Here is a 57,671-nt window from a genome sequence, read left to right as displayed (position 1 = left end):
TGATCGGCCTGCAAGAGCAGGAAGCCGCTGACCGTGGCATGGCCGTGCTGTTGATCACGCACGACCTCAACCTCGTGCGACGCTTCGCGCAGCGCGTGGCCGTGATGGAGAAGGGCGTGCTCGTCGAAACGAATACGACCGAAGCGCTCTTCACGAACCCGCAGCACCCGTATACGCAGCGCCTGCTCGATAGCGAACCGCGCCGCAACATCGATCCCGTGCCGGCAACGGCGCCGAACGTGTTGGACATCAAAGGGCTGGCCGTCGATTACCGCATGAGCGTCAAGGGCGTGCGTGGCCTGTTCGGCAGCGCGAAGTTCCGCGCCGTACAAGACGTCGACTTGACGCTGCGCCGTGGCGAGACGGTCGGCATCGTCGGCGAGTCGGGCTCGGGCAAGTCGACGATGGCATCGACCGTGCTGGGCTTGCAGCGCGCTGCGGCCGGCGAGGTGAAGATCGGGGGCCGCTCGCTCGCGTCGTTCCGTGCGTCCAGCGCGGAATGGTGCGCGCTCTGCGCCCGCATGCAGGTGGTGTTTCAGGATCCGTTCGGTTCGTTGTCGCCGCGCATGACGATCGAGCAGATCGTCGGCGAGGGGCTGCGCGTGCACAAGCCTTCGCTCGACGCGAAAGCGCGCAGCGCGCGAGTGGCCGAGCTGCTCGAAGAGGTCGGGTTGCCGGCCGATGCGCTGCTGCGCTATCCGCACGAGTTTTCGGGCGGTCAGCGGCAGCGTATTGCGATCGCACGCGCGTTGGCGGTCGAGCCCGAACTGCTGGTGCTCGACGAGCCGACGAGTGCGCTCGACGTGTCCGTTCAGCAACAAGTGCTGGGCCTGCTCACGCGTCTGCAAAAGAAGTACGGCCTCAGCTATCTGTTCATCACGCACGATCTGGCCGTGATGCGCGCGATGGCGCACCGCGTCGTCGTGATGAAGTCGGGGCGCATCGTCGAATCCGGCGATACGCTGCAGGTGCTGCAGGCTCCGTCGCATCCGTATACGCAGTCGTTGCTCGCTGCGTCGATGCAGATGCCGGAAGCCGATACGCGTGAGGAGCTTGCATGATCGATGAGCGGTGGAGTGAAGCTGCAGCGGGGCTGACGAGCGAAGCGGATTTCTGGTCGCTACGGATCGTCGATGAGCGCATCGAGGACCACGTCGTGCGCAACGACGTGGCTCAGCCGTTCACCACGCTGCGCGATCGCGGCGCCATGTTGACGGCCTGGTGTGGTGCCGGTGCCGGCTACGCGGCGACGGCCGACCTCTCACCGTCCGGCCTGCAAGCCGCGCTCGCACGAGCGGGCGAACGCGCGCGGGCCGCCGCTCGCGTGTCGCTGATCGATCAGCGTCTCGTCGCGCGTCCGGCCACGAGTGGCGATTACGTGTCGCCGCATGCCGAGCGCGCGCTGCCTACGCGCGGCGAATGGCTCGACCGCCTCGCCCACGAATGCGCGAGCGCCCGCATCGACGAGCGCATCGTCGAACGCACGGCAAGCGTGCAGATCACGCACACCGATCAGCTGTATTTGACGAGCGACGGCGTGCGCATCACGCAACGTTTTCGTTTCCTGAAGCCGTATTTGAGCGTGGCCGCGCACGCGCGCGGCGACACACAGGTGCGCTCGCTGGGCGGGGGCCATGGCCTGCTCGGGCAGGGCGGCCTCGAGATCCTTGCGCGTCACGGCTTCGACGGCGCGGGAGCGCGTGTGGCCGACGAGGCATTGCAGCTGCTGGCCGCGCCGAATTGCCCGTCGGGCCGGCGCGATCTGCTGTTGATGCCCGATCAGATGATGCTGCAAATCCACGAGTCGATCGGTCATCCGCTCGAGCTCGACCGCATTCTCGGCGACGAGCGCAACTTCGCCGGTTGGAGCTTCGTGAAGCCCGAGATGTTCGGCAATTACCGCTACGGCTCTGAGCTCTTGAACGTCACGTTCGATCCCGAACTGCTCGAAGAAGCCGCGACCTATGCGTTCGACGACGACGGCGCACAGGCGCGCAAACACTATCTGATCCGCGACGGCATACTCGAACGGCCGCTCGGCGGCACGCTGTCACAGCAGCGCGCCCAATTGTCGGGCGTGGCCGCATCGCGCGCATCGAACTGGAACCGTCCACCGATCGATCGCATGGCGAACCTGAACATCGAGCCGGGCGCGAGCTCGCTCGACGAGCTCATCGCCGGCATCGAGCACGGCATCCTGATGCGCTCGAATACGTCGTGGTCGATCGACGATCATCGCAACAAATTCCAGTTCGGCTGCGAGTTCGGCCAACTGATCGAGAACGGCAAGCTCACGCAAGTCGTCAAGCAACCCAACTATCGCGGCATCTCGGCGAGCTTTTGGCGCAGCCTGAAGGCCGTCGGCAACGACACGACGCGCGAAATCTACGGCACGCCGTTTTGCGGCAAGGGCGAGCCCTCGCAGATCATCCGTGTGGGCCATGCGTCGCCCGCGTGCGTGTTTGCCAACGTCGACGTATTCGGAGGGGCATGATGGATTCATCGAATCGCACGGGAGAGGCTGTGCCCATCGCGACCAGCCCCGATTGGCAGCAACACTTCTCGTGGCTCGCCGATGCGATCGAGCGCATGCGCTCGGGCGAGGAGACGATGCTGCTGTCGTTGTCGGCCGAGGAGTCGGAGTTCATTCGCTTCAACGAAGGCAAGGTGCGCCAGATCGGCAGCGTGTCGCAGGGCAAGCTGACGCTGCGGCTCGTCGACGGCGCGCGGCAGGCCTACTCGACGCTGACGTTGGGCGGCGACGCCGTCGCCGATCTGCGCGACGTGACCGAGGCGCTCGCGACGCTGCGCGACAGCTTGCGCGATGCGCCCGACGATCCCCACCTCTTGTTCGACCGTTCGCAATGGACGCAGTCGACGCGGCGCGCGGGTGTCTTGCCCGAGCCGCACGCGCTCGTGCGGACGGTGGCCGAATGCGCGCGCGGGCTCGACTTCGTCGGGTTCTATGCGGGCGGCACGATCATGCGCGGCTTCGCGTCGTCGAGCGGCAGCCGCGGCTGGTACGAGGTGGCCAACTTCAATTTCAGCTGGTCGCTCTACGACCGCAGCGGTCGCGCGATCAAGAGCGTGTACACGGGGGATGCGTGGAGCGATGACACGTTCGCGCGCAAGGTCGAGCAAGCCGCTCAGCGCCTGCCCGTGCTCGGACGTGCGCCGCATGTGCTCGGGCCTGGCCGCTATCGCGCCTATCTGGCGCCGGCCGCGATGCAGGAGTTGCTCGGAACGGTTGGGTGGCAGGGTTTTTCGGCGCGTCAGCAGGCCGCTTCGCGCAGCGAGCTGTACAAGCTCCACGTCGGCCAGGTTGCGCTCGATCCGCGCGTGACGCTGACCGAAGACCTGAGCCTTGGCATTACGCCGGGCTTCAACGATGACGGCTACCTACGAGAAAGCGTACCGCTCGTGCAGGCGGGGCGTAGCGTGGAACGGTTGACCGACGCGCGCAGCGCCCGCGAATACGGCTTCAAGCCGAACGGCGCGCTGTCCGAAGAGATCGTCACGACACTCTCGATGGCGGGCGGCGATCTGGCGGCGGACGATGTGCTCAGCGTGCTCGATTCGGGGCTGTATGTCGGCAATCTATGGTATGTGAACTACTCGGATCGCATGAATTGCCGCCTGACGGGCATGACGCGCTTCGCGACGTTTTGGGTCGAGGGCGGCAAGATCGTCGCGCCCGTCGATGCCATGCGCTTCGACGACAGCCTGTACCGTCTGCTTGGCGATGAGCTCGAGAGACTCGATGCGGAGCCCGAGCTGTTGCTCAGCGATTCGACGTGGGGCGAGCGTGCGACCGGAGGGATGCGATTGCCGGGCATGCTCGCGCGATCGTTCGAACTCACACTCTGAACGCATGACCGAAACAACAACGATAAAAACCGAATCTTTGCCTGAGGGGTTGCTGCTCCGGCCGCTGCGTGCGTCCGACGCGGAGCAGTATCACGCGTTACAGGAGCAGCCGGGCTTGTTCGCGCAGGCGAACCCGCATATGCCGCACCGGTCGCTCGACGACCGGCGCGACTGGCTCGCGCGTATCGGGCCGCCCGCGATCGTGCTGGGCGCGGTGGTGGGCGAGACGCTCGTCGGCACGGCCGAGCTTCAGCCGGGCCGGATGCGCCGCGCGCACACGGCCGTGATAGGCATGAGCGTGCACGAGGCATGGCAGGGTCGCGGCATCGGCAAGCGGCTCATGGTCGAGCTCATCGACATCGCCGACAACTGGCTGGGCTTGCGCCGGCTCGAGCTGCAAGTATTCGTCGACAACGCGCGTGCGGTCGGCCTGTATCAGCGCTTCGGGTTCGAGATCGAGGCACGGCAACGCGGCAGCGTCGTGCGCGATGGCGCGCTCGTCGACATGTATCTGATGGCACGCCTGCGCGATGCCATTCCCTTCGGAGCGCCTGCACGATGAACGCCACGCAATCGATCGAACAGGAAGGGTCGCGCTTCGAGATTCGCCCGCGCGAATCGTTCGACGGGGAGGCGATCGCCCAGCTGATGAACCTGCCCGGCGTGCGTCATGGCACGCTCATCCAGCCGTATGTGCTGGCTTCGACGCTGACCGAGCGCGAGAAGGGCTCGAGCGAGCGCAGTGTGCGCCTGTGCGCGACGATCGACGGTGACATCGTCGGTCATGGGACGTTGCTCGTCCATAAGCCGCGCCGCTCGCATTGCGGGAACGTCGCGCTCAGCGTGCACGACGCTTACGTCGACCGTGGCATTGGCACCGCGCTCATGCACGCGATGATCGATTGCGCCGACCGTCAGCTCGGCTTGCGCCGTCTCGAGTTGACCGTCTTCGCTGACAATGCGCGCGCGATCGCGCTGTATCGCAAGTTCGGGTTCGCCGACGAAGGCTACTCGCGCGCCTACGCAGTGCGGGACGGCGAGCTCGCCGACGTGCTGCACCTGGCCCGCCTGGTCGACGCGCCGGCGTTCGCTTCACTGTGAGGACACCCGCGTGCCATCATTTTTCATCGACCGCCCCGTCTTCGCCTGGATCGTCGCCCTCGCGATCATCGTCGCCGGCGCGCTGGCCGTGCCGATGCTGCCGGTGTCGCAGTATCCGCACCTTTCCCCGCCGCGCATCGTCATCTCCGCGACTTATCCGGGCGCATCGGCCGAAGCCGTCGACAGCGACGTAGCGAGTCTCGTCGAGCAAAGCCTCGACGGTGCCGACGGGCTCCAATATTACGAAACGACGAGCGATGCGCTCGGCAACCTCGAAATCGACGTCACGTTCACGCCGGGTACCAGCCCGGATCTCGCGATGGTCGACGTGCAGAACCGGCTCAAGCAGATCGAGCCGCGCTTGCCGCAGGCGGTCGTGCAGCAAGGCATCAGCGTGTTCAAGGCCACCAACACGTTCCTGATGCTCGTGTCGATGGTCTCGACCGACGGCACGCGCGATTCGACGGCGCTCAGCGATTACCTGAACCGCTATCTGCTGCGCGAGCTCAAGCGCACGCCGGGCGTCGGCGCCGCCGAGCTGTGGGATGCGGACGAAGCGATGCGCATCTGGCTCGATCCGGTCAAGCTGCGCGAGTTCAATCTGGCGCCAGCCGACGTCGCAGCCGCTATCCGCGCGCAGAACACGACCGTGACGGCCGGCACGCTCGGCGATGCGCCTGCCGTCAACGGTCAGGTGCTGACCGCGTCGGTCAGCGTGCGCGGCCAGCTGCGTACGCCGGCCGAGTTCGCGCAAATCGTGCTGAAGGCGCTGCCCGATGGTTCGGTCGTGCGCATCGGCGACGTCGCGCGCGTCGAGCTCGGCCGCGATAGCTACACGTTCTGGTCGCGCCTGAACGGCAAGAACGCGGCGACGGTCGGTATCCAACTGGGCCCGCTCGGCAACGCACTCGAAACGTCGAATGCGATTCACGCGCGGGTGGCCGCGCTCAAGAAGTCGCTGCCGCCCGGTATCGATGTCCAGATTCCGTACGACGGCGCCCACTTCGTGAAGATCGCGATCAGCGAAGTCATGATCACGCTGATCGAGGCGATCGTGCTCGTGTTCTGCGTGATGTGGCTGTTCCTGCGCGACTTGCGCTACACGCTCGTGCCGACCGTCGTGATTCCGGTGGCGCTGATGGGCGCGTTCGTCGCGATGTACACGTTCGGGCTCTCGATCAACGTCTTTACGCTGTTCGGCCTCGTGCTGGCGATCGGCATTCTCGTCGACGATGCGATCGTCGTCGTCGAGAACATCGAGCGCATCATGCGCGACGAAGGCTTGCCCGCGCGCGAAGCGACGCGCAAGGCGATGGCGCAGATCGGCGGGGCCATCGTCGGCGTGACGGCGGTGCTGATCGCCGTGTTCGTGCCGATGGCGTTCTTCACGGGCGGCGTGGGCGGCATCTATCGGCAGTTCTCGATCGCGATGATCTCGGCCATTCTCGTGTCGGCCTTCATGGCGCTGTCGCTCGCGCCCGCGCTATGCGCGAGCCTGCTGAAGCCGCCAGCCGCCGACGCCCACCATGCGACCGGCCTGGTCGGGCGTTTTCTGGCTGGCTTCGATCGCACCTCGGTGCGCTATCGCGGGTTCGTCGAGCGATTGTTGCGGCGCCCGGCGCGCGTATTCGCCGTGCACGTCGCGCTCGTGGTCGCGGGCACGTTCATGTATCAGTCGCTGCCGAGCGGCTTTCTGCCTACCGAAGACCAAGGCCAGGTGATGGTCATGGTCATTCTGCCGCCCGGTGCGTCGCAGCAGCGCACGTTCGCCGTGGTGCAGAAGGTCGAGAAGATCTTGCACGAACAGCCGTCGATCGAGAACGCGACGACGGTGATCGGCTGGAGCTTCATCGGCCAAGGGCAGAACGTCGGGATGGCATTCATCGACTTGAAGGACTGGGGCCATCGCGACATCGACGCCCAGACGCTGCGCGACCGGCTCAACGAAGCGTTCTCCAAGATCGACGAGGGCCAGGTGTTCGCGCAGTTGCCGCCATCGGTGCCGGGCCTCGGTCACTCCGAAGGCTTTACGTTCCATCTCGAGGATCGTGGCGGGCTCGGCAAGGATGCGCTCGATGCCGCGCGCGAGCAGCTGCTTCGACTGGCCGAGCACGATCCCATCCTGGCCGACGTGCATTCGGAAACGCTGCCCGACGCGCCGCGGGTGACGCTCGAGATCGACCGCGCGAAAGCCTATGCGATGGACGTATCGTTCGATGCGATTCAGGACGTGCTCGGCAACACGTTCGGCATGTCCTACATCGACGACTTCCCCGCTGGCGGGCGCATGTTGCGCGTCCTGGTCGGCGCCGACGCGCCCACGCGCATGACCGATGCCGACCTGATGAAGCTGTCGGTGCGCAATGCGAGCAACAAGATGGTGCCGTTCTCGGCTTTTGCGTCGCTGCACTGGAGCCGTGGCCCCATCATCGTGCAGCGCTACAACGGTTATCCGGCGCTCGATCTGAACGGCCGCGCCGCGAAGGGCTACAGCTCGGGCGCGGCAATGGCCGAGATGGAGCGGCTCGCCGCGCAATTGCCGGAGGGCTTCGCCTACGACTGGGCCGATGCGTCGCTGGCCGAAACGCTGGCCGCGCGCCAGACGCCGCTGCTGATCGGGCTGTCGCTGCTCGCCGTATTCATGGCGCTCGCGGCGCTATACGAGAGCTGGACCGTGCCGCTGTCGGTGCTGGTCGTCGTCCCGCTCGGCATGATCGGGGCCGTGGCCGCGATGCTCATCCGCGACATGCCGAACGACATCTACTTCAAGATCGGCCTCGTGACGGTGATCGGCCTGGCTGGCAAGAACGCCATTTTGATCGTGCAATTCGCGCGCGATCTGCGCACACGCGGCGTGGCGTTGGCTGACGCGGTCGTGCAGGCGTGCGCGATGCGCTTCCGGCCCATCGTGATGACGTCGGCCGCATTCCTGCTTGGCGTCGTGCCGCTCGTGTTCTCGACGGGCGGCGGCGCCGAAAGCCGGCACTCGATCGGCACCGGCGTGTTCGGTGGCGTGATTGCCGCGACCGCGCTGGGCCTGGTGTTCACGCCCATCGCGTTCTACGTCGTGATGCGATTGACTGAACGGCGCCGGCCGGCAGCGGCCAGCGGCGACAAGCATGGCGACACGACCCCGACGTCGGCCGGGCCGGCTGGCCGCGCGCTGGACGATCAAGCCCTGCGTGATACCGAGACGGAGCGCTCATGATGGATGGCAGTATGACGCGGCATCGCAAGACTTACGAACGAGGCTCGTGGCTCGACCAGGATCGGCCAGCCACGGTGCTCGGCTCGAAGATTCGGTCGTTGCGTCAGCGCTTGTTGCTGACGCTCGACGAGACTGCCGCGTGCGCGGGCATCTCCACGCCGTTCCTGTCGCAAGTGGAGCGCGGGCTCGCGCGGCCGTCGCTCGCGACGTTGATGGCGATCGCGCGCGTGCTTGGCGTCGACCTTCAGTACCTGCTCGAGGCGCCGCGCGAGGGGCGCTACATCGCGCGCGGCGATCAGCTTGCGTTCTTCGGCTTTGCCGATGCCGGCAACTTGTTCGCGCGCCTGACGCAGGTGTTCGACGGCGGGCGCATGGAGGCGCTGCTCGTGCGCATGCCGGCAGGGCAAAAGCTCGCCGAAGTCGCGACGCGCGCGGGCGAGCAGTTCTGGTACGTGCTGTCGGGCACCGTTGCGTTGACGCTCAAGGGCAAGACGTTTTCGTTTCGTACCGGCGACTCGGCGCACTATGACGCGACCGACGAGCACAGTTGGGAAAACACCGGCGATCTCGAGGCCGTACTGATGTGGGTCGGTACGCCGAGCTTGTTGTAACGCCGCTAATTCAAACGTTTGCTGAACAAAAATAAACATGACGACCTCGAATGCGATGAATCCGTTACTTGAGCCATGGAACGACCCTCACGGTCTGCCGCCGTTTGCGCGTATCGTGCCCGAGCACTTCCCGCCCGCGTTCGAGGCGGCGATGCGCGAGCATCGGGACGAGATCGATGCGATCGCGAACGCGAGCGATGCGCCGACGTTCGACAACACCATTGCGGCCATCGATGCCGCAGGGCAGACGCTGTTTCGTTTGACGGTGCTGTTCGAGAACCTCGCGGCGAGCGCGACGTCGCCGGCGCTGCAAGCCGTCGAGCGCGACTGGTCGCCGCGTCTGGCCGCGCACGAAAGCGTGATCTATCAGCACGAAGCGCTGTTTGCGCGCGTCGCGGGCGTTTACGCTGAGCGCGAGTCGCTCGCGCTGACGGCCGAGCAGCGGCGTCTGCTCGAGCGCTTCTATCTGGATTTCGAGCGCGCGGGCGCGACGCTCGCCCCGCAGGCCAAAGCGCGCTTTGCAGAAATCGTGGAGCAATTGGCCGCCCTGGCTGCACAATTTCGTCAGAACGTTCTGGGCGACGAAACCGCATTCGCGCTGACGCTGAGCGGCGACGAACTGGCCGGCCTGCCCCCATCGTTGCTGGAATCCGCGCGTGAAGCGGCCCGTGTGCGCGGGTTGCCCGACGGGACGCATGCGATCACGCTGGCGCCGTCGCTGGCCGAGCCGTTCCTGACGTTCTCCGAGCGGCGCGATCTGCGCGAGCGCGTGTGGCGTGCCGGCAAGGAGCGCGGCGCGCACGACGGCGAGCGCGACAACCGCCCGGTGGCGGCCCGCATCGTTGCGTTGCGGCAAGAGAAAGCGTCGCTGCTCGGTTACGCGACGTACGCCGACTACCGGCTCGCCGATCGCATGGCGCATACGCCACAGGCCGCGAACGATCTGCTGACGCGCGCGTGGCAGCCTGCGCTCGTCAAAGCCGGCGAAGATCGTGCCGCGCTGACGGAACTCGCGCGCGAGCTCGGTCAGCCTACGCCGATCGCCGCGTGGGACTGGATGTATCTCGCGGAGAAGCTGCGTCAGAAGCGCTTTTCTATCGACGATGCGCAAATCAAGCCGTACTTCTCACTCGACGCGATGGTCGCGGCGATGTTCGATTGCGCTTCGCGCCTGTTCGGCTTGCGATTCACGGAACGCCACGACGTGACGCTTTATCACGCCGACGCCCGCCTGTGGGAAGTGGCCGACAGCGAAGGCAAGCCGGTCGGCGTGTTCATCGGCGACAACTTCGCCCGGCCGGGCAAGCGCAGCGGCGCATGGATGAGCATTCTGCGCGCGCAGTCGGGCCTGAACGGCGGCACGTTGCCGATCGTGCTGAACAACAACAACTTCGCGAAAGGCGCTCAGACGCTGCTGAGCTTCGACGATATCCGCACGCTCTTCCACGAGTTCGGGCATGGGCTGCATGGCCTGCTGTCGAACGTGCACTATCACCGGCTGTCGGGCACGAACGTGCTGATGGATTTCGTCGAGCTGCCGTCGCAATTGTTCGAGAGTTGGGCGCGCGAGCGCGACGTGCTGCAACGCCATGCCCGGCACGTCGAAACGGGCGAGCCGATCCCGGAGGTGCTGCTCGATCGGCTCGAGGCGGCAAGTCGCTTCGATCAGGCGTATGCCACGGTCGAATATGGGGCGTCGGCATTGGTGGACATGGCCTTGCATTCGCTGCCGCGCGGCGAAGCGGTCGACATTGCCGAATTCCAAACGGCGCAAGCTGCAAAACATGGTGTGCCGCCCGAAATCGACTTCAGGCATCGCTTGTCGCACTTTCAACACCTATTTGCGGGGGAGGATTACGCGGCGGGCTATTACGTCTATTTGTGGGCCGACGTGCTGGCGGCCGACGGCTATACGGCTTTCGAAGAAGCGGGTAATCCATTCGACCGGGCTACGGCCGAGCGCTTGCACAAATGGATTTACAGCAGCGGCAATTCGATCGATCCCGCGCTGGCTTATGAACGGTTCCGCGGCCGTGCACCGGCAGTCGAGCCGGTATTGAAGAAACGCGGTTTGCTGTAAGGCCGCTGGTTCAACCGGTTGCGGGCCATCTGGCCTGCAGCCGTTGAACCCCACTCGTCGCCGCTCGGCGCAGCCCGTCTGCGAAATCGCACCGCTCGTCGCATGCGCGAGCGCACCGGCACCCGCGCGAATACAGTCACGATCAAGCACTCCCGCTCGATCACGGCACTTCGCGAGGCATCCGATGCAATACGTTCCGACCTACGTCTATGTCCTGTTGTGCGTCCTGGTCTACGTCGGCATCAGGCGCTGCTACCCACGCACCATCCGTGTCGAACGCACGATCGTGTTTCCCCTCGCGTTCGTGCTGCTCGGGGCGTCGAGCGTAAACCGTCTGTTCCCCGGCGCCGGCTGGCCCGACTACGCGCTGGCGCTGTTCACGCTCGCTGCGGGCATCGTGCTGGGCTGGCTGCATGCGAGCCGTTGGCGGCTTGGCTTCGAGCCCATTGCAACCGTCGACGATAGCGGCGTACGACGCAGGGGCATGCGTGTGCGACTGCCTGGCGATCCGAGCCTGCTCGTCACGCTGCTGCTGATGTTCGCCCTCGAAGGTTTCCTGCATTACGCGGTCGAAACGCGTCAACCCTGGGCCGCCTCCGAGCAGTTCGTTTCGCTTGCGTTCGCTGCATGGGGCATGCTGGCCGGTATGCCGCTCGGCCGTGCCTTGAACGTGCTCGTCCGCTCGATCCGGGCAGCCGGAGAACGCTCCAGCCATCCCGCGACAAGCTTTGAATGAAAGGCGCCGGGCACTCGCACCGATGTGCCCCTTGTGTGCCTTCGATGCCGGCTGCGGCGCAATTCGTTATGCTGGGCGGTGTGCTGTAGCCGTATGTTCTGTCCGGAACCGATGGTTATGCGGCGGGCTACTACGTTTATTCTTGGGCCGACGTATTCGCAGCCGACGGCTAAACGGCATTCGAAGAAGCAGGCGATCCATTCGAACGGGCCACGGCCGAGCGTTTGCGCAAATGGATTTACAGCAGTGGCAATTCGATCGATCCGGCGTTGGCTAACCAGCGGTTCCACCGCCGTGCACTGGCAGTCGAGCCTGTATTAAAGAAACGCGGTTTGCTGTAGGTCGATGCAAAAGTAATAGAACGTCAGCCTTCCATTCGTCACTATCGACGTCAGGAAGCCAGCGCTATACTCGTTGCCGCATTTCAGTGCGGTAGCCGGTATTTTTGTCTGCTCCGAACAATCGGAGCATTTACGTCGATTCGGTTTTCCCATTCGAACATGGATAACAACGTGCGCGGCGTACCACGCCGGCTACCCAGAGCATGTCTAAGTCGTGTGCCGCTAGGTCGCTCGCTGGTGGCATTCGCCTGCTCGGTGGCGCTCGGCGCGTGTGCGGTCGGCCCCGATTTCAAGGCGCCGGCTGCGCCGAGCGTGACATCCGTCACCGAGCAGCCGATGCCTACGCAAACGATGGCCACGCCGGTGGCCGGTGGCGAGCCACAGCAGTTCAAGGCGCGCCTGGCGCTCGATTCGCACTGGTGGACGCAATATGGTTCGCCGGAGCTGGACCGCCTCGTCGACGGCGCGCTGACGAACAGTCCGACGATCGACTCGGCGCAAGCGGCATTGCGTGACGCGCAGCAGCAGCTCAACGCGCAGCGCGGCGCGCTGTTTCCGTCCGTGAGCGGCTCGCTTGGCGCATCGCGCGAGAAGATCAACGGCGCCTCGCAGGGCTTCCCCGGGCCCTTCAATTTCCTGTTTACGCTCTATAACGCGTCGGTCAATCTGTCATACAACTTCGACGTATTCGGCGGTGTGCGGCGTGGAATCGAAGCGGACGAAGCCGCGCGCGATGCGCAGCGCGAAGAACTGCAAGCGACCTATCAAACGCTGGCAGCCAATGTCGTGACGGCTGCCGTGCTCGAAGCGTCGCTGCGCGCGCAGATCGATGCGACGCACGATCTGGTTGCTTCGGCGCAGCATGAGGTCGAGCTCGCGCGCAAGCAGTTCGAGCTGGGCGGTTCGCCACGCTCCGACGTCCTGCAGGCCGAGTCGAACCTCGCGTCGGTCGAGGCTACCGTGCCGCCGTTGCAGCAGCAGCTTGCCGAGGCGCGCAGCCAGTTGGCCGTCTATGTCGGCAAGCTGCCAGGCGAGTACGGCGAGCAACCGCTGGATCTGGCTGCGCTGCGCTTGCCGCCCGACATTCCGGTCATGGTGCCGTCCGAGGTCGTGCGGCAGCGTCCCGACATCCGGCGTGCGCAGGCACAGCTGCATCAGGCTAGCGCGCGGGTGGGCGTCGCGACGGCGAACATGTTCCCGCAGATCGGCATTACGGGCAGCTTCGGCGATTCGGCCGAAACGTTGGGTTCGTTGCTCAAGAGCAATGTGTTCTCGCTGGCCGGCAACCTGACGCAGCCGCTGTTTCAGGGCGGCACGCTCAACGCCAAGCGGCGTGCCGCGATTGCGGAGTACGATCAGTCGTACGCGCAGTATCGGCAGACGGTGTTGCTCGCGTTCAAGAACGTGGCCGACACACTGCGCGCGCTCGAGCACGATGCGCAGACGCTCAACGCGCAATATCGCGCGCAAACGGCGGCGGCCGACAGCCTGCATCTGATCGAGCAACGGTTCGGCCTCGGCGGCGCGAACAACCTCGATCTGCTGATCGCGCAGCAGCAATATCAGCGCTCGCGCATCGCGTATGTGCAGGCGCAGGCGGCGCGTTATCAGGACACAGCTGCACTCTTCCTCGCATTGGGTGGCGATTGGAGCAGTCCGGCCGAAGACGCGATGCAAACGGCGCCTCGAGCGCAGACGCAGACACAAACGCAAACACATTGAGCGGGCCAGGCCCACCAACTCTTTTCGATTTCGCGGAATTCCTTTCATGACGGACAAATCCGACTTGCTGCGCGAATTACGTATCGACCGGGGGCAACGGCCCGCCGATACGCAGACCGGTCATCGCTCGTGGTGGATCGCAGGCTTGCTGGGCCTGCTGATCGTGTTGGGCTTGGGCGCATTCTTCTGGACGCGTTCGGCCGCGCCCGAGGTCAAAGTGGCCGTGGCACGCGCGCTGCCTTCGAGCTCGGGCGTGCAGGGCGGCGCCTCGATGCTCGATGCGTCGGGCTACGTGGTGGCGCGCCGGCAAGCCACGGTGTCGGCGAAGATCACGGGCAAGCTCGAGCAGCTGTTCATCGAGGAGGGACAGCACGTCAAGGAAGGCGACGTCGTGGCCAAGCTCGACGATACGAATGCGTCCGCGTCGTTGCTCGAAGCGAAGGCCGGCGTCCAGCAGGCGGAGGGCACGCTGGCTCAGGCGAAGGCCGCGGCAGAAGACATCGCGCCGACGTATGCGCGCGACAAGAAACTCGCGGCGACAGGCGTGATCAGCACGGCGGCGCTTGAAGCGAGCAAGTCCGCCTACGACGCGAGGCAAACCGATCTGTTGGTCGCCGAAGGCAATCTCGCCGTGCGGCGTGCGGCACTCGAAGTCGCACAGCGCGACTATAACGACACCGTCGTGCGCGCGCCGTTTACGGGCGTCGTCACGACCAAGAACGCGCAGCCCGGTGAAATCGTGTCGCCGCTGTCGCAGGGTGGCGGCTTCACGCGTAGCGGCATCTGCACGCTGGTCGACATGGATTCGCTCGAAGTCGAAGTGGACGTCAGCGAAAACTTCATCAGCCGCGTGCGCACGCAAGGGCCCGCCGTCCTGAAGCTCAATGCGTATCCGGACTGGCAGATCCCGGCCTACGTGATCGCGGTGATACCGACGGCCGACCGCAGCAAGGCGACCGTGAAGGTGCGCGTGGGCTTCAAGTCGCGCGACCCGCGCATCCTGCCCGAGATGGGCGCGCGCGTGTCGTTCCTCAGCGATGCGCAGGGTGCGCAAGGCGCAGCGCACTCGGCGGGCGGCGGTGTCCTGCTGCCGCCGGAGGCCGTGCAGGTGGGCGGGGCGGCCGGCTCGAATACGGGGACCGTATTCGTGTTGCACGATGACACGCTCGAACGCCGCGCGGTCAAGCTCGGCGCGCGCAACGACGACGGGCAGACCATCCTGGCCGGCCTGAATGCGGGCGAGCGGGTGGCAGTCGGCGATTTCGCCAAGCTCGCCGATGGCACCCATGTGAAAGTGGTCGATCGATAAACGAATTAGAAGGCTGAACGAGGAGTGATGCAATGACTGCGATGGTATCGATGCGCAATGTCGTGAAGACCTACACGCGAGGCAAGCAAAGTGTCGAGGTCCTGCACAACCTGAACCTCGAAGTCGAGCAAGGCGACTTCGTCGCGCTGATGGGGCCGTCGGGCTCGGGCAAGACCACCGCGCTGAACCTGATCGGCGGCATCGATCATCCGACGAGCGGCGAGATCATCGTGGCCGGCGAGCGCATCGATCAACTGCGCGGCGGCCGTCTCGCGCGCTGGCGCGCCGACAACGTCGGCTTCGTGTTCCAGTTCTACAACCTGATGCCGATGCTGACCGCCGAGAGCAACGTCGAGTTGCCGCTGCTGCTGACCTCGCTGTCGAAGGAGCAGCGCATGCGCAACGTGCGTACGGCGCTGAAGGTGGTGGGCTTGGAGGAGCGGCTCAAGCACAAGCCGTCGGAGCTGTCGGGTGGTCAAGCGCAGCGGGTTGCAATCGCACGCGCGCTCGTATCCGATCCGAAGCTGCTCGTGTGCGACGAACCGACGGGCGACCTCGACCGCACGACGGCCGACGAAATCCTGCACTTGCTGCAGGTGCTCAATCGCGAGTATGGCAAGACGATCGTGATGGTCACGCACGATCAGAAAGCGGCCGACTACGCGACGCACACGCTGCACCTCGACAAGGGCAGATTCGTCGACGAGCGGGCCAGGACCGAGGCTTGAGAAGCGGAGCGCACGCATGAAATACATACCCCTGATGTGGGCGATGTTATGGCGCAAGAAGTTGCGCACGTCGCTTTCGCTGCTCTCGATCGTGATTGCGTTCCTGCTGTTCGGCATGCTGCAAGGGATCAATGCGGCATTTCAGCAGACGATCGAGCGCTCCAACGTCAACCGGCTCATCGTGACGAACCGTATCTCGCTCACCGAGTCGCTGCCGCTCGCCGATCTGACGCAGATCGAATCGATCCCGGGCGTCGAGCGCGTCTCGCATGAATCGTGGTTCGGTCCGTACTATCAGGATCCGAAGAACCCGCTTGCGGCGTTTCCCGTCGAAGCCGAGCGCGCGTTCGCCGTGCGGCCTGAATTTCAGGTGCCGCCCGAGCAGTTGAAGGCGCTCGAGAAGACGCGCACGGGCGCCATCGTCGGCAAGACGCTCGCGGACAAATACGGCTGGAAGGTCGGCGACCGCCTGCCGTTGCATTCGACGATCTGGGTCAAGGCATCGGACGGCACGTCCGATTGGGACTTCGACATCGTCGGCATCTACCAGGACCCGGGTAATCGTCAGCGTGAAGAGGCCCTGTACTTCAACTACAAGTACTTCGACGAAGCGCGCAGCTTCGGCAAAGGCACAGTCGGCTGGTACGTGGTGCAGTTGAAGGATCCGCGGCAATCGGCCGAGGTCGCGGCGGCGATCGACAAGCGCTTCGCGAACTCGCCCGACGAGACGAAGACGCAGACGGAAAAGGAATTCCAGCAGTCGTTCCTCAAGCAGATCGGCGACATCAGCCTGATCGTCACGTACATCCTGTTCGCGGTGTTCTTCGCGCTGTTGTTCGCGGTGGGCAGCACGGTGATGCAGGGCGTGCGCGAGCAGGTGCCGCAGCTGGCCGTGATGAAGACGCTCGGCTTCAGCGATACGCGCGTGCTCGTGCTCGTGCTGTTGCAATCGCTGCTGCTGTGCGTGTTCGCGGCGGTGCTCGGCATCGGTATTGCCGACCTGCTGTTCCCAGCGCTCAGGGATACGCTCGGCGTCGTCGAAATGCCGCCGAAGGTGATTGCCGAAGGCTTGTTGATGGCGATCCTGCTGGCAGCGGCCACGGGCCTCGTACCGGCCTGGCGCGCCAAACGGTTGGTCATTGTGGAGGCCCTGCGGTCATGATCAAGCAAATCGTAGCAGTCACGTCGATGAACCTGCGCAGCCTGCCGCAGCGGATCGGTATCGCGTGGGTCATCGTCATCGGCATTGCCGTGACGGTCGCCGTCATGGTGTCGGTGCTCGCGATGGCCGAGGGCTTCACGCAGACGCTCAAGGGCACGGCGCGCATGGATCGCGCGATCGTGCTGCGTGCGGGTTCCGAAGCCGAACTCGGCAGCACGATCTCGCGCGAGAACACGCAGACGATCCTCGATGCGCCTGGCGTGCACAAGGATGCTGCCGGCCGCCCGGTTGCGTCTACCGAGGTCGTCGTCATCGTGTCGCTGCCGCAGAAGAAGGACAACGGCGATGCGAACGTCACGCTGCGCGGCGTCAGTCCCAATGCGATGAAGCTGCGCCCCGAGATCCACTTGGTCGCTGGCCGCATGTATCGGCCCGCCGTGCGCGAGATCATCGTCGGCAAGTCGGCCGTCACGCAGTTCAAGGGGCTCGAGCTCGGCAGCCATATCGCGTTCCGCGATTCCGAGTGGACCGTCGTGGGCATCTACGAGAGCGGCGGCGATGCGCACGAATCGGAAATGCAAGGTGATGTCGAGACCGTGTTGTCGGCCTATCGCCGCAACCTGTTCCAGTCGGTGACGGTGATGCTCGACTCGGCTGCGGCGTTCGATAGCTTCAAGGGGGCGCTGACGACCGATCCGACGCTGAAGGTCAGCGTGCAGCGCGAGGCCGACTACTACGCGTCGCAGTCGCGCAATCTGTCGAAGCTCTTGAACTTGCTCGCGTATTTTGTCGGTGGAATCATGGCGCTGGGCGCGTGCTTCGGCGCGGTCAACACGATGTACACGGCCGTGTCCACGCGTACGCGCGAGATCGCCACGTTGCGCGCTATCGGCTTCGGCGGCGCGCCGATCGTGATCTCGGTGCTCGTCGAATCGCTGCTGCTCGCGTTGATCGGCAGCGTGGTCGGTTCGATCGCGGCATGGCTCGGCTTTAACGGCAACACCCTCAATACGCTGGGCTCGAACTTCACGCAGGTGGTGTTTCACTTGACGGTCACGGCCTCGCTGCTTGTATCGGGGGTGTTCGTCGCCTGCGTGGTCGGCATGCTCGGCGGTCTGCTGCCGGCCGTGCGCGCGGCGCGCTTGCCGATCGCCACGGCATTGCGTGCCAATTAGTCACTGGTTACTAGTAACGGGTAAAGGAATGGATTCGCAAACGATCGACAGTGTGACCGTGCGGCGCCTCAGCGGCGCGGAAGCGGCGGCGGCCGTCGAAGGGCTGGCCGACGTGCTCATCGATTGCGTCGAAGGCGGCGCAGGAGTGAGTTTCGTGCTGCCGATCGCGCGCGAGACCGCCCTCGCGTTCTGGCGAAACGTGGCCGAAGGGGTGGCGCGCGGCGAGCGGGTGTTGCTCGTCGCGCAAGAGCCGAACGGGCGCATCGTCGGCACCGTCCAGCTCGTGATGGCGATGCCCCAGAATCAACCGCACCGTGCCGACGTGGAGAAGGTGCTCGTGCATCGCGATGCGCGGCGGCGCGGCGTGGCTCAACGCTTGATGGCTGCGATCGATGGCGCTGCGCGTGAGGAGAACAAGAGCGTGCTCGTGCTCGATACGGTAACCGGCGGTGACGCTGAGCGCTTGTATGCGCGCGCGGGCTGGCAGCGCGTCGGCGACATACCCAATTACGCGCTGAAGCCCGACGGCACGCTGGGCGGTACGACGTTCTTCCACAAGCAGCTGTGATGTTGCTTTAACGTGGCACGTGCGGCGTTTCATCGGCTCTGGCTTCATCTGGTCGCAGCATTTCGCGGTTCATCGCGCCGCACGCTATGGCTTGGTTGCATGGGGTACAGTCGGGACACCCCGTTCGTCGTATGACAGGTTCTCCCGAGGCCATGTCGAGCAAACCTGATTCCCTGATTTTGTACTACCAAGGCTTGCGGCGTGGACGCGCCCGCATACCGTTGTCCGTGCTGGCGCTCATCGCCTTCAACTGCCTCGTCGGCCTCGCGTTCTGGGTGTCGATTCGCGACGCTCCATTGAGGGTGTATTTGGTCACATCGAATGGCATCGGTGTCCCCGCCTGCCTGCTGAGCTTGCTGGCCGACCGGATCGTGCCGGGCCGGCTGCGACTGTTGACGAAGGCGCTGGTGGTCACACCCATCAGTGTCATGATGGGCGTCGAGTTTGCCGCGCGGACGGTCGGGTACGTGCCAGAGTTGATCGGCAAGACGGCCCTTGACGTATGGTTGTCCCTCTCGCCGTCGTTCCTGATATCCGCCGCCATATCCGTGTTCCTGTCCGTGCTCGTGCAGTGGTTCCGCATGCGCGCGACGCTCGAACGGCAGCGCCGCGAGGCAGCCGAGCTGCGCCAGTCGGAGACGGCCGCGCGCCTGGCCTTGCTGCAGGCACAGATCGAGCCGCACTTTCTGTTCAACACGCTCGCGAACGTACAGAGCTTGATCGAGCGTGATCCTGCGCGGGCGTCAATGATGCTCGAGAACTTGAACTGCTATTTGCGCGCAAGCCTCGCACGTACGCGCAAGCCTACGTCGACGCTCGATGAGGAGCTCGCGCTCGTCGAGGCGTTGCTGCGTATCGCGTCGATCCGGCTCGGCGATCGGCTCTCATACGCCATCGACGTGCCTTCATCGGTGCGTGAACGGCCATTTGTGCCGTTGCTGCTGCAGCCGCTCGTCGAGAATGCGTTGCTGCATGGTATCGAGCCCTCGCTCGAGGGTGGCCAGATTCGTATCGCGGCCCGCTGCGAGGACCAGATGCTGCGCCTCGATGTCAGCGACACGGGCGTCGGCCTGGGCAACAGTACGAAGGTGCACGGCGGCGTCGGGCTCGCGAACGTGCGCGAGCGCATGCAGAGCCTTTATGGCGCCGAAGGCCAACTGTCGATCGGCGCGAACGCCGACGCCACGCGGGGCGTGACCGCGACGCTGCTGATTCCGATTCGCTGACCCGTTGCGCGGCAAGCCCCGTCCTTTCAGGGCGGGGAAGGATAGCGCGGACGGCGTAGCCGTCCTTCGTTCAATGTGGCGTTTGCTGTTGCTCGATGTACTGCCGCACGATGGAAATTGGTGCGCCCCCGCAAGATGAGGCGAAGTAGGACGGCGACCACAGGGCGCCCTTCCAGTAACGTTTCTGGATGTCGGGCCGCTCCCTGCGCAGCAGGCGGCTCGATACGCCCTTGAGGCTGTTTACCAGATTCGAGACGGCCACCTTGGGCGGGTATTCCACCAGTAGGTGCACGTAATCGTCCTCGCCGTCCATCTCGATCAGGTCGGCCTCGAAGTCGGCGCAGACCTTGGCGAAGATGGCTCGAAGTCGCCCGATAGCGTCCCCATCGAATACCCTACGGCGGTATTTCGCTACGAAGACCAAATGGACATGCATCTTAAAAACACAGTGCCGTCCGTGCCGAATATCGTTGTCGTTGCTCATAGACCAAGAGTATGATTGAGCCATGCAACGTCTTCAAGCCTTCAAATACGAACTGATGCCGACCGGCGAACAGCAGCGCAACATGCGCCGCTTTGCTGGCTCGTGCCGGTTCGTCTTCAACAAGGCGCTGGCGTTGCAGAAGGCGAGGTACGAGCAAGGCGGGAAGAAACTCGGCTACGCAGGCCTGTGCAAGGAACTCACGGCATGGCGCAATGGCGCGGAAACACCGTGGCTGGCCGATGCGCCCGTGCATCCGCTGCAACAGACGCTCAAGGACCTGGAGCGGGCCTATGCCAATTTCTTCGCCAAACGGGCCGACTTCCCGCGCTTCAAGAGGAAAGGCCAGGGCGACAGCTTTCGCTATCCAGACCCCAAGCAGATCAAGCTCGATCAGGCCAACAGCCGACTATTCCTGCCCAAGCTCGGATGGCTGCGCTACCGGAACAGCCGGGACGTGCTCGGCGCGGTGAAGAACATCACCGTCAGCCAGTCGTGCGGCAGGTGGTTCGTCTCGATCCAGACCGAACGCGAAGTTGAGCCGTCCGTGCCTCAGGCCACGAGCGCGGTCGGCATCGACATGGGCGTGGCTCGTTTCGCCACGCTCTCGGACGGCAGTTTCTACGCGCCGCTCGACAGCTTCAAGCGGCAAGAAACTGCTCTGCGTAAAGCGCAGCAGGCGATGAGTCGCAAGACCAAGTTCAGCAACAACTGGAAAAAGGCGCAAGCCCGAGTCCAGCGTATCCATGCCCGGATCGGTAACGCCCGCCGCGACTACCTGCACAAGAGCTCAACCGCGATCAGCCAAAACCACGCGATGGTGTGTATCGAGGACTTGCAGGTGCGCAACATGTCCAAGTCGGCAGCGGGCACAACCGATGCGCCTGGGAAGAACGTTCGAGCCAAGACCGGCCTGAATAAATCCATTCTCGATCAGGGCTGGTTCGAGTTCCGCCGTCAACTGGATTACAAGCTGGCGTGGAACGGCGGCTATCTCATCGCCGTGCCGCCGCAGAACACGAGCCGCACCTGTCCGTGCTGCGGGTACGTATCGAAGGAAAACCGCAAGACGCAAGCGCTGTTCGCGTGTGTCCGGTGCGGCTACGAGGAAAACGCCGATGTAGTCGGCGCAATCAACGTTTTAAGGGCGGGACACGCCCGGTTCGCCTGTGTCCCCCAAGGGGATTTCCTTCGGGGCAAAGTGAGTGACGCAGTAGGGTCGCCAGCAGCAGGAACCCACCGAAGCGACTCATCCCGGCTCGATGCCGCGATGAGCGCCGTAGGAATCTCCGGCCTTTAGGCCGGGGAGGAAGTCAATATGCCGACTGCCCTCATTGCCGACGACGAACCGAATCTCTCGGCCGAACTCGCCTCGAGGCTGTCTCGTCTGTGGCCCGAACTCGAGATCGTTGGGCAGCCGCGCAACGGCATCGATGCGCTGGCCGAGTTGGGCGCGAAGCGGCCCGACGTTGCGTTCCTCGACATCCGCATGCCCGGCATCGATGGGCTCAAGCTAGCGAGCCTCGCGCCCTATGTGCGCGTGGTGTTCGTGACCGCTTACGACGAGTACGCCGTGCAAGCGTTCGAAGCGTCGGCACTCGACTATCTGCTTAAGCCGATCAGCGACGAGCGGCTGCAGCGCTGCATTGCCAAGTTGCAGCGCGGCGGCTGGACGCCACCCGATGCGGCGACGCTGGCGGCCGCGTGCGAGGCCAGGGAGACGGCGCCGATACGTTGGCTGACGGTGGGTTTGAAGGACACGACGCGGCTCGTGTCGATCGATGACGTGTTGTACTTTCAATCGACGGACAAATACACCGAGGTGATCACGGCGCAGCAGCGCCACGTGATTCGCACCCCATTGAAGGAGCTGTTGCCGCGTCTCGACGCCGAGCGCTTTGCGCAGGTGCATCGCGGCGTGATCGTCGCGTATGCGGCGATCGATCGCGTCGAGCGTGATCTGCTCGGCAGGCTGCGCATTCATCTGCGCGGACATACCGATGTCTTGCCCGTGAGCCGCGCTTACGTGGGGTTGTTCAAACAGATGTAAGTGGGCTCATTGGCATTCGAATGCCTGCACGATCTCATCGATCATCGCCCTGATCCGCGTGGTGTGGCGTAGATCCTGGTGTGTGACGAGCCATACTTCGTAGAGCTCCGCGCGTGTGCGCTCGGGCCACACGCGCACGAGCCCATCCCGTTCGCCAAGCAGGACCGGAATTTCCCCGAGACCGAGGCCGGCCTTGATCTGCGAGCGCAGCATCAGATTCGAGTTGACGGCCGACACGATCCGACCGGCATGGATCGGCTCGCCGGCGAGTGTCGGTGCGCGGTTGCCGCTCCCCGGCATGTATGAGTGATACAGGACGATATCGTGACCGGCGAAGGCCGTTCCCGGATTCGGTTCGCCGCGCTTCTTGAGGTAGCCCTTCGACGCGAAGAGCCCCATTGGCCATCGCGCGAGGCGACGGGCGATCAGATCGGGATTCTCGGGTTTGATCGTTCGCACCGCGATGTCGGCTTCGCGCTTCGCGAGGTTCAGCGTCTGCGTCGACGTGCTCAACAGGACTCGCACGTCGGGATGTTTGGCGTGCAGACGAACGATGGCGGGAATCAGGAACTCCTGCGCGATCGAGTCGGTGGTCGTGACCCGCACGTCGCCTTCAAGCCGCGTGTCGACCCCGTGCGTGTGACGCACGAGTTCATGCGCTGCATGCTCCATCTTTTCCGCCGCCTTGAGCGCGAGTTCGCCAGCAGGCGTCAGCACGTAGCCGTCCGAGGTACGCAGAAACAGCGTCGCGGACAACGAGCGTTCAAGCGCGGCAATGCGCCTGCCTACCGTTGCCTGGTCCAGGTCGAGCGTCTTTGCGGCGCCTCTGAGCGTTCTCTCGCGTTGCACGGCGAGGAAGATGCGGGTGTCGTCCCAATCCACGATCACGTCTCCGATAGTGATGCAAAATTGCATCGCTCCATGGCCATATTGCATCACAAATTCATCGGCTTGCGGACCTATACTGACAGCCATGTATTCGCATCGTGGTGCTGAGCGACTGCTCCGCCTCGACCCCAAACGCCGCTTATTCGTATAGGAGATTCCATGCTCACGACTAACGAAACCTTGCCGTCGACGATGATGGCGATTGAAATCCGCGAGCCGGGTGGGCCGGAAGTGCTGGCGCCAGTGACGCGCGCCGTGCCGCGTCCAGAGGCGGGTGAGATTCTGATTCGTATGCTCGCGGCGGGTGTAAATGGCCCCGATGTCCTACAGCGCAAGGGGTTCTACGCGCCGCCGCCGGGCGCATCGGACATTCCTGGGCTCGAAGTGGCGGGCGAGGTGGTCGCCGTCGGTAGCGGTGTGACGCGTTTTCAGGTGGGTGACCTCGTATGTGCGCTCGTCACTGGGGGCGGCTATGCCGAGTTCGCCGTGGCGCATGAAAACGCGACGATGCCGATCCCCAAAGGGCTCAGCGTGGTCGAAGCAGCCGCGATGCCCGAGACGTTCATGACGGTATGGCTGAATCTTTTCCGGCGCGGCGGATTCAAAGCGGGCGAATCGGTACTGATCCACGGCGGGGCTTCGGGCATCGGCACCACGGCCACGATGCTTGCCAAGGCGTTCGGTGCGTCGAAGATCATCACGACAGCGGGTTCCGAAGCACACCGCGAGGCAAGCCTGCGACTCGGCGCCGACCTTTCGATCAATCACCGGGAGGCCGATTTTGTCGAAGAAGTGAAGCGATTCACCGACGGTCAAGGCATCGACGTGATTCTCGACATCATTGCCGGCGACTACCTCGCCCGCAACTTCGAGGCGGCGGCGATGAACGGGCGCATTGTCCAGGTCAGTGCGTTGAAAGGGGCAGCGAAGGACTTCAATATCTGGCCGCTGATGCACAAGCAGCTCACCCATATCGGATCGACGCTGCGTCCGCGCAGCTACGAGGACAAGGCGAGCATCATTCGCGATCTACAGCAACACGTGTGGCCGCTTTTTGAGGCGGGAGCGGTCAAGCCGCTGATCTGCCGAACCTTTCCGCTCGGTGAGGCGCGGCTTGCACACGAATTGATCGATTCGTCGCGGCACATCGGCAAGATTGTGTTGGTCGCCGATAACTGAAGTCGAAACCGAAACTGAAGCGTTCAAGCTCGTCGCTGGCAGGGCTCGACCTCCCAGCGACGATAAGCAGAACGACCAGCTGGATCAGCGCATCAACTGCATCGCGATCCGAGGCCCATGCCCTTGCCTGTAGGCCATATGCACCACCAGCATCATCGCAGGCTCGATGAAGCGCGACGCTTCGAGCGGACCCGCATCCGTGACCGTGGCCGGCAGTTCGCTCATGAGCTGGGCAACCGCTGCCTTTGCTTGAGCGTCCGCACCCGCGACGAAAACGCTCGGGGGTTGCCCGCCAATGGTCGGATCGTCGGAGTGCAGCAACTGCGCGAAAGGCGGCACGCCTTTGACGACTCGGGCATCGCTGGCCCATTGCGCGACTAGTTCTCCGGCCGACGTCGTCGTTCCGACTTCCAGGCCGCTCATGTCCGATTTCAGCGCATTGGTGCAATCCCACAGGATCTTGCCGTCGAAGCGTCCCGCCTCCTTCAGGGCATCGGGGACCACGCCCCAAGGCACCGCGAGCACCACCACCTCGGCAAACTCCACGGCTTCGGCCGGCGTACCGGACGCCACGCCTAGCGAAGACGCCAATTCCGATAGCGCCGCGCGATCGCGGTGGAAGCTCAACATCAACTCATGTCCGTGAGGGGCCAGGCGCTTGACCAGCGCCGTTCCGATATTGCCTGCACCGATGATTCCGATTCGCATTGGGGGATCTCCAGTTTCTATCGTTGTTGTTGAAATTGCGAAATGCCAGTGATCGGCGATGCGGAATATCTCACGAATCGTCATGGCGCGTGGGCGGTGCGAGCGAGCTTTCGAGGCTGATGCTACGCGGAGAATCGTCGCGCTAATCTCCGCAAGAAATGCGGAGATTGGTTGCCGATGCGGAGAATGGCGGTCATAATCTCCGCATGGAAAGCGGAGATTACACCTACATCTGGCAGGCCGATGATTGGCCGAACTGGCGCTACGACTTGGCCGCACTGGCTGCGCCGATGGCCGAGGTCAGCCGCGCCCAGGGGCTCTTGCTCGGGCGCTTGGCCGATGTCGGCATGACGCTGCGTAGCGAGGCCAGTCTTGCTGCTTTGACCGAAGACGTGGTCAAGACTAGTGAGATCGAGGGCGAGCATCTGAACGTCGAGTCCGTGCGCTCATCCATTGCACGTCGCCTCGGTGTCGACATCGGTGCGCTCGCCCCCGTTGATCGGCATGTCGACGGTGTGGTCGAGATGGTGCTGGATGCCGCGGAGAACTACCATGCCCCGCTATCGAAGGAGCGGCTCTTCGGTTGGCACGCGGCGTTGTTCCCCACCGGTTACTCGGGTATGTCCAGAATTACGGTTGCCGCGTGGCGGGATGACGCTCGTGGGCCGATGCAAGTAGTTTCGGGGCCAATCGGTCGCCAACGCGTGCATTTCGAAGCGCCGCCAGCTGACCGCCTCGAAGCCGAGATGGCGCGCCTGCTCGACTGGCTCGATGCAGAGACGCCCGAGCCACCCCTCATCAAAGCTGCCCTCGGTCATTTATGGTTCGTCACGCTGCATCCGTTCGACGATGGCAATGGACGCATTGCCCGTGCGATCGGCGACTTGCTGCTGGCGCGCGCAGATGGCGCGTCACAACGCTTCTACAGCCTTTCGGCTCAGATCCAGCGCGAGCGCAAGGCGTATTACGACATCCTCGAGCGAACCCAAAAGTCGACGCTGGACGTGACGCCCTGGCTTAGCTGGTTTCTGACGACGCTCCATGGCGCCGTCGATCAGGCGCAACGTTCGCTCGATGCAGTGCTGACGAAGGCGCGTTTTTGGCGGCGGTTCGCCCATACACCGATGAACGCGCGGCAAGTGAAATTGGTGAATCGCCTGCTCGACGGTTTCGACGGGAAGCTGACCAGCAGCAAGTGGGCAGCGATTGCCAAATGTTCGGCGGATACGGCGCTGCGCGACATCAGCGAGCTGATCGCCCATGATGTGCTGCGCAAGTCCGCAGCCGGCGGGCGCAGCACCAGTTACGAGCTCAACGATTCGTCTCAAGCCTGACCCTCGACCCTTCCCCGCTCGCCGATACCGCATCGTCCACGCCATCACCAGCGGCTTCGTATTTCAGGTCTCAACTTCTGATGGCGCAGGATCGAGCCTCAAGGAAATATTTGTAATGGCCGTTCCGTGTATGTCGTGAGAATTCACCATGATGAACAACGTTTCGGCGACCGGTTCCGCCGAGGCTACCGACGCGCCGTCGGAGCACGCCTCAAGCAATCAACCTAGCGTTCAGAGCAGGAGGCTCGCCGTTTCGCCGGGCTTAGCAGGGCTCGTACGGAACGAGGCCTACAAGATGCGCCAAGCGCGGTTCAAAACGGCTCTGGAGAGCAACGCGGTCGGACGGGGATTGCTCCAGGATCCGCGCATCGTCAACTCACGGCTGAGCAATGACCCGTCGCAGCCTCCTGTCTATCAGGGCGGCGAAAATGAGTTCGAAGGCGTGATCAATTTGCGCGACAAGAGCAGCTTCCCGTCGGAGGCGGAGCATCACGCCACGTTCACTCACGAGGCGCTGCATAAGTTGCATCATATGGAGGCGCCTGCCGAATACGCGCGCCGCAAGCAGGCCGATGGCACCCATCCCGGCTGGAGCAACGCCGAGGAAGAGTACACGATTACGGGCACAGACCCGTCTGCCACGCACCCAGCTGACCCGGCGCCTTCCGAAAACGCCGCAAGAACGGAGCTGGGCCTAAACGAGCGAAATTCGCATTTCGCCGTGCATGACGATCTGCCGCACAGAATGACCAATGAGCAATATCGTGCTCACCGCCGTCAGGATCAGGGAGAGGCTTTGCTTCAGGTCGCCAACGAGGCGCCCAGCAGACCGATGCCGGCGCGCTTGCGAGCCAGGCTTGAGGCACAAAGAAACAATAGAGGCTGAGGCCTTGCGGCACTCTGTGCCTGCGACGTGTCGTAGGCACACCCCTCACCCTCTCTCCGCCCGCCGATACCGTGTCGCCCAGACCACCGCCAGCGTCGCCGCGAACAGCACCGTGCATCCCGCCGAGAAGTCGTTGAGCGCGAGCATGTGCGCCTGAACGTCGACCGCTCGCGCGATCGAGGCCAGCGCGCCATCCGTGCTCATCCCCGCATGCCGCAACGTGTCGAACCATTCGGAGAACGAACGATTGAATGGCGTGATGCGCTCGATCAGATAGGTGCTGTGCACACGCGAGCGGCGTTCGAAATACGTCGGCGCCAGCGCGGTCGCCGTGCTCGTACCGATGCGGCGCAGCGCATTTTGCAGACCCGATGCCGCGGGCAAACGTTCGCGCGGCAGCGCCGCGATCGACAGCGATACCAGCGGCGTGACGAAGAGGGCGGTTGCCGCGCCCATCAGCAGTGAATTCCAGCCAATTTCGTCGATCGTCACCTCGGTATTGAAGCCTGTCCGCCAGAACGATGCCGCGCCCCAGCCGACCAGCGCGGCCGTCGCGAACCAGCGTGGATCGACGCGATGCTGAATACGGCCGATCACCGGCGCGATGAGAATGCCGGCGATGCCCAGTGGCGCCGTGGCGATGCCGGCCCACGTCGCGGTGTATCCCTGCTCCGTCTGCAGCCACAGCGGCACGAGCACGAGTGCCCCGTAATACGCGCCGAAGCCGACCGTCACGGCGACGGTGCCCGCGAGAAAGTTGCGATCGGCAAAGAGCCGCAAATCGACGATCGGATGTTCGTCGGTCAACTCCCACATCACGAGCGCGATGAAGCTGATTGCGCAAATCACGGCCAGCACACGGATGGGCGTGGCACTGAACCAGTCCAGTGTCTGCCCGCGGTCGAAGATCAATTGCAGCGAGCCGAAGGTCAGGGCGAGCAGCACGAGGCCGACGGCGTCGACGGGCAGCCTGCGCGTCGGGTTGTCGCGTCCGGCCAGGCCGCGTGTCAGGATCAGCAGCACGGCGATGCCGGTCGGCACGTTGATGTAGAAGATCCACGGCCACGAGATGTTGTCGGTGATCCAGCCGCCCGCGATCGGCCCCAGCACCGGCGCGACGAATGTCGTCGTCTGCCAGACCGCGAGCGCGACATTGCGGCGGGCGGCCGGAAACACGGCGATGAGCAACGCTTGCGACAACGCCGTCAACGGCCCCGACACCGCGCCTTGCAGCGCGCGAAACAAGAGCAGCGTCTCGAAGTTCGGCGCGACACCGCACAGCGCGGACGTCAGGATGAACAGCGCCAACGACACGCAAAAGAGCCGTACCTGTCCGAAACGCTGCGCGAGCCAGCCCGTCAGCGGCAGCGTGATCGCGAGCGGTGTGGCGAAACACGTGAGCATCCACGTGCCCATGTCGGGCGATACGCCGAGGTCGCCCGAGATCGTCGGCACGGCGACGTTGGCGATCGTGAGGTCGAGCGTCTGCATGAAGTTCGCGATGCTGATCGCCATGGCGATCGGGATCAGCGCCGCACCGTGCAGCGGTTCGAGTGGCGACGTAGGGCCACGGCGCAGAAACGATAGGGCTTTCATGGTGCAGCTTTCTCGTCGATACCGATACCGATGCCGCTATTAGCGCGGATCGTGCGGGCGACGAGCGCGTCGCCGACATGCGCCTCGTCGTCGTAGACGGTCGTCGTATCGGGCGTGCGAGCGGTGTGCTCGGAGAGGGGGGGCATCGCCATCGTCGTCGCCATCACCTCGCCGGGTCGCGCAACGCCCGTCATCCGCACCGTCGCCGTCATCGACAGGCCGATCAGCAGCGGATGAGCGCGCAGCTCGCGCGCATCGAGCGCGATGCGCACGGGCACGCGCTGCACGACCTTGATCCAGTTGCCCGTGGCGTTCTGCGCGGGGAGGGCGGCGAACGCGGCACCCGTGCCGGCCTCGAAGCCTTCGATGGTGCCGTGATAGACGACGTCGTCGCCGTACAGATCGGCGCGCAACTCGACGGGCTGCCCGGGGCGCATGCGTCGCAGTTGGGACTCCTTGAAGTTCGCATCGACCCACACGCGATCGAGCGGCACGAGCTCCATGACAGGCGTGCCCGGCGCAACATGCTGGCCGACTTGCACGAGTCGGCGCGTGACGCGGCCCGCGATCGGCGCGCGCACGTCGGTGCGCGACAACGCAAGTGCCGCACTGCGGACCTGGGTGGCGGCGGCCTTGACCAGCGGGCTCGAATCGATCGTCGTGCCGTCGACGTGCGCGAGGCTCGCGCGATAGGCGGCGCGCTGCGCATCGAGCGCTGCTTGCGCGGCGGCGACCGCATCGTGGGCGTGACGAATCTCTTCTTTGGCGACCCCGCCGTCGGCCGCCACGGCCAGGCGCCGCTGCAAGTCGTCTTGCGCACGTGCGAGGTCCGACTCGCGCAACCGGATTTGCGCAAGCTCGCGCGAAGCGTCGGCGTTGGCCGAGCGATAGTCGCGGACCGAATGCGCGAGCGCATTGACAGCCGCATCAAGTGCCACGCGCATGTCGGTCTTGTCGATTTCGACGAGCGGAGTGCCCGATTCGACCCAATCGGTGTTTTGCGCGAGCACGGCCACGGCGGTGCCCGCCACGCGCGGAGAGATCTGCACGACATCGCCGGCGACGTAGGCGTCGTCGGTGCTCTCGACGTTGCGCGATTCGAGCCACCACCAGACGGTGACGACTGCGGCGATCAGCACGAGCGCGACGCCGAATGCACGGAAATAGCGGCGTCGTCGCGCAGCGAACGATGCGTGCGACGCCTGTGCTTGATCGGTCGTCGGCGCGGCTTGGGAAGGGGTGGGCTGACTCATTGGACGTCCTTGTCGTTTTGGGTGACGGCGCCGCCGAGCGCGCCGATCAATTGAACGTGGCTGATCAGCAAGGCCGACTGGGCTTGCGCGTAGGCCGCACGGTCTTCATGCAAGCGGTTTTGCGCGAGCAGCACGTCGAGATAGCCGGAGACACCGTGTTCGTAGCGGCGCGTCTCGAGGTCGTAGCTGCTTTGAGCACGCGTCAGCGCTTCGTGCGTGAAGTCCCGCTGTTTGCGTTGGGTCGCGATCGTGGCGAGCGTGTCGCTGATCTGGGCGAGCGCACGCACGACCGTGTCGTCGTACTGCGCTACCGCTTCGTTGTAGACGGCCACCTGCGCGCGAAGATTGGCGCGCAGTCGTCCTCCTTCGAAGATCGGCAGCGTGAGCGCAGGGCCCACGCCGAGCGACGCGCTGTTGCCGCTCAGCAGCGCACGCAGCCCGAGGCTTTGCCAGCCCGCGAACGCGAGCAGGTCGATGTCGGGGTAGAACGCGGCACGCGCGACGTCGATCTGCGCCGTCTTCGCCTCGACGTCGGCTTTGGCGGCAGCCACGTCGGGGCGGCGTGCGATGAGGTCGGCCGGTAGCGCCCGCGGCAACTGCGCTTGCACGTCGAGGACAGCGGGCGCGGGGACGAGCGTCGCCGTATAGCCGGGGCCGCGTCCCGCGAGCACGGCCAGGCGGTCGCGCAGCACCGCGATGTCCGCGTCGTAGCCGGCGAGTTCGCTCTCGGCCAGCGGAATCGGCTCGGCGGCGCGCAGCGAGGCCATGCGCATATCGAGCCCGGCTGCCACGCGCTGGTCGGTCAGTCGAAGTAACGCGCGATGCTGCGCGAGCGTATCTTCGGCGATCTGCCGCAACTGCCAGTCGCGCGCGAGTTCCAGATAAGTGGCGACGAGTGCCGTTTCCAAAGCGAGCGAGGCGCCGCGTTCGAGCGCTGCCTGTTCGTCGGCACGACGGCTCGCTGCACGCACGGTGGCGTCGATGCGTCCGGCGAGGTCGAGATCGAACGAGAGCCCGGCGAGCACCTGCGTATCGGTTTGCCAGTGCCCTGCCGCCGGCGGCGGAATCTTGTAGCTGCCGGGAAAGCGCGTGGGGGTGACGGACAACGAGCCGTCGATTTGCGGCCGGCCAGCCGCGCGTTCGACGTCGGTGCGCGCCAGCGCTTCGTTGACGCGTTCGCGCACGACCGTCAGCGTCGGTGCGCTCGCCCGTGCATCGTCGACCAGGCGATCGAGCGCCGCATCATGAAAATCGCGCCACCACTGTGGGGCCAGGTCGGGGCCACCCTGTACATCGCGAATGCGGTCGCCGACGTCGTAAGTCTCGACCGGCTTGACCGCGCTGGTCGGGGGCACTTGGCCGAAGCCCGCGCAGCCGCCAAGGATAGCGGCGCTGAGCGCGCAGGCCCAGACGCGCGGAACGTGTGGGAAGAAGGAAGCGGACACCATAAGGAATCGCTAAGTTGAGTCGTAAGATATATCGTTAGATATAACGTACGCTTTTGCATGGCCTGGCGACAACTGACAGAAATGCCAGTCGGCGCCGTGCGGCAACCCATGCCGAGCGGCGCGCGACACGGGTTGGGCGGGATCAAAGCGCGCTGCGCAGCGGGGCGAAGCAACGCGTGGCGAACGTGATGCGCCGGCGGTAGACCGCGCTCGCGAGCAGGGACAGAAGGGCGTGGATGTCATCGAATGCTTCGTCGGTATGGTCGACGGACGGTGCGAGCAGGAGGCCGCACGCGTGGGCGACACCGCATTCGATGTCTTGTGCCGTCTGCGAGGCGAGCACGGTTTGATCGATCGCATCGCCGGAAGGCGAGCAGCCGACGACAAGACGTGTGGCGACGGTATCGATCGAGCTTGCCTGACCGGGCTCGTCGATCGTGTCGAGGCGCACGAGCACGACGTCGACGGGGGCCGTCGACCCGGCGGCCAAGCGCGGCTCCTCGCCGTCGCACCATCCCCATCGCTCGAAGCGAGCTCGACGTGCGGCCCGCGTGCCGGCCGGCTCGGGTGGCAGCACGCCGAGCACCACCGGCACGCCGACCGTATGCAGACGTTGCGCGGCGCTGCGTGCGCGCTCGATCGCCGGATCGTCCGCCGCCGTGCCGCGGACGAAGGCGAGCACCTCGAGTTCGTCTTCGTAGATGGTGCGCCACGCGTCGATGCGCACGGCGACGTCATGCGCGGCCGATGCGCACCTCGCATGCGCACCGACTTCGATCAGGACGAGCAGGCGGTCGTCAGCGTGGTGGCGGATCGCCTGCACGTGGCGTTGAGTGCGATTGCGCATCAGCATGGCACGTCCTCCGTTTCGGGCGAGAGGATGAGCGAAGCCGACGCCGCCCCTTCGTCTCGCGGATAGGCGCCGAGCACATAGACTTCTTCGGCTACCGCGCCAAGTGCGTCGAGTGCCGCAGCCACGGGCGGCTCGTCGCGATGGCCGGCCACGTCGACGAAGAACCAGTAGGCCCAGCTTTCGCCGCGTAGCGGGCGCGGCTCGAGCCACAGCACCGAGACACCACACTGGGCAATCGCGTCGAACACGCGAGCGAGCGAGCCGACCGAATGCGCGAGGCGCACGACGAGGCTCGTGCGATCGCGTCCGGTCGGTCGCGGCGCCGCACCGCCCAGGACCAGAAAGCGCGTGTGATTGTCGGGACGGTCCTGAATCGCGCGCGCTGCGATCCGCAGGCCGTATTGGGCTGCGGTACGCTCGCCGGCGATGGCCGCACTGCCGCGCGCGTTGACGCTGCTCCGCACGGCGGCCGAATTGCTGGACGCTTCTTCGAGCCGGGCATGCGGCAGATGCGTGGCGAGCCACTGCCGGCACTGAGCGAGTGCATGCGGATGCGCGATGACGGTGTCGATCGAGGTCAGGTCGGGTTGCATCGACAGCAGACAGTGCGAGACCGGTATCACGATCTCGCCCGTGATCGACGTGTGCGTATCGAGCAAGCGGTCGACGGTACGCACCACGGCGCCTTCGCTCGAGTTCTCGATCGGTACGATAGCGGCACGCGCGCGCCCGTCCGCGAGCGCTGCAAAGATTTCGTCGATGCTCTCGCAGGCGAGCGTTTCATCGGACAGCGCAACGCGCGTACGCATCGCCTCTTCGGTGTAGCTGCCGCTCGGGCCGAGGAACGCGACCGGTGATGGGAGACCCGGCAAAGGCAGGCTGGTGCTCCTGAACGCGGCGCCGGCCGTGTCGTGGCCAAGCGGGGCGGCCACACGCAGCAACCTCGCGCGCGCGGCATGGAATTCGCGCTCGAGCTGCGCGACGATTTCGCCGGCGCCAAGGACGGCATCGATCGTGCCGACGCCTTGCCCCGCACCCCAGATGTCGCGCCATTGCTTGACGCCCCCGTCGCCGGAGAAGTCGATCGCGGCGCCTTCCGCGCGCGGCAGGTTGCGCGGATCGAGGCCTGCTGCTTCGATACTCTGCCGCAGGTAGTTGCCGTGCACGCCCGTGAAGGCATCCGTGTAGATGATGTCAGCGGCGTGCGCGTCGACGAGGGTCTGCTTGTAGCCCTCGACGACGTTCGCCTCGTGCGAGGCAAGAAAGCGCGTGCCGATGTAGGCCGCATCGGCACCCAGCGCGAGGGCTGCGGCGATCGCATCGCCGTTCGCGATCGCGCCGGACAGCACGAGCAGGCCGGCGTGCATGCGCCGTACCTCGCTCACGAGCGCGAATGGCGAAAGCGTCCCTGCATGGCCGCCGGCACCCGCCGCGACCAGAATGAGCCCGTCGACACCGGCTTCGAGTGCTTTCTCTGCGTGTCGGATGGTGGTGACATCGTGAATGATCACGCCTCCATAGCGATGCACCTCGTCGACGATTTCGCGAGGCGGCGCGCGCAGGCTCGTGATCCATAGCGGCACGTGACGGTCGAGGCAGATCCGCATATCGGCTTCGAGCCGGCCGTTCGATTGATGGCAGATCTGATTGACGGCATAAGGCCCGATCGGTTCGCCCGGATGGGCCATGCGATGGGCGGCGAGCGCCTCGTCGATCTGCACGAGCCAATCGTCGAGTTGCGCGCTGGGCCGCGCGTTGAGCGCCGGAAACGCACCGACGATGCCCGCCTTGCATTGGGCAAGCACGAGCTCGGGATAGCTCGCGATCAGCATCGGCGAAGCGATGACCGGAATGCGCAACGACTGGAGGAGGGGCGGCAGCATGAGTGTCTCCTTGCGCGTAGTTCGCGTAGTGTGTTGTCGAGGCGGTACGCGCGGCGATTACTGCTCGACGAGGGCGGCGCTCGCGCGACGTTGCGCGAGGCGCTCGTGGAAGCCGTCGCGCTCGACGGCGCAACGCGTGTGCAGCCCCTCGCCGACGACGCCGGCTGCATCGCGCACGCTGACTTTGTAGGTCATCATGCGGCCGTCGGAGCGGATCAGTTCCGCATCGACGGTCACTTCCCATTCGGGCGGCGTGGGCTGAAGGTGCTTGATCTCGAAGTAGTAGCCGACCGTCATCAACGACGGATCGAGCAGATGGTCGGTCGCCTTCATGCAGGTCTGCTCGATGAAGATGATCATGATCGGGCTGGCGAGCGCGTGCGCTTCACCCCCCCATTGATCGGCGAGCGAGAGCGTGTCTACGCGATATGAGGCTTGTGCCTTGAGGCCGGGGACGATGGGCAAGATGTTCTCCTTGACGAAAGCAAACGGAACGTGCGCGTGCGCCGGGCGCGGCGCGCACGTCGGGTGGGGACGACGGTCGATGGAATCCGACGAGAAAAAAAGCGGCGAATGCCGCGCGGCGCTCAGGCCGGCGCGGCCTCGCGTCTAACCGGGGCCGCGCTTTTGGCGGCGGCGTCGGGCCGGCGCTGCATCTGCGCGAAGATGTTGCGGCGATGCATCTCCTCGGTGCCGCCGGCCGAGATCATCGCGAGCGCGTCGGCTGCGAACGCCGACAGCATGCCGCTGCGATAACCGTTGCTGCCGTGCAGCGCGAGCAGGTCGATGGCCGATTGCGTCAGGTCTTGCGCGGCCGTGAGTTTCGCGATCGAGCAGTTCTCGAGGGCGGCTGGATGGTCGTCCAGCAATTGGCCGAGCGCAGCCAGCGCCATCCAGCGCGAGCGTTCGGCGCGTATGCGCACGTCGACGAGACGGCGCTGCACGTGCTGGTGCGTGTCGATCGAGACATCGAGAATCGAGCGGGTGCCGGCGTAGGCGAGCGCATCCGCCAGGAACGGATGAATCGACGCAGCGCATAGAAGACCGAAGTAAGCGCGGTTCATCGAGGCGATATGCATGAGCGTCTTGAGGCCCTCGCGCGGGGTGCCCAGCAGGCTGCCGGCGTCGATCGGCACATCGTCGAATTCGAGTTCGCCGATCGGCAGGTCGTGCACGCCGAGCGTGGCCTGCGGCACGCTGCGCGATACGCCGCGCAGGGCGGTGTCGAGCAGCACGAGCGCGGTGGCGCTGCGCGGGCCGTCGTCGTAGCGCGATGCGACGAGCACGAGCGCGGCATGAGGGGCGAGGCTGACGTTGTACTTGTGGCCGTTGAGCCGGAAATCCTGCTCGTCGTTCGTCAGGGCCGTTTGAAGCGCGCGTATCTCCGTGCCGGTGCCGCGCTCGGAGATGGCCGTCGCACCGGGTTCGCCATTCAACAACCGCGGCAGCACGTTTGCCTGCTGCCCGCGCGAGCCGTGCGCCAGCAACGCATGAATCAACGTAGCCTGGTTGGCGACGGCCATCGCGAAGCCGATCGAACGCAGGGTGCCGACCAACGCTTCGAACGCTGCCGTGAAGTCCGCCCACGTGCCGCCCGCGCCGCCGAGCGCTGTCGGCACCGCTAGCTGCCACAGACCGGCGTCGGTGATGGTGTGCCAAGCGTTCCAGTCGAACCCGTCGCGTGCATCCAGCCGCGCGTGATGAGCGCCGATGTCGCGATACCGGCGGGCAAGTTCCTGCTGACGGTCGGTGAGGGCGAAGTCCATGTCAGGTGGGGCGCGCAAGCGCTTGAAATGACGATATGGGCGCAATGTAGCGGCAGTCGATGCGCACCGAAACTGGCAGGAATGTCAGACACTTTTGCACGCGCGCTGTCGGTCCCCGCGATCATCGGAGAAGAGCACATCGATCTTCACGTGGCACGGATCGGATAATTGATTCGGATGACGAATCAATATGAAACGGGAAAAGAATTCAGGAGGGGCGAGCGTTGCGGTAAGAACAGGATTGAAAGGTGCGCTGGCGGTCCGCCCTGGATAGGCATTCACCATGCGAATACGACGCATCTACGTAGTGTCGCGCGGTGCCGAGATTGCTATCGTCGGCATAGAAAATGACAATTGGGGAACCCGTTCCCGACCTCCTAGATTTTAAGCACACGGCCCCTTCTGACGTGGGGGCCGCGATGTGCGTCGTTTCCATTCCCACAGTGCAGAAGATTCGGCCGTGCGTCGGGTATCGACCGCCGCACGTGCCGCCCCACAAGGAGGTTCAGATGGCACAGTTGAAAGGCTCGAAAACGGAAGAGAACCTGAAGTCCGCGTTTGCTGGTGAATCTCAAGCGAATCGCCGCTATCTGTATTTCGCGGCGAAGGCCGACGTCGAAGGTCAGAACGATCTGGCTGCGCTGTTCCGCTCGACGGCGGAAGGCGAAACGGGCCACGCGCACGGTCATCTGGAATATCTGGAAGCCGTGGGCGATCCCGCAACGGGTCTGCCGTTCGGTACGTCACGCTTGAATCTGCAATCGGCCATCGCCGGCGAGACGCACGAATATACGGATATGTATCCCGGCATGGCGAAGACTGCTCGCGACGAAGGCTTCGACGAAATCGCCAACTGGTTCGAGACGCTCGCCAAGGCCGAGCGCAGCCACGCGAACCGCTATACGAAGGCCCTCGAAGTGCTGGCCGACTAACGGCGGTCCGGGCGGTCGCCAGCTCGCTGGCGACGCGCTGCATTCGACGCGCGGCGTGCATGAGCACGTCGCGCGCATTTGCCTTGCCCAGCGCATCCGGTGCGCCCGCCACCCTGAAGGAGTGTTGCTTCATGCCGCACAAGGAAGGGAGTCTCGAAGCGCCGACGCGTCATCCGCTCGATTGGCGCTCGGTGGAGTTCTACGATCAGGCATCGATCGATCGCGAGTTGGGACGCGTGTTCGACATCTGCGCGGGCTGCCGGCGCTGCGTGTCGTTGTGCGGCGCGTTTCCGACGCTGTTCGATCTCGTCGACGCGACGGAGAGCGGCGAGGCACACGACGTCGATCCGCAGGCCTATCCGAAAGTCGTCGATCAATGCTATCTGTGCGACCTGTGCTACATGACGAAGTGCCCTTATGTGCCGCCGCATCCGTGGAATGTCGACTTTCCCCATTTGATGCTGCGCGCCAAGGCGGCCAGGTACAAACGCGGCGAGGTGCCGCTGCGCGACAAGGTGCTGTCGAACACCGACGCGTTAGGGCATTTCGCCGGCATTCCCGTCGTCACTCAAACGGTGAACGCCGTCAATCGCATGAAGCCCGCGCGCGCGGCGCTCGAAGCGACGCTGGCCGTCGACCGCCACGCTTGGCTGCCCGACTTCGCCGCGCGCAAATTTCGCCGCGCAGCGAAAGCCTCGCCTGCTGCCCCCGTGCGAGATGGCGAACGGACACCGGGCAAAGTGGCGATCTACGCGACCTGCTATGTGAATTTCAACGAACCGGGCATCGGTCATGACCTCCTTGCTCTGCTCGCGCACAACGAGGTTCCCTATGAGCTCGTCGCAAGCGAGGCTTGTTGCGGCATGCCATTGCTCGAGCAGGGCAACCTCGACGGGGTGGCGGCAAAGAAGGAAAAGAACATCCCCGTGCTCGCCAGGTATGCTCGCGAAGGCTATGCGTTGATCGGGGCCGTACCCAGCTGCGTGCTGATGTACAAGCACGAGCTGCCGCTGATGTTTCCCGAAGACGAAGACGTGAAGGCGGTCAGCGAAGCGTTCTGGGACCCATTCGAGTATTTCGTGTCACGTCATCGCGATGGGTTGCTCAAGACCGACTTCAAGCACGAACTGGGCAAGGTCTCGTACCATGTGCCGTGTCACGGCCGCGTGCAGAATCTCGGTCGCAAGACGTTCGACGCGCTTTCGCTGGTGCCCGGCACCGAGATCAAGGTCGTCGAACGTTGTTCGGGACATGCGGGCACGTTCGGCGTCAAGAAAGAATTTCACGCGACGGCCATGCGTATCGGTACGCCTGTTTTCAAGGCGATGGCCGAACCTGAGCCGGCTTATATTGCTTCGGATTGCCAACTCGCAGGACACCACATCGCGCAGGGTATCGAAGAGGCCGGTTTAAATCCGGCGCCGCTTGCTCATCCGCTTACATTATTGCGTAAGGCTTACGGTATTTGAGCCGTGAACCGCACTTGAAATCGGTAAGGATAACTCGCCATGACGATAACGAGGGATTCGCTGTTGACGCTCGAAAGCTATGCGAAAGTGCGTAAGGCGATGCGCGACGAAGTAATCGAGCACAAGAAAAACCGGTTGGTCCATGTCGGTAATCACTTGACCGTTCTGTTCGAAGACGAGACGACGATCCGTTATCAAATTCAGGAAATGCTTCACATCGAAAAAATCTTCGATGAGGCAGGCATAGATGCCGAGCTCGATGCCTACGTGCCGCTCGTGCCTGACGGCAACAATTTGAAAGCGACGCTGCAGATCGAATATGTGAACGAGGTCGAACGCCGGGCGGCACTGGCACGGCTCATCGGCATCGAAGACCGCATGTTCATGCGTGTCGAAGGCGAGCAGGCGGTGTATGCGATTGCTGACGAAGACCTCCAGCGCGACAACGACGAGAAGACTTCTGCCGTGCACTTCGTGCGGTTCGAATTCACGCCGCGCATGAAAGAACGGTTGCGCGATGGTGCGCGCCTCACCATCGGTTGTGATCATCCGAACTATCCGGTTCCCGATCAGGATATCGCGCCGCAAGTGCTCGCTTCGCTGCGCAACGACCTCCGATAACGCCGCCCGGCGTTATTGAAAACGGCTGCATTCCCGATAGAATTTTCCGGGCACGAGGATTGCATTCGAAGGCTCGCTCGAAATCGTTTTGCTTCGAGCTAGTCATGCGATAAGCATTCCCGTGCTGGTGGGAATTTTCTAATATAAACAAATTTAACAATTTCACAATGGAATGCTTGCCCATAATCTGTTAGGTTGACCTAACATATGCGGCATCAACCGACGTATCGGCATATTGCTGTGCCGAACGCGATGGTATGCTTTCTGCAGCATTTTTCCCATGCACGAGCGAGACCGCCTTTTGTGCGTCACCCGAGGGCAAAACCGCACTGCCTGTGTGCGGTTTTGATCGCTGTAACGAGAACAACAAAGCCATTTGTGCAACCCGGCAGCTGTTGCGGATGACCCGTTCGCAACAGTCGAGCGTCGCGGCCAGGCCAGGCCGTGTGGAGAAAAATATGTTCTTTGAAGAGCTGAACGACGACGAGTGGGCGCGTATCGCCGCTCTTGCGGCGGACGAGCCGGTCCATCCGCATCGACGCGGCCGGCCTCGAGCCGAGACGCGCGTCGTGACCAACGCAGTGCTATGGATTTTGACGACAGGCGAACGCTGGTCCAAGTTACCGGCGCGTTATCCATCCGGCCCGACGTGCCGACGTCGGTTCGACGAGTGGCTCGCCGATGGGACGTTGATCGAAATAGTCAGGGTCTTGTCCGAGACGGGCCGCGCCTTTGCTTATGTGCCGCAACCGCAGCCCGTCGCGCAGTCTGCGCCCAAGCCGGCGCCGGCGCCCGAGTCGCCGCGTCTGCGCGGCGTGTTCTGGACCAATCCGGAATCGTGGCAAGCCGCGAACGGCGCATGCGCGAACACATGCCACACGAGCGACGTGCCGATTGCATCATCGCGGCCATTTCAAGTGCCAGGTACGACGCTGCGCATGCGAGAGCAAGCGCACGATGTTCCGTTGTTGAACGCGACGTCGACGGACAAGCTGACGCAAGATTATCGCGGCTATACGATCCAGGCGCAGGCGCAGGCCGTTGCAAAGCACACGCAGCTGACCTATCGTGCGTCGGCCGAGCTCTTGAAGGACGGCAGGCGTATCGAACGTTCTGGCCTCATCGGTCCGTCCTTCGCCGATCATGAAAGTGCGGAGCGTCATGCGCTCGAGTGGGCGCAGGATTGGATCGATCGTCACGAAAGCGCAGCGGCTGCAGCGGCTGCGGCGTTGGCGAGCCAGGCGCAGGCGGCGGAGCCCGTCGGCGAAATTCCGATTGCACCCGCTGTGGCGGAACGCGCGCTAGCGGCGCCGATCACGGCCATGACGGTTGCCTCGACCACGACACGCTCGCTCGACTCGGCGGTCATCACGACACGAGCGGCGCATGAATGGCTGCTGCACTCCGACAGCCACGGCGACGCCAAACCCCCCGAGTTGCTCTATCACGCCTGACAAGGCGTCACGCGATACGAGTCGAGCGGGGCGGCCGGCGCCGCCTCCCGTCTTCCAGGTTCGACTCGTTTCTATTGCCGCCCGTAGGTATCGTCGAAGCGGACGATGTCGTCTTCGCCGAGATACGAACCGGACTGTACTTCGATGATTTCGAGGGGCAGCTTGCCGGGGTTTTCGAGCCGATGGACTACACCGAGCGGGATGTACGTCGATTCGTTTTCCGAAAGAAGGAACGTTTCTTCCCCGCGTGTCACGCGGGCGGTGCCGCGCACGACGATCCAGTGCTCGGCTCGGTGATGGTGCATCTGTAGCGACAGACGCGCACCAGGCTTCACGACGATGCGCTTGACCTGGAAGCGTTCGCCGTTGTCGACCGAGTCGTAGTAGCCCCACGGACGATGGACCTTACGATGGTTCGCCGCTTCGGGCCCCCGCTGGGCCTTCAGGCGGTTCACGACCTTCTTCACGTCCTGCACGTGAGACTTGTCGGCGACCAGCACGGCATCGGCGGTTTCCACGACGACGAGATCGCGCGTGCCCACGCATGCGACGAGGCGTCCCTCCGAATGCGCGAGCGTCGTGTGCGCGTCTTCGAGCAGCACGTGCCCTTGCGCGACGTTGCCCTGGTCGTCCTTGGGCATGATCTGCCAGATCGCATCCCATGAGCCGACGTCGGACCATCCCGCGCCAAGCGGTACGACGACGCCTGCGCATACCGCGTCGTCATCGCTCAAGTGCTCCATCACCGCATAGTCGATCGAGTTCGACGGCGATTGCCCGAATGCATCGCGATCGAGGCGGAAGAACTCGCCATCGACGCGGCCTTGTGCATAAGCCTTCGAGCACGCGTCGTACATGGCCGGTTCGAGCCAGCGTAGTGCACGCAGCCACGTGGAGGCGCGCATGACGAAGATGCCGCTGTTCCACCAATATTCACCTGATTCGACATACTGCCTCGCCAGCTCGAGATGCGGTTTCTCGACGAAGCGTACGAGCTGGCGTGCGGCGATGCCGCCGGTCGCATCGGCCAGACGGGGCCCGAGGCGCAGATAGCCGTAGCCCGTCTCCGCGTGCGTCGGCACGATGCCGAGCGTGGCGATCATGCCTTGCTCCGCATAGCGCACCGCCGTAGCAACCGCCGCCTGGAAGCCTCGCGCATCGGCTATCGCGTGATCGGCCGGCATCACGACCAGTACCGCGTCGTTGCCCTCGCCGGCGCGCGCGAGCACGTCGAGCGCCGCGCTCGTCAACGCGGGCGCGGTATCGCGCCCGAGCGGCTCGAGCATGATGCGAGCGGTGGCACCGCACGCGCGCAGTTGCTCGGCGGTCGTGAAGCGATGTTCTTCGTTGCAGATGACGACGACTTCATCGGCGAGCGAGAAATCGGCCGTGAGGTCGGCGAGGCGATGTGCGGTCGATTGCAGCAGCGATTCGTCGCCGAGCAGCTCGATCAATTGCTTCGGATAGTGTTCGCGCGACATGGGCCACAAGCGCGTGCCCGATCCTCCGGCCAGCACGACCGGATGAATCTTGAGCCTTGCGCGAACGGTGGGCTCGAGGGCAGCGGATGAGGACGGTGCAAGCGAAAGATCGGTATCTGGCGCGGAAATCGGCATAGTCATCGAGGCCCCCTGGGGCAGGAATCGGTGGCTTCGAGTGTGTCAGGAAGTAAATCGACAATAAAACGGATACCTGTGTGCTGTTTGGCTCATGGGAGCTGCGCGGGGCTCGACCCGTTCGATGTCATCGACGCGCATGCGAGCACGGCTGCAATTGCGACAAAAAAATAAAAAATAATGGGGAAAACCCGGCCGCAATAATTTTGAATATTGGTCCGCTTGCCCTGCGCTTTTTAATAGCGCTTGATGAGAGCCCACGAATAAACGGCTGAAATCGAGGTATCGCGATGATGGGCCTTTTCTCACGGACGATCGACGTTGCGCTTGCGAGCTTCGGTGCGCTCATCGCCGCCGCGCTGTATGTTGGCCGGCCGGTATGGCTCAACGACACGCAGAGTATTGCCGTCGCGTTCGACGGCATGCTCGTGATCGCGCTGTTTCCCGCGTTCGGCATCTATGGCTCGTGGCGCGGCAAGCCGGTGGGCGATCTGTTGTGGCGCACGGCGCTCGCGTGGCTCGTCGTCGAGGGCGCGGGCGTGCTGATGAGCTTCAGCGTGCATCGGGTCGACGCCTTGTCGCGCGGCTGGCTTGCGTTGTGGGCCGCCATGACCGTTGCGCTGCTGTTGGCGACCAAGGGGTTGGTCTATACAGCGCTCAAGCATTTGCGTCGCGGTGGCTTCAATCAGAAGGAGGTGGCGATCGTCGGCACCACGGCTTATGCGGCGTTTCTGATCGAGCGCATGAAGGCACGGCCCGACGCCGGGTTCGCACCGGTTTGCGTGTTCGAGGAAGGCGACGATCACGAGCAGGACCGAGTCCATGCGCTTCGCCGTGACATCGCCGGCGTGCGGCTCGAACGCGATTTCGCCACGTTGGTCTCGCTCGTGCAGCGTCGCGCGATTCGCGAGCTGTGGCTGGCGTTGCCGATATCGTGCGAGCCGACCATTCATCGGATCGTCACGCAATTTCGCAACGATTTCGTCAACATTCGCTTCATCCCCGACGTGCGCAGCTTGTCGCTGTTCAATCAGGAAGTGGTCGATCTGCTCGGCGTGCCGGCGATCACGCTCGCGGCGTCGCCGATCACCGATGTGCGCGTATTGCCGAAGGTCGTGTTCGATCGCCTGTTCGCGCTCGCGGCCCTCGTTGCGCTCGCACCGCTGATGGCCATGATCTCGGTGGCCGTGAAGCTGTCTTCGCCGGGGCCTGTGTTCTTCCGGCAGACGCGTCTTGGCATCGACGGCAACGCGTTCAAGATCTACAAGTTCCGCACGATGAAAGTGCATGCGGAGACGACGGGCAAGGTCACGCAGGCGACGCGTCACGATACGCGCGTCACGCGCGTGGGCCGTTTCCTGCGCAGAACGAGTCTCGATGAGCTGCCGCAGTTCATCAACGTGCTCAAGGGCGAGATGTCGGTTGTCGGACCGCGCCCGCATGCACTCGAGCACGACGATCTCTACAAGGACCTCGTGAAAGGGTACATGTCCCGCTATCGCATCAAGCCCGGCATCACCGGCTGGGCCCAGATTCACGGCTTTCGCGGCGAGACCGACCGCATCGAAAAGATGAGCGGCCGCGTCAAGCTCGACCTGTACTACATCCAGAACTGGACGTTCTGGTTCGACATCAAGATCGTTGTCCTGACGATGTGGAAGGGATTCTCAGGTAGCAACGCCTATTGACCGACACGAGTGCGTACAGGCTTCGCGGCTACGTCGCACGCCACGCTTTTGTCGTTTTTCCTGGGGCCATCGAATTATGAACGTGACCATCATCGGCTGCGGCTACGTCGGCCTTGTGACCGGTGCTTGCCTTTCGGACATCGGCAACGATGTCTGCTGCTTCGATGTCGACGCATCGCGGATTGCGGTGCTCGAAGGAGGCGGTGTGCCGATTCACGAGCCGGGCTTGCGCGAGATCATCGCGCGCAACCGGACGGCGGGCCGTCTGTCGTTCACGACCGATGCGCGCACGGCCATTGCGCATGGCGACGTGATCTTCATTGCCGTCGGGACGCCGAGCGACGAGGACGGCTCGGCCGATCTTCAGTACGTGCTCTCCGCCGCGCGCGAGATCGGACGCTACATGGAGGGTTTTACCGTTGTCGTCGACAAATCGACGGTGCCCGTGGGCACCGCTCGGCGCGTAGGGGACACGATCGCCGAGCAATTGGCGCTGCGCGCCATGGAGCCGCTTTTCTCGGTGGTCTCGAATCCCGAGTTTCTCAAGGAAGGCGCCGCGATCGAGGATTTCACGCGTCCCGAGCGGATCGTGTTGGGTTGCGACGACGACGTGCCGGGCGAGCGCGCGCTCGAGACGATGAAGCGCCTGTACGCGCCGTTCAATCGCAACCGCGAGCGCACGCTGCACATGGACGTTCGCTCGGCCGAGTTCACGAAGTACGCCGCGAACGCGATGCTCGCGACGCGCATCTCGTTCATGAACGAGCTCGCGAATCTGGCCGAGCGCGTCGGCGCCGACATCGATGCGGTGCGCCGCGGCATCGGCTCCGATCCGCGTATCGGCTATCACTTTCTCTATGCGGGTTGTGGCTACGGCGGCTCGTGCTTTCCGAAGGACGTCGAAGCGCTCAAGCGCACCGCACAGGAAAGCGGCCAGGCGCTGCGCATCCTCGAGGCCGTGTCGGCCGTCAACGCCACGCAAAAGCGCGTGCTCGAACGCAAGATCGTCGCGCGTTTCGGCGAAGACCTCGACGGACTCACGTTCGGCGTGTGGGGGCTCGCGTTCAAGCCCGAAACCGACGACATGCGCGAGGCGCCGAGCCGTGTGCTGATTGCGGCGCTGCTGGCGCGCGGCGCGCACGTCGTGGCGTTCGATCCCGTTGCACTCGGCGAAGCGAAGCGCGCGTTCGAGTTCGATCTGCGCGGCGACGACGATGCGCTGAGCCGGCTCACGCTCGTGAACGATCAGATGGAAGCTGCCCAAGGTGTGGACGCGCTCGTCGTCATGACCGAGTGGAAGGCGTTCAAGAGCCCCGATCTGCGCAGCCTCAGGCATCTGCTCAAGCGGCCTGTGATCTTCGATGGGCGCAACCTGTACGACCCGCTCGCGATGGCCGAAACGGGTATCGAATACCACTCGATCGGGCGGCCCTCGTTCGGCACGCCCGGTGTCGAACGTTCGACGCGGCCCGGTGATTCGATTGCCGCCTTCTCCGTATGACTTCACGCCGAGCGCCTATGAATCGTCGTCTCCCATCCCTGCTCCTGTTGACGCTCGTTGTCTCCTGGCTGCCCGGTTGTGCGCTGGTGCCCGGCAACTCGCTCGATTCGTCGCGTCTGCGTGACGACGCCAATCAGCCGCAGAGCACGGACACGTATCTCGTGCATCGCATCACGCCGGACGTGATCTTGTCGCTCGAGACCGCGCAGCCCGTGCCGGCGCAGCTGCCGCAGCCGAACTTTGCGAGCCTGTCGCAGTATGTCTACCGCATCGGGCCGCAAGACATTCTCGGCATCACCGTGTGGGATCACCCTGAGCTGACGACGCCGCAAGGCACGACGTTCTCGGCGGGCGGCACGACGACGCAAACGGTGGCCGGCGCGCTCGCGCAGCCCTATACGACGGCGCTGCCGGGGCAAGCCGATCCGTACGGGCAGACCGTTTCCCCCGACGGCACGATTTTTTTCCCGTTCGCCGGGCGCGTATCGGTAGCGGGCAAGACCGCGCAGCAGGTGCGCGAGCAGCTCGTGAAGGCGCTCGGGCCGTATCTGAAGAATCCGCAACTCGATGTGCGCGTGCTCGCCTACCGTAGCCAGCGCGTGCAGGTGACCGGCCAAATCAAGGCGCCGGGGCCGCTCGCCATCACCGACGTGCCGCTCACGCTCGTCGACGCGATCACACGTTCGGGCGGCACGGCGGACAATGCCGATCTGCAACGCGTGCGACTGACGCGTAACGGCAAGTTCTATCAACTCGACGCGAACGGTCTGCTCGATCGCGGCGACATCTCGCAGAACGTGCTGCTGCAGGACGGCGACATCCTCAACATTCCCGATCGCGCCGACAGCCGCGTGTTCGTGATGGGCGAAGTCAAACAGCCGACGCCGGTGCCGATGATTCGCGGTCGCTTGACGATCGCCGATTCGCTGACGAATGCGGGCGGCATTCTCGATACCGATGCGAATCCGCGTCAGGTGTACGTGATTCGCGGCATGCGCACACGGCCCAGCGCGCCCGACATCTATCGGCTCGACATGACGCAGCCCGACGCGCTGCTGCTGTCGACGCAATTCCAGCTTCAGCCGATGGACGTCGTGTACGTCGGCACGGCGAGCTCGGTGCAGTTCAACCGCCTGCTGCAGCAAGTGTTGCCGACGCTCGAAGCGCTCTTCTACCTGAAGCAGTTGACGAAGTGAACGCCATGAACACGCTCCCTACGCTTCCGCCCCATACGAGCGCTCCCGCCCCCGCGCCGGTGTTGCATGCCGAAGATGAGGATGTGGTCCTCGGCCAGTTGCTGCGCGTGCTCGTCGAAGACGTCAACTGGCTGCTCGGCGTGACATTGACGATCATCGCGATGGCAGCGCTGTACTGCTTCCTGGCCAAGCCGATCTACTCGGCCGACGCGCACGTGCGCGTCGAAGCGGGGAACAACGCCTCTCAGGCGCTGACGCAGACCGTCAATGGCGGAACGGTCGCCAGCGGCGGCCCGACGCTGCCGACCGACGCCGAGATCGAGATGATCAAGAGCCGTGGCGTGGTCGGGCCCGTGGTGGCGCAGTGCAAGCTGAACTACTCGGTGTCGCCGAAGACGATTCCGCTGCTAGGTACGATCGCGGCACGCCTCGCCACGCCAGGCGTGCCGGCTCGGCCATGGCTCGGCTTGTCGTCGTATGCCTGGGGCGGCGAAGTTGCCGACGTCGATTCGATCGACGTGCCCCCTGCCCTCGAAGGGGCACAGCTCACGCTGACGGCGATGGGCGGTGGCCATTACACGTTGCATGACCCCGACGGCAACCTGCTGATCGACGGGCGCGTCGGTCAGCGCGAGAGCGGTGGCGGCGTGACGATCGTCGTCAAGCAGATCGTCGCGCGGCCGGGCACGCGCTTCGTCGTCGTGCGCGCCAACGACCTCGATGCCATCACCGGGTTTCAGATGGCGATCCAGGTGACCGAGCTGGGCAAGCAAACCGGCATCATCGAGATCGAGCTCGAAGACAAGAATCCCCAGCATGCGGCCGATATCGCCAACGCGCTCACGCAGTCGTATCTGCGTCAGTACGTGGGCGCGCGCCAGCAGGAGGCCAGCAAGATGCTCGACTTCCTGAAAGGCGAGGCACCGCGCCTGAAGGCCGATCTCGAACGGGCCGAGGCCGCGTTGACGGCCTATCAGCAGCAGTCGGGCTCGATCAATCCGAGTGATGAAGCGAAGGTTTATCTGGAAGGCAGCATTCAATACGAGCAGCAGATCGCGGCGATGCAACTGCAGATCGCGGCGCTGCAACAGCGCTTCAGCCAGAATCATCCGGTCATTCAAACCGCACAGGAACAGCTCGCGAAACTCGAGGGCGAGCGCGAAAAGTTCAGCGAGCGCTTCCGTAATCTGCCAGCCTCCGAAGTGAAGGGTGTCGCATTGCAACGCGATGCGAAGGTGGCCGAGGACATCTACGTGCTGCTGCTCAATCGCGTGCAGGAGCTATCGGTCCAGAAGGCCGGCACGGGCGGCAACGTGCATCTCGTCGACGCGGCGCTGCGCCCCGGCGTGCCCGTCAAGCCGAAGAAGGTGCTGATCCTCTCTGCTGCGGCGATGCTGGGCCTGATCGCTGGCACCGGCTTCGTGTTTCTGCGCCGCAGCCTGTACCGGGGCATCGATGATCCCGAGCAGATCGAGCGCACGTTCGGTCTGCCGCTCTATGGCCTCGTGCCGTCGAGTGCAGAGGCCGAGGGGCTCGACGGGGCGTTCGTGCGCGGGCAGGGGCGCACGCGGCCGATCCTCGCCTTCACGCGGCCCAACGACGTCTGCACGGAAGCCCTGCGCAGCCTGCGCACGTCGATGCAGTTCGCACTGGCCGAGGCAAGAAATGGCGTGATGGTGTTGACGGGCCCGGCTCCCGGCATTGGCCGCAGCTTCCTGATCGCGAACATTGCCGTGCTGTTTGCCGACTCCGGCAAGCGCGTGCTCGTGATCGACGCGGATATGCGGCGCGGCACGCTCGACGAGTACTTCGGCGGCAATCTGGAGGGTGGGTTGTCCGAGTTGCTGAGCGGGCAGATTTCGCTCGAAGAGGCGATTCGCTCGACGCCGGTGCCCGATCTGAGCTTCATCGCGTCGGGCGCGCGTCCGCCGAACCCTTCAGAACTCCTGATGTCGCCGCGGTTACAGCAGTATCTCGACGGCCTCGCACGACGTTACGACGTGATCCTCGTCGATACGCCACCCGTGCTTGCCGTCACCGATGCCTCGGTGATCGCGGCGCTCGCGGGCACCTCGTTCATCGTCCTGCGCTCGGGCATGCATGCGGAAGCGGACATCGCCGCGTCGCTGAAGCGGCTCGCTACGGCGGGCGTGCAGGTGCAAGGCGGCATTTTCAACGGAATGCCGCATCGTTCGCGGGGCTTCGCCCGTGCCGGTTTTGCGGCTGTTAGGGAATATCTGAACCCATGAAGCTGACGGTCCTCATTCCAACGTATCGCCGGCCCGACGACCTGGCTCGTTGCCTGCTCGCCTTGCAGCGACAGACACGGCAGGCCGAACAGGTCATCGTCGTGGCGCGGCCTGACGACGAGGCCACGCATGCGGCGCTTGCCGACCCGAAGGTGCGCGGTGAGCTCGTGCTCGAATGCGTGATGGTCGATGTGCCCGGGCAGATCGCAGCACTCAATCGAGGGCTCGATAGCGCAAAGGGCGACGTGATCGCGATCACCGACGACGATGCGGCGCCACGTGCCGACTGGCTCGAGCGCATCGCTGCGGCATTCGCGGCCAATCCGCGGCTAGGCGCGGTCGGCGGACGAGACTGGGTGCATGAGCGCGGACGTCTGCTCGATGGTCAATGCCGTCAAGTGGGGCGCGTGATGGCGTCGGGCAAGATCGTCGGCAATCATCATCTTGGCGTCGGCGAGGCGCGTGAGGTCGATTTGCTCAAGGGTGCCAATATGAGCTATCGGCGCGCGGCGATAGCCGGCATCCGCTTCGACGAACGACTGCGTGGCAAAGGCGCGCAAGTCCACGGCGATATGGCGTTCAGCATGAGCGTGAAGCGCTCTGGCTGGAAGCTCGTCTACGATCCGCGCGTGGCGGTCGATCACTATCCGGCGCCGCGCATCGACGAAGATCCGCGCCATGAGCAATCGGCTGTGGCGATTTGCAACGCCGCGTACAACCTGCATCTCACGCTGCGCGAACATTTGCCGCCGCTGCATCGGCTCACCGCGTGGTGGTGGTATGCGCTCATCGGTACGCGCGTGTACCCGGGGCTCGTGCATGCTGTGCTGGCCCTCGCTTCGAAGAACGGCGGCGCCGTTCGCGGACGCTGGCGAGCCGCGCGGCTTGGCGCGCTCGAGGCAAGGCGGGCCACCTCGTGATGCCGTCTGCGCGCGCAGTGCGCGCTCCCGCGATCGACCGCTTGCTGACATCCGATCCCAAGCACTGGGCGGCACAGGCGCTGCTGTGGTCTGCGACGCTCGTGCTTGCGCTTGCCCATCAGGGCGGACTGTTGACGCTGGCGTTTCCGGCGCTCGCGACGCTCGTCGGCCTCTGGCTTTTCGTCGTGAGTCCGGCCCGCTATGTGGGCTTCGTCTGGTGGATGTGGTTTCTGAGCCCCGAAGTGCGGCGCTTTGCCGACTTCGTGCATGGCGGCTACACGCCGACGAGCCCGATTCAGATCGCCCCAGTTGCCGTCACGATGATCAGCGGCCTCGGGCTCGTGCGCCGCTATCGCTTGCTCGGCACGTGGCGCGGCTTGCCCATGTTGTTGATTCTCGTGGCGATCGGTTATGCGTTCGCGGTCGGCATCGTTTCGAGCGGACCGGCCGCGGCCGTCTACGATCTGGCGAACTGGCTCTATCCCGTGTTGATCGGGTTTCACATCGTTGCCCATTGGCGAGATTACCCGGCCTACCGTGAAGTGATCGTGACGACGTTCGTGCGCGGCATGCTCGTGATGGGTGTCTACGGCGTCGTGCAGTTTTTCATCATGCCGCAGTGGGACGCGATGTGGATGATCGGCTCGGAGATGGCTTCGCAGGGCGATCCCGTCCCGATGGGCGTGCGCGTGTTCAGCACGATGAATTCGTCGGGGCCGTTCGCGTTGGCGATGATGGGCGCGCTCGTGCTCGTGCCGGCGTCTACCGATCGCTTGCGCTGGGTGGCGGCCGCGGCGGGCTTTGCCGCATTCGGCTTGTCGCTCGTGCGTTCGACGTGGGGCGGATGGGTCATCGCGCTCGCGATTCAGCTCGCGAAGTCGAGCAATCTCGTTCGCATCCGCATCGTTCTTGGGCTGGCAGTGCTCGCGGCGCTCTCGATGCCGATGCTGGCGTTCGGGCCGGTGGCCGATCGCGTGTCCGCGCGGCTGCAGACCATCACGAATCTCGACGACGACCAAAGCTACGCATCGCGCAACGCATTCTATGCGACGTTCGCGGAAACGGCCTTCACGAACGTCGCGGGCATGGGGCTCGGTGCGACCGGCACATCGACGAAGCTGTCGAACGAAGGCGGCAAGCTCGGCAAATACGGCAACTTCGACAGCGGCGTGATGAACATCCCGTTCGTGCTCGGCTGGCCCGGCACGCTGCTCTATCTCTCGGGCCTCGGCTGGTTGCTGGTCCGCGCGTTGCGTGTGTCGTTTTCGCTAGGCGGCGACAAGTTCGCTCAAGCCTGCCTCTCGCTCGCCGGCTCCGTCTTCGCCATGATCGTCTTCGCGAATTCGTTTATCGGCACGGGTGGGCTATTGATGTATATGAGCATCGCTTCGCTGTTGTCGGCTGCGCAATGGCGCAAGTCGCAGCGTCAGGCCGCGATACGTCGCGCCGGCCCGTCACTTATTTAGCGAGGCATCGAAGTCATGAGAGTGGCGATCGTTACGCATGCGGTCCGTCATAACGACGGTCAAGGCCGCGTCAATCATGAAATCGCTTCGGCAGCGCTTGCCGAAGGCTGCACGGTGACGCTCGTCGCCACGCACGTCGCGCCTGCGCTGCTTGCCCATCCCAGGTTGCGCTGGGTGCCGATCCACGTAGGCCGAGTCTGGCAGACGAATCTGATTCGGCATCAGGTCTTTGCGATCAAGAGCGCACTGTGGCTGCGCCAGCATCGCCACGAGTTCGATGTCGTGCACGTCAACGGCTTCATCTCGTGGGTTCATGCCGATGTGAACACGGCCCACTTCGTGCACAGCGGGTGGTTCGCGAGTCCGTACTACCCCTATGGGCTTTCGGGTGGGCTGAACGCCGCTTATCAATACCTCTACACCTGCCTGAATGCCAGGCTCGAGCGCTGGGCCTATCGGCGCTCGAGCGTCGTTGCTGCCGTGTCGGAGAAGGTTGCGGCCGAGTTGCGCGAGGCCGGTGTACCGGCTCAGAGGATCGAAGTGATCCACAACGGGGTGGATGTTCAGACGTTCGCAGGCGCACGCGGCGACAGGCGCCGGTTCGGGCTGCCCGACGACGCGTTCCTGCTGCTCTTTGCCGGCGATTTACGCACGCCGCGTAAAAACCTCGGCACGGTACTCAGCGCGCTCGTGCATCTGCCGGAGAACGTGCATGTCGTCGTAGCGGGACGGCTGCATGGCAGCCGTTATCCCGACGTCGCACGCACGTTGCGGCTCGATCATCGTGTGCATTTTCTCGACTTCGTCGAGGATGTGCCGAGCCTCATGCACAGCGTCGATGCTTACGTGTTTCCGTCGAGATACGAGGCGATGAGCTTGTCGCTGCTCGAAGCGATCGCCGCAGGGCTGCCGGTCGTCACCGCGCGCACGGCGGGTGGTGCCGAAGTGATTGGCCCGGACTGCGGCATCGTGCTGCCCGACCCGGATGATCCGCGCGAGCTGGCCAAAGCGATTGCGGCGCTCGCCGACGATGAGTGGCGCTGCCGTCTGATGGGCGCGCAAGCGAGCCGGCTCGCGCGCCAATTCGAGTGGTCGCGGATGGCGGCACGCTATCTCGACCTGTATCGCCGCGTCGCGCGGCAGGCCGCGCATGCGGCGAGCGGTACGGGGGAGGGCAACCGTGCGAGCGATACCATCAACGATCGCCCGGCGGGTGCCCGCTTGATCCCGACCGATGGAGGTGAGCCTAAATGACACTAACGATGAAAACGGGACAAGTGACGCAAGCTGAGATCAAATCGTTGCAGATCGGGATGCACTGGTTTCCCGAACGCGCTGGCGGTCTCGACCGCATGTACTACTCGCTCGTGCGCGCACTGCCGGGAGCGGGCGTGGCCGTGCGCGGCATGGTGGCCGGTTCGCACCGCGTGGCGCATGATACGGGCGGCGCGATTCGCGGCTTTGGGCCGGAGGCGCAGCCGTTGCCGCTTCGCTTGATGGCAGCACGCAAGGCCTTCATGGAGGCGCTAAAGAGGGAGCGGCCCGACGTGATCTCTTCGCACTTTGCGCTTTATACGTGGCCGAGCTTGAGTCTCGCGCGCGACATCGCGCAGGTGTCGCACTTTCAGGGGCCGTGGGCCGATGAGAGCAGTGTGGAGGGCGCGGCGTCGTGGGGGCGAAGCGCGAAGCGCTGGGTGGAGCGTTCGGTGTACGCGCGTTCGACGCGGCTCATCGTGCTGTCGGATGCGTTCGGCCGCATCTTGACGACGCACTACGGTGTGCCGGCCGAGCGCGTGCGTGTGGTGCCGGGGTGCGTGGACGTGTCGCGCTTCGACGTGAAGATGACGAGCCGTCAGGCAAGGCAGCGTCTGCAGTTGCCGCAGGATAGGCCGATCGTCTTGACGGTGCGACGGCTCGTGCGCCGCATGGGGATCGAGGATCTGATCGATGCGATGGCGCTCGTGAAGGCGCGGCGAGGTTCCGATGCGTTGTTGCTGATCGCGGGCAAAGGACGGCTAGCCGATGAATTGGAGGGGCGTATCGCGGCAGCAGGGCTCGAGAACGATGTGAAGCTGCTGGGCTTCGTGCCTGATGAACGTTTGCCGGAGTTGTATCGCGCGGCGACGTTGAGCGTGGTGCCGACGGTGGCGCTCGAAGGGTTCGGGCTCGTGACCGTGGAGTCGCTTGCTGCTGGCACGCCTGTGCTGGTGACGCCGGTGGGTGGGTTGCCGGAGGCGGTGGCGGGGTTGTCGAGCGATCTGGTGCTGCCGGCTACCGGGGCCGATGCGATCGCGGAGGGGATCGACGCGGCGCTCGATGGGCGGTTGAGGTTGCCGGATGCGCAGGCGTGCAGGGAATATGCCCTGGCGAACTTCGATAATGCGGTGATCGCGCGACGGGTTGCGCAGGTTTATCGGGAGGCTATTGAGGTGGGGGTGGTTTGAGGGGGCGTGTTTGGCCGTATTCGCCGGCTCTTGATTATCATATCCCCGTTGGGGATATATGATCCCCGCACCATGCCTCGCTTCGAGAGAAAAATGCCGAATCAACCTGCTGCGCTGCTGAAGACGATCGACGCCGACAAGGCAACGCTCGATGCTGCGCGCCCACTGCCGTCGCATACGGTCGCATCGCTGCGCGAGAAGCTGATGTTGGAGTGGACGTATCACTCGAATGCGATCGAGGGCAACACGCTGACGCTGCGGGAAACGAAAGTGGTTCTTGAAGGGATCACGGTTGGCGGAAAGTCTATTCGCGAGCATTTCGAGGCAACGAACCACCGTGACGCGATCCTATACGTCGAGGAGATCGTCTCGCGGCATGAAACATTGACCGAGTGGCAGGTTCGCAACCTCCATTCGCTCGTTCTGAAGAGCATCGATTCCGAACAGGCGGGCCGCTATCGCCAAGAGAACGTCGTGATCGCAGGCGCGAGCACGACGCCGCCTGACTTCGTCCACCTCCCTGCTGAAATGGTCGCGTTGATCGACTGGTACGGCCAGGCTGGCGCGATGCACCCCGTCGAACGCGCGGCGGAACTGCACACCCGGTTTGTGAAGATTCACCCATTTGTCGATGGCAATGGTCGGACGGGACGGTTGCTGCTGAACTTCGAGCTGATGAAGGAAGGCTACCCGCCCGCGATCATCCGTAAGGAAGATCGACTCGCTTACTACGATGCGCTCGATGTCGCGTGTGTCAACGGTGACTACAGCGAAATCACCGATCTGGTCGCAGCGTCGGTGCAGCGATCGCTTGATATTTATCTCGAAGTGCTTGGGCTGCGTCACACACATGATCCTGACAAAGCTCCGCGTTCGCCAGGAGGTAACTGAGGGACAAGCAGAATTTCTGGGGCACCCTGAACTTTGCTGACTCGACGGCAAGCATCGCCTTCATTCGTGCATGATTACCGGCCCAGTTCTGGATACGCGGCCGATAAACCACGAATAGCTCCACAGCAAATGGAGGTGAATGTCATATGAGCACACTGCGCACCTATGCGGCCGTCGGCCTTCTGGCTTCGATGTTGCTGACGAGCAGCCTGTCGAGCCCGGCCGCGACGGCTGCCCCCGCATTTACGTGGGGCATGTGTGGGCATCCCAGCCCGAGTCAGGCGCTTTGGAGCGACTATCCCACGCAATTCGCGACGCTTGGGCACCGCGGCCTCAAGACCTACCGGTTCGATGTTGCGCTGACGGGAGATAGCGGCACAGCCACTACAACGCTCCAGGCACTGGGTTCCCTGTCCAAGGCTTATCACATCACCCTGCACCCCATTCTCTACGTGCCGTTTACTTGGGGCGATGCGACGGACAGTGGCAAGTATCCGAACACGGACGCGGGCCTCGAGGCACAGGGCTATGATCGCGTCTATCCTATTGCCCGGGAATTCGCAGGTTCGATCCACGACTGGGAGCTCGAGAACGAGCTGAGCTTGCGCAAAGGATTCAAGAGCGGCGTCGGAGGTTCTGCCGGTGACTATGCCACTCCCTTGGCGCACCAATGGGCGGCGGTGCTGCGCGGCATGTCGCGCGCGATCCACGATGCCGGCACGCAAACCGGTCAACCGCTCAGAACAGTTGTCGACACCGTTTATGCGGACTTCGGACTGGTGCCGTTCCTGGAGGCGCAAGGCGTTGTCGTCGACAAGCTGGCCTATCACTACTATTACGGTGCGGGAACCAGCCCTTACCGAGTCAGCACGCCGAGCGGCACGATCGATGTCTTCGCCGAAATGCACAAAATCGGCAAGCCCGTCATCGTCAACGAGCTCAATGCGGCTGAGATATACGCACCGCTGCAGGGCAAGCCCTACGACGATGCGAAGGCCCTCATCAGCCTGAAGACGCATATCGAGTACTTGCTGAGCCAGAAGGACGCCAATATTGAGGGCGCGGAATTCTACGAGCTCTATGACGAGCCGCGCAAAAACGCGGCCGAGTCGAACTTCGGCTTTCTGACCGATCCGGCGCATCCGAAAACCCAGCTGTTGCTGGGCACCGTCTACGCCTGCGGCCGACTCTCACCGGGTGAGCGGGCGACGCTCATCGCCCGAGGGCTCTTTACCGAAGCCAGTCTGGCCGCGAGATTGGCGCTCTGCCCATCGGGGCAGCCGTAATTCGGTGAGCTGGGGCGGTCGCTACACGGCTAAGCGTTGTAGTCGGCCCTTGGCGCGCCAAATTGATCGTTGCATCGACGGCGGACAGCTCGACTTCGGCAGCCGGGCCCGCCACCCGTGTATCATCGCCCCCGCGCCGCTCAATCCGATAGCCACCCCCATACACGATGTCAGTTGCCGAACTCAAGCGCCGCCGCACGTTTGCGGTCATTTCGCACCCGGATGCCGGGAAAACCACGCTCACCGAAAAGCTCCTGCTGTTTTCGGGGGCAATTCAGATCGCTGGCACCGTCAAGGGCAAGAAGAGCGGCCGCTTCGCCACGTCCGACTGGATGGAGATCGAAAAGCAGCGCGGCATTTCGGTGGCGAGCTCGGTCATGCAGTTCGAATACGGCGACGCCGTCATCAATCTGCTCGATACGCCGGGCCACGAGGATTTCTCTGAAGATACCTACCGCGTGCTGACGGCTGTCGACGCGGCCGTGATGGTCATCGACGGCGCAAACGGGGTCGAAGCCCAGACGCTGAAGCTGCTCGAGGTGTGCCGCAGCCGCCGCACGCCGATCGTCACGTTCATCAACAAGCTCGACCGCGAAGTGCGCGAGCCGCTCGACCTGCTCGACGAAATCGAACAGCACCTCGGCGTGGCCGCCGTGCCGTTCACCTGGCCCATCGGCATGGGCAAGGAGTTCCAGGGCGTCTACGACCTTCAACGCGATCAGGTGCGCGTGTTCCGCGCGGGCCAGGAGACGGCAGGCGGGGCCGTCGAAACGCTGAGCGCGCTCGGCGCGGACGAGGGCGAGCAACGCTTCGGTTTCGCCTGGACGCGCGCGAAGGACGAGATCGACCTCATCACGGCGGCGACGCCTTCGTTCGATCGCGAAGCCTTCCTGGCCGGCGATCAGTCGCCCGTGCTGTTCGGTTCGGCGATCAACAACTTCGGCGTGAAGGAGATTCTCGACGCACTCGTCGATCTCGCACCGCCGCCGTCGGCGCGCATGACCGTGCAGCGCCCCGTGCAGCCCGAGGAGCCGAAGTTCACGGGCGTCGTCTTCAAGGTGCAAGCGAACATGGATCTCGCGCACCGCGATCGTGTCGCGTTCATCCGCGTCTGCTCGGGCCGCTTCGAGCGCGGTATGGCACTCAAGGTCACGCGTACGAACAAGTCGTTTCGCGCCAATAACGTCGTGACGTTTCTGTCGCAGCGTCGCGAAACGGTCAGCGAGGCTTACCCTGGCGACATCATCGGGATTCCTAACCATGGCACGCTGAGCCTCGGCGATACGCTGACCGAAGGCGAGGATCTGCAATTCGTGGGCCTGCCGTTCTTCGCGCCCGAGATCTTCCAGACCATCGAGGTCATCGATCCGATGCGCGCCAAGCAGCTTGGCGAAGCGCTCAAGCAACTCGGCGAGGAAGGCGCCATTCAGGTGTTCCGGCCCACGCACGGCGGCTCGATGATTCTGGGCGCCGTGGGGCAGCTGCAATTCGAAGTGGTGTCGCACCGGCTGTCGGCCGAATACAAGGTCGACGTGCGCACCTTCCCGGCACGCTATCGCATGTCGCGTTGGGTGACGTGTGACGATGCCGGCGAGTTGCGTCGTTTCTGCGATGCCTACGCAGCGCGTATCGCGCACGACGTGTCGAACGCGCCGACGTACCTGGCCTCGCACATCTCCGAGATCGAAGTCGCGCAAAAGGCATGGCCCAAGATCGTCTTCAACGAATTGCGCGAGCATTCGGGCGCGCCGTTCAAGAAGTCGATGTAGGCATTGGGTG

At 64.2% G+C, this 57,671-nt stretch carries 46 protein-coding genes and 2 pseudogenes (1 of these 48 running past the window's edge); 36 read left to right on the top strand and 12 right to left on the bottom strand.

The annotated features are described in order from the left end of the window. From D7S89_RS13560 to D7S89_RS13485, 16 genes are all read left to right on the top strand, one after another. Positions 1-1,061: the 3' portion of an ABC transporter ATP-binding protein gene (locus D7S89_RS13560; RefSeq protein WP_121278187.1), read on the top strand. It extends 580 nt beyond the left edge of the window; 1,061 of the gene's 1,641 nt are visible here — the last part of the coding sequence; the start codon falls outside the window, past its left edge; its stop codon occupies positions 1,059-1,061. Beyond that, a complete protein-coding gene (locus tag D7S89_RS13555) occupies positions 1,058-2,494 on the top strand; it encodes a TldD/PmbA family protein (RefSeq protein WP_121278186.1) in 1,437 nt (478 codons plus the stop codon). Before D7S89_RS13560 ends, D7S89_RS13555 begins: the two co-directional genes overlap by 4 nt. After that, on the top strand, positions 2,491-3,867 hold the full coding sequence (locus tag D7S89_RS13550) for a TldD/PmbA family protein (protein ID WP_425470801.1): 1,377 nt from the start codon (positions 2,491-2,493) through the stop codon (positions 3,865-3,867). Before D7S89_RS13555 ends, D7S89_RS13550 begins: the two co-directional genes overlap by 4 nt. A gap of 4 nt (positions 3,868-3,871) precedes the next feature. Next, complete coding sequence (locus D7S89_RS13545) at positions 3,872-4,429, top strand: GNAT family N-acetyltransferase (protein ID WP_121278184.1); 558 nt, start codon at positions 3,872-3,874, stop codon at positions 4,427-4,429. Next, positions 4,426-4,968, top strand: coding sequence for a GNAT family N-acetyltransferase (locus D7S89_RS13540; RefSeq protein WP_121278183.1), 543 nt, complete (start codon positions 4,426-4,428; stop codon positions 4,966-4,968). The genes D7S89_RS13545 and D7S89_RS13540 overlap by 4 nt, the downstream gene beginning before the upstream one ends. A gap of 10 nt (positions 4,969-4,978) precedes the next feature. Next, complete coding sequence (locus D7S89_RS13535; protein WP_121278182.1) at positions 4,979-8,176, top strand: multidrug efflux RND transporter permease subunit; 3,198 nt, start codon at positions 4,979-4,981, stop codon at positions 8,174-8,176. A gap of 11 nt (positions 8,177-8,187) precedes the next feature. Then, positions 8,188-8,787 (top strand): helix-turn-helix domain-containing protein, encoded by a 600-nt coding sequence (locus D7S89_RS13530; protein ID WP_121278338.1) that lies wholly within the window; start codon positions 8,188-8,190, stop codon positions 8,785-8,787. Positions 8,788-8,824: 37 nt separating this feature from the next. Further along, positions 8,825-10,867: a M3 family metallopeptidase gene (locus D7S89_RS13525; RefSeq protein WP_121278181.1), complete on the top strand. Its 2,043-nt coding sequence runs from the start codon at positions 8,825-8,827 to the stop codon at positions 10,865-10,867. A gap of 184 nt (positions 10,868-11,051) precedes the next feature. Then, positions 11,052-11,603 carry a hypothetical protein gene (locus D7S89_RS13520; protein WP_121278180.1) on the top strand — a complete coding sequence of 184 codons (552 nt, stop codon included), beginning with the start codon at positions 11,052-11,054 and terminating at the stop codon, positions 11,601-11,603. 578 nt (positions 11,604-12,181) lie between these two features. Further along, positions 12,182-13,666 carry an efflux transporter outer membrane subunit gene (locus tag D7S89_RS13515; RefSeq protein WP_245982882.1) on the top strand — a complete coding sequence of 495 codons (1,485 nt, stop codon included), beginning with the start codon at positions 12,182-12,184 and terminating at the stop codon, positions 13,664-13,666. 46 nt (positions 13,667-13,712) lie between these two features. Further along, a complete protein-coding gene (locus D7S89_RS13510; protein ID WP_121278178.1) occupies positions 13,713-14,975 on the top strand; it encodes an efflux RND transporter periplasmic adaptor subunit in 1,263 nt (420 codons plus the stop codon). Between the two features lie 32 nt (positions 14,976-15,007). Further along, entirely contained in the window at positions 15,008-15,703 is a 696-nt protein-coding gene (locus tag D7S89_RS13505; RefSeq protein ID WP_121278177.1) for an ABC transporter ATP-binding protein, read from the top strand. A 16-nt stretch (positions 15,704-15,719) separates the two neighbouring features. Further along, positions 15,720-16,865 (top strand): ABC transporter permease, encoded by a 1,146-nt coding sequence (locus D7S89_RS13500; RefSeq protein ID WP_121278176.1) that lies wholly within the window; start codon positions 15,720-15,722, stop codon positions 16,863-16,865. Further along, a complete protein-coding gene (locus D7S89_RS13495) occupies positions 16,862-18,040 on the top strand; it encodes an ABC transporter permease (RefSeq protein ID WP_121278175.1) in 1,179 nt (392 codons plus the stop codon). The genes D7S89_RS13500 and D7S89_RS13495 overlap by 4 nt, the downstream gene beginning before the upstream one ends. Positions 18,041-18,068: 28 nt before the next feature. Then, entirely contained in the window at positions 18,069-18,608 is a 540-nt protein-coding gene (locus D7S89_RS13490) for a GNAT family N-acetyltransferase (RefSeq protein WP_121278174.1), read from the top strand. A 152-nt stretch (positions 18,609-18,760) separates the two neighbouring features. After that, positions 18,761-19,834, top strand: a complete 1,074-nt coding sequence (locus tag D7S89_RS13485) for a sensor histidine kinase (protein WP_121278173.1) — start codon at positions 18,761-18,763, stop codon at positions 19,832-19,834. Between the two features lie 70 nt (positions 19,835-19,904). Here D7S89_RS13485 and tnpA read toward each other — a convergent pair whose 3' ends face one another. Further along, on the bottom strand, positions 19,905-20,318 hold the full coding sequence (gene tnpA / locus D7S89_RS13480) for an IS200/IS605 family transposase (protein WP_121278337.1): 414 nt from the start codon (positions 20,316-20,318) through the stop codon (positions 19,905-19,907). A 22-nt stretch (positions 20,319-20,340) separates the two neighbouring features. Between tnpA and D7S89_RS13475 the strand changes: the two genes are divergently transcribed. Continuing rightward, entirely contained in the window at positions 20,341-21,615 is a 1,275-nt protein-coding gene (locus D7S89_RS13475) for an RNA-guided endonuclease InsQ/TnpB family protein (protein ID WP_121278172.1), read from the top strand. 18 nt (positions 21,616-21,633) lie between these two features. Beyond that, positions 21,634-22,365, top strand: a complete 732-nt coding sequence (locus D7S89_RS13470) for a LytR/AlgR family response regulator transcription factor (protein ID WP_121278171.1) — start codon at positions 21,634-21,636, stop codon at positions 22,363-22,365. Between the two features lie 6 nt (positions 22,366-22,371). On the opposite strand, the gene D7S89_RS13465 is transcribed toward D7S89_RS13470, so the two are convergent. Next, positions 22,372-23,247, bottom strand: a complete 876-nt coding sequence (locus D7S89_RS13465) for a LysR family transcriptional regulator (protein ID WP_121278336.1) — start codon at positions 23,245-23,247, stop codon at positions 22,372-22,374. Positions 23,248-23,412: 165 nt separating this feature from the next. Here D7S89_RS13465 and D7S89_RS13460 point away from each other — a divergent pair, with 165 nt between their 5' ends. Further along, complete coding sequence (locus D7S89_RS13460) at positions 23,413-24,432, top strand: NAD(P)H-quinone oxidoreductase (RefSeq protein ID WP_245982881.1); 1,020 nt, start codon at positions 23,413-23,415, stop codon at positions 24,430-24,432. 84 nt (positions 24,433-24,516) lie between these two features. On the opposite strand, the gene D7S89_RS13455 is transcribed toward D7S89_RS13460, so the two are convergent. Further along, the gene (locus tag D7S89_RS13455) at positions 24,517-25,224 is read right to left on the bottom strand and encodes an NADPH-dependent F420 reductase (protein WP_121278170.1); all 708 of its coding nucleotides are present in this window, start codon (positions 25,222-25,224) and stop codon (positions 24,517-24,519) included. Between the two features lie 122 nt (positions 25,225-25,346). Between D7S89_RS13455 and D7S89_RS13450 the strand changes: the two genes are divergently transcribed. After that, positions 25,347-26,474, top strand: coding sequence for a Fic family protein (locus tag D7S89_RS13450; protein WP_121278334.1), 1,128 nt, complete (start codon positions 25,347-25,349; stop codon positions 26,472-26,474). 148 nt (positions 26,475-26,622) lie between these two features. Further along, entirely contained in the window at positions 26,623-27,360 is a 738-nt protein-coding gene (locus tag D7S89_RS13445; protein WP_121278169.1) for a hypothetical protein, read from the top strand. A 45-nt stretch (positions 27,361-27,405) separates the two neighbouring features. Here D7S89_RS13445 and D7S89_RS13440 read toward each other — a convergent pair whose 3' ends face one another. From D7S89_RS13440 to D7S89_RS13410, 8 genes and pseudogenes are all read right to left on the bottom strand, one after another. Continuing rightward, the gene (locus D7S89_RS13440; protein WP_121278168.1) at positions 27,406-28,956 is read right to left on the bottom strand and encodes a DHA2 family efflux MFS transporter permease subunit; all 1,551 of its coding nucleotides are present in this window, start codon (positions 28,954-28,956) and stop codon (positions 27,406-27,408) included. Further along, positions 28,953-30,209 carry an HlyD/EmrA/EmrK family protein gene (locus D7S89_RS13435; RefSeq protein ID WP_121278167.1) on the bottom strand — a complete coding sequence of 419 codons (1,257 nt, stop codon included), beginning with the start codon at positions 30,207-30,209 and terminating at the stop codon, positions 28,953-28,955. The genes D7S89_RS13440 and D7S89_RS13435 overlap by 4 nt, the downstream gene beginning before the upstream one ends. Next, positions 30,206-31,657, bottom strand: a complete 1,452-nt coding sequence (locus D7S89_RS13430; RefSeq protein ID WP_121278166.1) for an efflux transporter outer membrane subunit — start codon at positions 31,655-31,657, stop codon at positions 30,206-30,208. The genes D7S89_RS13435 and D7S89_RS13430 overlap by 4 nt, the downstream gene beginning before the upstream one ends. Before the next feature lie 142 nt (positions 31,658-31,799). After that, positions 31,800-32,510, bottom strand: a complete 711-nt coding sequence (locus tag D7S89_RS13425; protein WP_121278165.1) for a hypothetical protein — start codon at positions 32,508-32,510, stop codon at positions 31,800-31,802. Continuing rightward, a pseudogene (pheA, locus tag D7S89_RS27825) lies at positions 32,504-33,352 on the bottom strand (prephenate dehydratase); the annotation flags it as partial. The pseudogene pheA and the gene D7S89_RS13425, both read right to left, overlap by 7 nt. Positions 33,353-33,448: 96 nt before the next feature. Then, positions 33,449-34,393, bottom strand: a pseudogene (locus D7S89_RS27820) (NAD(P)H-dependent flavin oxidoreductase); the annotation flags it as partial. A gap of 57 nt (positions 34,394-34,450) precedes the next feature. Beyond that, on the bottom strand, positions 34,451-34,858 hold the full coding sequence (locus tag D7S89_RS13415) for a thioesterase family protein (protein ID WP_121278163.1): 408 nt from the start codon (positions 34,856-34,858) through the stop codon (positions 34,451-34,453). A gap of 122 nt (positions 34,859-34,980) precedes the next feature. After that, positions 34,981-36,159, bottom strand: coding sequence for an acyl-CoA dehydrogenase family protein (locus tag D7S89_RS13410; RefSeq protein WP_121278162.1), 1,179 nt, complete (start codon positions 36,157-36,159; stop codon positions 34,981-34,983). Positions 36,160-36,668: 509 nt separating this feature from the next. Between D7S89_RS13410 and D7S89_RS13405 the strand changes: the two genes are divergently transcribed. From D7S89_RS13405 to D7S89_RS13390, 4 genes are all read left to right on the top strand, one after another. Continuing rightward, positions 36,669-37,091: a rubrerythrin family protein gene (locus tag D7S89_RS13405; RefSeq protein WP_121278161.1), complete on the top strand. Its 423-nt coding sequence runs from the start codon at positions 36,669-36,671 to the stop codon at positions 37,089-37,091. Between the two features lie 131 nt (positions 37,092-37,222). Further along, complete coding sequence (locus tag D7S89_RS13400; RefSeq protein ID WP_121278333.1) at positions 37,223-38,560, top strand: heterodisulfide reductase-related iron-sulfur binding cluster; 1,338 nt, start codon at positions 37,223-37,225, stop codon at positions 38,558-38,560. A 39-nt stretch (positions 38,561-38,599) separates the two neighbouring features. Next, the gene (locus tag D7S89_RS13395; RefSeq protein ID WP_121278160.1) at positions 38,600-39,181 is read left to right on the top strand and encodes a DUF3501 family protein; all 582 of its coding nucleotides are present in this window, start codon (positions 38,600-38,602) and stop codon (positions 39,179-39,181) included. 458 nt (positions 39,182-39,639) lie between these two features. Further along, positions 39,640-40,635, top strand: coding sequence for a transposase (locus D7S89_RS13390; protein WP_121278332.1), 996 nt, complete (start codon positions 39,640-39,642; stop codon positions 40,633-40,635). Positions 40,636-40,706: 71 nt separating this feature from the next. Here D7S89_RS13390 and D7S89_RS13385 read toward each other — a convergent pair whose 3' ends face one another. Further along, positions 40,707-42,257, bottom strand: coding sequence for a mannose-1-phosphate guanylyltransferase/mannose-6-phosphate isomerase (locus D7S89_RS13385; protein ID WP_245982880.1), 1,551 nt, complete (start codon positions 42,255-42,257; stop codon positions 40,707-40,709). A 284-nt stretch (positions 42,258-42,541) separates the two neighbouring features. Between D7S89_RS13385 and D7S89_RS13380 the strand changes: the two genes are divergently transcribed. From D7S89_RS13380 to D7S89_RS13330, 11 genes are all read left to right on the top strand, one after another. Continuing rightward, the gene (locus D7S89_RS13380; protein ID WP_121278158.1) at positions 42,542-43,939 is read left to right on the top strand and encodes an undecaprenyl-phosphate glucose phosphotransferase; all 1,398 of its coding nucleotides are present in this window, start codon (positions 42,542-42,544) and stop codon (positions 43,937-43,939) included. Between the two features lie 76 nt (positions 43,940-44,015). After that, on the top strand, positions 44,016-45,440 hold the full coding sequence (locus D7S89_RS13375; RefSeq protein WP_121278157.1) for a UDP-glucose dehydrogenase family protein: 1,425 nt from the start codon (positions 44,016-44,018) through the stop codon (positions 45,438-45,440). A 17-nt stretch (positions 45,441-45,457) separates the two neighbouring features. Further along, a complete protein-coding gene (locus D7S89_RS13370) occupies positions 45,458-46,636 on the top strand; it encodes a polysaccharide biosynthesis/export family protein (protein ID WP_121278156.1) in 1,179 nt (392 codons plus the stop codon). Positions 46,637-46,641: 5 nt separating this feature from the next. Then, entirely contained in the window at positions 46,642-48,885 is a 2,244-nt protein-coding gene (locus tag D7S89_RS13365; RefSeq protein ID WP_121278155.1) for a polysaccharide biosynthesis tyrosine autokinase, read from the top strand. Further along, complete coding sequence (locus D7S89_RS13360; protein ID WP_121278154.1) at positions 48,882-49,805, top strand: glycosyltransferase family 2 protein; 924 nt, start codon at positions 48,882-48,884, stop codon at positions 49,803-49,805. The genes D7S89_RS13365 and D7S89_RS13360 overlap by 4 nt, the downstream gene beginning before the upstream one ends. Then, entirely contained in the window at positions 49,805-51,271 is a 1,467-nt protein-coding gene (locus D7S89_RS13355) for a glucose-6-phosphate isomerase (protein WP_121278153.1), read from the top strand. The genes D7S89_RS13360 and D7S89_RS13355 overlap by 1 nt, the downstream gene beginning before the upstream one ends. A gap of 15 nt (positions 51,272-51,286) precedes the next feature. Next, complete coding sequence (locus D7S89_RS13350) at positions 51,287-52,525, top strand: glycosyltransferase family 4 protein (protein ID WP_121278152.1); 1,239 nt, start codon at positions 51,287-51,289, stop codon at positions 52,523-52,525. A 23-nt stretch (positions 52,526-52,548) separates the two neighbouring features. Then, a complete protein-coding gene (locus D7S89_RS13345) occupies positions 52,549-53,715 on the top strand; it encodes a glycosyltransferase family 4 protein (protein ID WP_121278331.1) in 1,167 nt (388 codons plus the stop codon). A gap of 93 nt (positions 53,716-53,808) precedes the next feature. After that, positions 53,809-54,606, top strand: a complete 798-nt coding sequence (locus D7S89_RS13340; protein ID WP_121278151.1) for a Fic family protein — start codon at positions 53,809-53,811, stop codon at positions 54,604-54,606. Between the two features lie 146 nt (positions 54,607-54,752). After that, on the top strand, positions 54,753-55,892 hold the full coding sequence (locus D7S89_RS13335; protein WP_245982877.1) for a hypothetical protein: 1,140 nt from the start codon (positions 54,753-54,755) through the stop codon (positions 55,890-55,892). 167 nt (positions 55,893-56,059) lie between these two features. After that, positions 56,060-57,661, top strand: a complete 1,602-nt coding sequence (locus tag D7S89_RS13330; RefSeq protein ID WP_121278150.1) for a peptide chain release factor 3 — start codon at positions 56,060-56,062, stop codon at positions 57,659-57,661. Positions 57,662-57,671: the final 10 nt, after the last annotated feature.

Origin of the sequence: Trinickia fusca (assembly GCF_003628145.1) — a bacterium.
Lineage (GTDB): Bacteria > Pseudomonadota > Gammaproteobacteria > Burkholderiales > Burkholderiaceae > Trinickia > Trinickia fusca.
This window is presented reverse-complemented; position numbering and strand designations above follow the sequence as displayed.

Excerpts from the sequence above, each read along its gene's own strand:
- D7S89_RS13470 (WP_121278171.1), top strand. The coding sequence starts at position 21,634 with ATGCCGACTGCCCTCATTGCCGACGACGAACCGAATCTCTCGGCCGAA.
- D7S89_RS13395 (WP_121278160.1), top strand. The coding sequence starts at position 38,600 with ATGACGATAACGAGGGATTCGCTGTTGACGCTCGAAAGCTATGCGAAA.
- D7S89_RS13350 (WP_121278152.1), top strand. The coding sequence starts at position 51,287 with ATGAGAGTGGCGATCGTTACGCATGCGGTCCGTCATAACGACGGTCAA.
- D7S89_RS13475 (WP_121278172.1), top strand. The coding sequence starts at position 20,341 with ATGCAACGTCTTCAAGCCTTCAAATACGAACTGATGCCGACCGGCGAA.
- D7S89_RS13340 (WP_121278151.1), top strand. The coding sequence starts at position 53,809 with ATGCCGAATCAACCTGCTGCGCTGCTGAAGACGATCGACGCCGACAAG.
- D7S89_RS13520 (WP_121278180.1), top strand. The coding sequence starts at position 11,052 with ATGCAATACGTTCCGACCTACGTCTATGTCCTGTTGTGCGTCCTGGTC.
- D7S89_RS13375 (WP_121278157.1), top strand. The coding sequence starts at position 44,016 with ATGAACGTGACCATCATCGGCTGCGGCTACGTCGGCCTTGTGACCGGT.
- D7S89_RS13365 (WP_121278155.1), top strand. The coding sequence starts at position 46,642 with ATGAACACGCTCCCTACGCTTCCGCCCCATACGAGCGCTCCCGCCCCC.
- D7S89_RS13385 (WP_245982880.1), bottom strand. The coding sequence starts at position 42,257 with ATGACTATGCCGATTTCCGCGCCAGATACCGATCTTTCGCTTGCACCG.
- D7S89_RS13530 (WP_121278338.1), top strand. The coding sequence starts at position 8,188 with ATGACGCGGCATCGCAAGACTTACGAACGAGGCTCGTGGCTCGACCAG.
- D7S89_RS13540 (WP_121278183.1), top strand. The coding sequence starts at position 4,426 with ATGAACGCCACGCAATCGATCGAACAGGAAGGGTCGCGCTTCGAGATT.
- D7S89_RS13370 (WP_121278156.1), top strand. The coding sequence starts at position 45,458 with ATGAATCGTCGTCTCCCATCCCTGCTCCTGTTGACGCTCGTTGTCTCC.
- D7S89_RS13490 (WP_121278174.1), top strand. The coding sequence starts at position 18,069 with ATGGATTCGCAAACGATCGACAGTGTGACCGTGCGGCGCCTCAGCGGC.
- D7S89_RS13460 (WP_245982881.1), top strand. The coding sequence starts at position 23,413 with ATGCTCACGACTAACGAAACCTTGCCGTCGACGATGATGGCGATTGAA.
- D7S89_RS13360 (WP_121278154.1), top strand. The coding sequence starts at position 48,882 with ATGAAGCTGACGGTCCTCATTCCAACGTATCGCCGGCCCGACGACCTG.
- D7S89_RS13485 (WP_121278173.1), top strand. The coding sequence starts at position 18,761 with ATGTCGAGCAAACCTGATTCCCTGATTTTGTACTACCAAGGCTTGCGG.
- D7S89_RS13425 (WP_121278165.1), bottom strand. The coding sequence starts at position 32,510 with ATGCTGATGCGCAATCGCACTCAACGCCACGTGCAGGCGATCCGCCAC.
- D7S89_RS13450 (WP_121278334.1), top strand. The coding sequence starts at position 25,347 with ATGGAAAGCGGAGATTACACCTACATCTGGCAGGCCGATGATTGGCCG.
- D7S89_RS13330 (WP_121278150.1), top strand. The coding sequence starts at position 56,060 with ATGTCAGTTGCCGAACTCAAGCGCCGCCGCACGTTTGCGGTCATTTCG.
- D7S89_RS13430 (WP_121278166.1), bottom strand. The coding sequence starts at position 31,657 with ATGGTGTCCGCTTCCTTCTTCCCACACGTTCCGCGCGTCTGGGCCTGC.
- D7S89_RS13505 (WP_121278177.1), top strand. The coding sequence starts at position 15,008 with ATGACTGCGATGGTATCGATGCGCAATGTCGTGAAGACCTACACGCGA.
- tnpA (WP_121278337.1), bottom strand. The coding sequence starts at position 20,318 with ATGAGCAACGACAACGATATTCGGCACGGACGGCACTGTGTTTTTAAG.
- D7S89_RS13380 (WP_121278158.1), top strand. The coding sequence starts at position 42,542 with ATGATGGGCCTTTTCTCACGGACGATCGACGTTGCGCTTGCGAGCTTC.
- D7S89_RS13445 (WP_121278169.1), top strand. The coding sequence starts at position 26,623 with ATGATGAACAACGTTTCGGCGACCGGTTCCGCCGAGGCTACCGACGCG.
- D7S89_RS13525 (WP_121278181.1), top strand. The coding sequence starts at position 8,825 with ATGACGACCTCGAATGCGATGAATCCGTTACTTGAGCCATGGAACGAC.
- D7S89_RS13405 (WP_121278161.1), top strand. The coding sequence starts at position 36,669 with ATGGCACAGTTGAAAGGCTCGAAAACGGAAGAGAACCTGAAGTCCGCG.
- D7S89_RS13510 (WP_121278178.1), top strand. The coding sequence starts at position 13,713 with ATGACGGACAAATCCGACTTGCTGCGCGAATTACGTATCGACCGGGGG.
- D7S89_RS13500 (WP_121278176.1), top strand. The coding sequence starts at position 15,720 with ATGAAATACATACCCCTGATGTGGGCGATGTTATGGCGCAAGAAGTTG.
- D7S89_RS13355 (WP_121278153.1), top strand. The coding sequence starts at position 49,805 with ATGCCGTCTGCGCGCGCAGTGCGCGCTCCCGCGATCGACCGCTTGCTG.
- D7S89_RS13555 (WP_121278186.1), top strand. The coding sequence starts at position 1,058 with ATGATCGATGAGCGGTGGAGTGAAGCTGCAGCGGGGCTGACGAGCGAA.
- D7S89_RS13410 (WP_121278162.1), bottom strand. The coding sequence starts at position 36,159 with ATGGACTTCGCCCTCACCGACCGTCAGCAGGAACTTGCCCGCCGGTAT.
- D7S89_RS13550 (WP_425470801.1), top strand. The coding sequence starts at position 2,491 with ATGATGGATTCATCGAATCGCACGGGAGAGGCTGTGCCCATCGCGACC.
- D7S89_RS13390 (WP_121278332.1), top strand. The coding sequence starts at position 39,640 with ATGTTCTTTGAAGAGCTGAACGACGACGAGTGGGCGCGTATCGCCGCT.
- D7S89_RS13455 (WP_121278170.1), bottom strand. The coding sequence starts at position 25,224 with ATGACGATTCGTGAGATATTCCGCATCGCCGATCACTGGCATTTCGCA.
- D7S89_RS13335 (WP_245982877.1), top strand. The coding sequence starts at position 54,753 with ATGAGCACACTGCGCACCTATGCGGCCGTCGGCCTTCTGGCTTCGATG.
- D7S89_RS13495 (WP_121278175.1), top strand. The coding sequence starts at position 16,862 with ATGATCAAGCAAATCGTAGCAGTCACGTCGATGAACCTGCGCAGCCTG.
- D7S89_RS13440 (WP_121278168.1), bottom strand. The coding sequence starts at position 28,956 with ATGAAAGCCCTATCGTTTCTGCGCCGTGGCCCTACGTCGCCACTCGAA.
- D7S89_RS13545 (WP_121278184.1), top strand. The coding sequence starts at position 3,872 with ATGACCGAAACAACAACGATAAAAACCGAATCTTTGCCTGAGGGGTTG.
- D7S89_RS13400 (WP_121278333.1), top strand. The coding sequence starts at position 37,223 with ATGCCGCACAAGGAAGGGAGTCTCGAAGCGCCGACGCGTCATCCGCTC.
- D7S89_RS13435 (WP_121278167.1), bottom strand. The coding sequence starts at position 30,209 with ATGAGTCAGCCCACCCCTTCCCAAGCCGCGCCGACGACCGATCAAGCA.